This is a genomic window from Martinezella sp. CNPSo 3795 (assembly GCF_057784475.1).
The window spans coordinates 917060-974730 of record NZ_JBXSOQ010000002.1; the positions used below are offsets into that span (position 1 = coordinate 917060).

Sequence of the window (57671 nt, forward strand, 5' to 3'; positions counted from 1 at the left end):
GCTCGTCGGAACATCGATTGTCTCGCCTCCCCGGATGAATTCCCATTCGAATGGTCTCCCGGTATAGGGATCGATAAACTGCAGACAGCGATGAACGGAGAGGTCGCAAGGATGCGCCGGACGACCATGGCGCTCCAGATAACGAGGCGACGCCACGGTCAGAATTGGTGCTTCTATTAGCTTTCGCGCAATCAGGCTGGCAAAGCGAGGCTGGCCAAACCGGATCGCGAGATCGATACCGTCTGCAACAAGATCTCCGACATGCTCTTTGGTCACGAACTCGATAGATAGATCCGGATAGCGTTCACAGAATCCACCAAGCCGGCCTGCGAGCACGAGCGGCAGGAAGAATGGATCAATATCCACTTTCAAGCGACCGCGCACCGCTGTTGCCGAGCCGGACACGACCACGGCGGCATCCTCGATCGCATTCAAGTGCGGCTTCACCTCTTCATAAAACCGCCGGCCCTCGTCGGTTAGCGTCACCGAGCGCGTCGTTCGATCGAGCAGGCGCACGCCGAGGCGTGTCTCAAGACGGCCAATGGCCCGGCTTACACCGGAATCGGTGATGCCGATCAGTTCAGCGCCTTTGACGAAGCTCCCGCCTTCAACGACGGCCGCAAGCACGCTCACCCCCGAGAGAATCCGTCCATCAAAAGACATGTGCCGACTCCTGATTTTTAGTCAGGAATCATCTGACATAAGCGCACTTAATTCAAGATCATTCCGGAGCGATAACGGTCCCGTGCCTTAAACCTGAGAGGACCCAATCATGAGCAATCTCAACCATCCCCGCACGCTTTTCAAAGGCGGCACCATACTGACAATGGACAAGACGGTCGGCAATCTCGCCATCGGCGACCTGCTCGTGGAACACGGCAGGATAGCGGCCATTGGACAGAACCTCGCCGTTACCGATGCAACGGTTATCGATGCTTCTGACAGCATCGTCATGCCAGGTCTGATCGACGCCCATCATCACATGTGGCTGGGCGCAATGCGCCGCATGATGCCCGATGTGCACGATCTCTTTGCCTATATCGATATGGTGGCGGAAACACTGGGCTGCCATTATCGGCCGCTGGATATGTATCTCAGCACCCGGCTTACGGCGCTTGCCTGTCTCGATGCCGGCATCACGACCGTCATCGACGCTTGCCATTCCTCCCGCAGCCCGGAACATACCGACGCAGCGCTCGATGCTCTCGATGGCAGCGGTATCCGCGCCCTGCACATGGTCGGCGCCGCCATGGACAAGAAGGCGTCCTCCGCACACCTACCGGGCGATCTGAAGCGGCTGGCGGACAACTGGAATCGGGGCGACGGTCTTGTCAGGGTGGGCTTGTTCGGCCAGCTCAATCTCGATTGGTGGAAGGTCGCCCGCAGCCTGAATATGCGCATTTTGACCGAGTTCATCGGCGATCTAGCCAAGCTCGGCCCGGAATTTGCCGAAGAGGGCGTGCTCGGTCCGCACAACATCTTCAATCATTGCACCCGCATTCCGCGGGAGACGTGGCGCCTCTTTGCCAATGCCGGCGTGAACGTCACCGTCAACCCGCGTTCCGATGCACTGTTCGGTTTCGATGACGAGAGTTTCGCGTATCAGCAAGCGATCGACCATGGCCTGACGCCGGCTATCGGCATCGATCTCGACACGGCCTTCGGCAGCGACATGTTCGGCGAGATGCACGCCCTATTCCTGCAGCAGCGCTCGGCCATGCGTTACCGCAAATTCCGAGGCGAAGATAATGTGCCCTTGCCGATCACCGTCGAGCGCGTCCTTGAAGCGGCAACCGTAAACGGTGCACGCGCCGCGGGTCTTGAGAGCGAGGTCGGTTCGCTGGCGCCCGGCAAGCAGGCCGATATCATCATGGTACGTGCCGACGGTGTCGCTGTCACGCCGGTTAACAACACTGTCGGCACGATCGTCCAGGCCGTCGAGCGCTCGGATGTCGATACGGTCATGGTCGCCGGCGAGATCCGCAAACGCGGCGGAAAGCTGGTCGGCACCGATCTCATCAAGCTGTCATCGGAGATCACCGAGTCGCGCGATTACCTGCTGGAAAAGAGCGGCTATCGCCTGAACCGCTTCGGCGCACCCGCCCCCGAAGAAGCGGCCTGAATCGGTGCCGCCGCTTTTCGGCGACGCTGCTACCCCACAGACTTTCAGAATGGAGGCTGTCATGTCAGCATCTCTCATCAATGAGACGACGGAAGCGAAAGCCGCTCCCGCATATCTTTCCCGCCCCGCCCCGGGGATCATCGCCGCGCTCTTTTGTGGCTATCTCGGGGTCGGACTTCCGCTTCCGGTTATTCCGCTCTTCATCCACGACAAGCTCGGCTTCAACAATCTGGTCGTCGGCCTGGTGATTGGCATCCAATTCCTCGCCACCGTGCTAAGTCGTGGCTATGCGGGACGCTTGACCGATCTCAAGGGCGGTCAGCGTTCCGCCCTGCAAGGTGCCGCGATCAGCATGACCGCAGGGCTGCTCTATCTGGCGGCGGCCATGCCCATTCTCTCGCCCGATGTCAGCCTTGCAATTCTTGCTGTCGGGCGATTGATTGCGGGTCTCGGTGAGAGCCTCTTCGTCACCGGCTGCGTCTCCTGGTCGATTGCCTCGGTCGGACCGCAGCGCGCAGGCATGTCGATGTCGTGGACCGGCATTGCCATGTTCGCGGCACTGGCCATCGGCGCCCCGGTCGGCATGGCTCTTTATCAGTCGTACGGCCTTGAGACCGCGATGATCGCCTGTATGGTTGCTCCGCTTGTCGCAGTCGCTATCGCATTTCGGTCGACCTCTTATACGAGCCCGGCAGGCCCGCGTCTGCCCTTTTACAAGGTCATCGGCCAAATCTGGCGCGAAGGGGCTGGGCTGATGCTGCAAGGGGTTGGTCTGTCGGGTCTTACGGCCTTCGCATCGCTCTATTTCGCAGCCCAGCATTGGAACGATGCCGGTTTGGTCATGACGGCCTTCGGCATCGGCTTCATCTTCGTGCGCCTCATCTTTGGCTCGCTGCCCGACAGAACGAGCGGCTATCGCGTCGCGTTCTGGTCTCTGGCCACCGAGGCAGCCGGTCAGGCGCTGATCTGGGTGGCGCCTAATGAATGGACGGCACTTGCCGGCGCCCTGGTCACAGGTCTCGGTTGTGCGCTGATCTTTCCCGCTCTCGGCGTCGAAGCGCTGAAGCGAGTGCCTGCCGCCAATCGCGGCAGCGCCATGGGCGGCTTCGTGGCTTTTCTCGATATCGCCTACGGCATTTCCGGCCCGCTCACAGGCATTATCGCCGGACAGTTCGGATATGCGGCCGTCTACCTCTTTGGCGCCGCCTGCGCCCTCGCCGGTGCCGCGCTTGTCCAGACCGCCCGCTCTTCACAATCCTGACCATTATTCCACATTGCCTGTGAGATTTGCTCGCCGGCTATCAAAGGAGATTTTCATGTCCCGCATCTTCATTTCCGGCTCGTCGACCGGTCTCGGCCTCATGGTGGCTGAACGTCTAACCGAACAAGGCCACCGGGTCGTGCTTCATGCGCGCAATCCGGCTCGCGCCAACGATGCCCGCCGCGCTCTTCCGAAGGCGGAGGCTGTCGTGATCGGTGATCTCGAAACTATCGCCGGCGCAAGAAATGTCGCCGCCGAAGTCAACAAACTCGGCCGGTTCGATGCGGTGATCCACAATGCCGCTGTCGGCTATCGCGAAGCTCATCGCCTCACCTCCGATGGGCTGCCGCATGTCTTCGCCATAAACACGCTGTCGGCCTACATTCTGACCGCGCTCATCGAACCACCGAAGCGGCTAGTCTACCTGTCGTCCGGCATGCACCATCATGCGGATGCCAATCTCGATGATATTCTCTGGAAACGTCGCAGGTGGAACGGATCAGAGGCCTATGCCGAAAGCAAGCTGCACGACGCAATGCTCGCATTCGCGATCGCGCGACGTTGGAAGGACGTGTTCTCGAATTCGCTGGAGCCCGGATGGGTTCCGACCAAGATGGGCGGCCCTGGCGCACCTGACGACATGGCACAGGCCCATCTGACTCAAGCCTGGCTGGCAGCCGGCGACGACCCGAAGGCGGATGTCACGGGAGAATACTTCTATCATCTGAAGCGTCGGACCGCGAACCCGCAGGCTCATGATCCAGCGCTTCAAGACAGCCTCATCGCAATCTGCGAGGAGATCTCGGGCGTGGCTTTGCCGAAATAATTCACCGTCGGTCCTTTAGATCTTTAAAAATCTATTGGAACTCGCACGGGAAGCATTCGGGACTCGAAAGAACACTAAGCCAGCATACTCTCCTTCGCCGTAATCTGGTCCGATCCGCCGAAACGACACGTCCAGAGAATTCCGGGCGTCACGCGTCTCTACCTTTCAAATTCACAAGCTTGATTATCGCCGTCTATAAGACGCCCCGCAGTGACGTTCCGGCAAGCGAGCGGTTTCCCCGAAGATCTTTTGCCGCAGTGAACCTTCCGCGTATGCAGTCTTATAGAGACCCCGATCCTGCAAGGCTGGCACTACAATATCAACGAAATCCTCGAAGCCCTCCGGCGCCACCGTACGGGTGAGGTTAAAGCCGTCGATCTCCCCCTCATCGATCCACGCGGAAAGCTCATCCGCGACCGTTGCGGCATCGCCGACAATGACCGGATACCGGCCGCCGATGGACAGTTCCCCTAGCAATTGCCGCTTGGTCCAGCCTCGTTGCCGCGCAGTTTGCGTTGCTGACTGGCTGGCGTTGGACGGTCCATAGACGATAGTCTCGTCGAGCTCGTAACGCGAAAAATCGATGCCCGTGCTCGCCGAAAAATGCGCCAACCCGGCTTCAGGATTAGCATGGTGGAGGTAGTCCGTATATTTTTCCCGCGCCGCGGCGGCCGAGCGATCCGTTACGACAGTTATGCCGACAAAGATTTTCACGTCATCGGGCTTTCGCCCTGCGGCAACAGCCGCCTGGCGCAGCGCCCGGCCAGCGGCGCGTGCTGCGCTCTTGTCGGCGGCTGCAATGAAGATGCATTCGGCATGACGGGCAGCAAATTGCCTGCCGCGGCCGGATGTACCCGCCTGATAGAGAACCGGTGTACGCTGTATGGACGGTTCGGCAAGATGATAGCCGCTCGAACGATAGAATTGCCCCTGATGATCTATCCGATGGACTTTTGATGGGTCGGCATAGATGCGCTTTTTCTTGTCCGCCAAAACCGCGTCGTCTTCCCAGCTTGCCTCCCAGAATTTGTACAGGAGTTCGAGATATTCGTCTGCGCGATCGTAGCGGGCATCGTGCTCGATCTGCATATCGAGTCCCAAGCCGCGCGCGGCACTGTCGAGATAGCCGGTTACGATATTCCAGCCAATGCGCCCATCGGTCAGATGATCGAGTGTCGACATGCGCCGCGCAAAAACATAGGGCGCATCCGTACTGGCATTGACCGTTACACCAAAGCCGAGATGCCGCGTCACGGCCGCCATGGCGGACACCAGCAACAAGGGATCATTGAGCGGCAACTGAATGGATTCCCGCAAGGTTAGATCGACCGAGTTCTGGTAGACATCATAGACGCCGAGAATATCGGCCAGGAAAATGCCATCGAAAAGGCCGCGTTCCAGCGTCGCCGCAAGCGATGTCCAATAGCTCAGCGTCTTATAGCGATCGGACTGATCTCGCGGATGGGTCCATAGCCCGTGATTGATGTGGCCGACGCAGTTCATGTTGAATGCGTTGAGCAGTATCTTTTTTCTTTGCGTGACCATCTCGTCCGTCGTTTCAGTTTCGATCGCGCCGTATTGTAGCGCTTGCCATCGACATAGCCGCCCTCCAGACGAGCTTCCGCTGCTCAATCACGATAACGTCGGCTTCAGACCGCTGGTGTCGGCTCGCCGAGCGATAGCATCAATCGGTTTGCCCAATTGAAGAAGGCGGCCCCATGGATCACGTCGGCGATTTCCAGATCATCCAGGCCCTCCTCGCGCAATCTGACGATCTCGTTGGCTCCAAATTGCGATGGCGTCGCGGTGAGCGCGGCTGAAGCCTCGACAACCGCATTCCAGCGACTGCCAAGATCAGCCTGAAGCCCATCATCCAGCAGACGCTGCACGTCATCCGTCCGCTTGGAATGATGGGCGGCGAAGCGAGAATGGACCGATGCGCAAAAAATACAGCCATTCACCCGCGATGCGGCCGTGGCGGCCAGTTCACGCTCAGCACGAGGAAGGCCGGCCGAGACATTGTAGAAGATATCCTTGTCCGTCTTGGTACGGGCCTGGAGAATGTCGGGATCGCGCACCAGCAGCATGAAATACGGCGACTTCGCGCGGGATGCATCCACAAGGCCTGCCCAGTGGCGCTCGGTCAAGTCCGCCTCATCAAGGGGCCGCAGCCAGGGTGTCCAGCCGATTTCAGCTTGAGTGAAGGCGTTTGGTCGGTCTGCGATTTCGGGATGAATTACAGTTTCGGTCATGAAAGGATTCCTTGTTCGTGCGATCAGGCTTGCGCGACATGTCCGACATCGGCTGGATTGGCAGCCAAGGCTCTCAAGCCTGTAACGACCCTGATCTGAAACGCGAGAAATGCGACCAGCTGTGACAAGGTAACGATGCCTGTGGTCGTCCAGCCGGCGTCCAGCAGCTTCTGCAGCGCCGCGGCACTCGCATCCCTCGGACGGAAGACCAGAAGGTGGCTGTGTTCGAGCGCCGCGCTGAGCTTCAGGTCCAGAAGTTTCCGGCTTTCGCCCGAAACCTCATAAACGAAGCCCGGCCGGTCCTCGCGGGAAAGCGGGCCAGCCGGATAATGGCCGTAAGGTCCGGTTGTATCGCCGACCTCCAGCTCCGCGGAGATGATGGCGACGAGCTCCGGGCCGTGCGCCTCATCCCGCAACTTGGAAGAATAAAAATTCGCGATCTCCTGCGCCTTGTGGAGGCCGGCGACAAAGGCGGCGACGGCAAAGCGCTCCGCCGGGGTCACGCTTCCCCAATGCTCGGGCTCGAAAAGAGCTTCATAGCTCTTTTGAGCATTGAGGCGCGTCTCGGGCCGTTGTGCCCGAAGGCCGTCAAGATCGGACCCAGGATCTATTCCCGCGAGGAAATCGATGACGTCTCTGGTCTGCAAAGTCATGGTCGATGCCTTCTCTTCGGATACTGCTATTGGACTTGCGCCGCCAAGCGGCGCTCTTTTCCGGTTAGGTTCTGCCGCACCCAACCAAGCGCTGGGGCGACATGAGCAGCCGTCAGTTCCAGCGAGCGCAGGATATGTTCATGCGGCGGATCGACGGAATGCACTTGAAAGACCAGATCCGTGACCCGCGCCAATGCCGTGTCTGCCTGAAGCGACGCGATAACGTCGTCGGGGGTGCCGACGTGAACATCGAAGGCTCCAATCAAATCAGCCGTGGTTTCGCCTGGGATCACGAAGCCCGCCGCCTTGAAGTGTTCGACGATCCGCCTCAAGCCGATATCGGCGAAATGAAGGGCCTCTTTCCTGCTATCGGCGACAAAGAGGCTCCGTGAACCCAATATCCGCGGCTGACGCCCTGCCGGCAACGCAGACAGGTAGGCATCGATAATCGGGTTCTGCAGGTCCCAAAGCTTGGCGTGCGGCGTCTCGACCGGCCGCGGCTGTGTGCGCGACAACATCAGCCCGTCACCATCGCGGCCGGCACGCAAGCCGCCGCCAACGGAAAATGTCGCCTGCCACACATGGTCGCGCAAATGCGGTGCCGCCGGATAGAGGCGGTTGCCGCCCGCAAGCTCTCCGCCCGCCCAGGCATCGCGCACGAGAGCAAGATGATTGCCATAGACCTCCGTGCGCTGGCTGCTTTCCAGGCCGAAGGGAAGGAAGGCCTGCGGGGTGCCGCCCGTTCCGAAGCCGACCTCCAACCGTCCGCCGAGCAGCTTGTCGAGCACGGCTGTATCTTCGGCGACCCGCACCGCATTCTCCATCGGCAACGTGATGACACCCGTGCCCAAACGAATATGCGAGGTCTGCGGGGCCAGTGCGGCGAGAAACACCAATGGTGCAGGCAGGCCGCCTTCGTCTCCGTTGAAGTGATGCTGCGCCACCCAGGCCGTGTCGAAGCCATGTTTTTCGGCATGGATGATCTGCTCGGCAACCAGCCTATAGCGGGTTCCGGCATCCACCTGGTCTAGGACCCGGCTGAAGAAGCCCAGTCGCTTCGGTAATGTTGGCGTACTCATGGGATCATCCTGCATTGATAAGGACGGGTGCGGTCGCCCGCGGAGACTTCTTGCCTGGCACCGCATCGATCAGCTCGCGTGTGTACGGGCTGCTTGGATTGGAAAAGACGTCTTCGACTCGACCCGTCTCGACCAGCTGCCCGGCGTTCAGCACCGAGACAGTGTCCGCGATCTGTCGCACGACGGCGAGATCGTGGGAGACGAACAGATAGGTCAGCCCAAGCTCGCGCTGCAACTCGCCCAAGAGATCGAGGATCTGCGCCTGCACCGTTACGTCAAGCGCGGAGACAGCCTCGTCGAGCACCAGGATCTGCGGATCGAGCACCAGCGCACGGGCGATCGCGACGCGCTGGCGCTGCCCTCCCGAAAGCGAATGCGGCCGACGTTGCGATATGTCGGCTGGCAGTCTGACCTTGTCGAGAGTGGCCGCCACCTTCGCCAATCGCTCACGGCGGGGCAGCCGTTCGAAATTCAGCAACGGCTCCTCCACGATCCCCGTAATTGTCTGGCGTGGGTCGAGCGAACCATAGGGATTTTGATAGACGAGCTGGATCTTCTTGCGCAGCTGCCTCAGCGCTTCACCGCGCAACGAAGCCAGGTCGAGCCCGTCGATCAGTACCTGACCCGAAGTCGGCTTCTGAAAGGCGGAAACGATCCTTATCGTCGTCGTCTTGCCGGAGCCGGATTCACCGACGATTGCATGGGTGCTGCCGCGGCGAACGCGAAAAGAAACATCGTCGACCGCCCGGAAACTGCCGCCGCGACCGGCACCGAAATCCTGCACCAGCCTATCGACCACGACGATGTCGTCGTCCGCCGCGACGGATGCAACCGGGTGTGCCGGCGCGGCCTTCGGCCGCGCATTCAACGATGGCGCGTCGGCAAGCAGGCGGCGCGTATAGTTGCTTCGCGGGTTTGCGAGAATGTCGGCCGTGCGCCCCTGCTCCTGGATGCGGCCGTGCTGCAGGACGATCAACCTGTCGGATCGATCGGCGGCGACCCCGAGGTCATGGGTCACCAAGAGGACCGCCGTGCCATATTCCCGTCTCAGATCGTCGATCAGATCGAGAATGTGCCTCTGCACCGTCACATCCAGCGCACTGGTGGGTTCGTCGGCGATGATCAGCGAAGGTTTCAGCGCAATGGCAATGGCGATCAACACGCGCTGACGCATGCCGCCGGAGAGCTCATGCGGATACTGCTTGGCGCGCAATTGAGGCTGGCTGAGGCCGACACGTTCCAGCAATTCGATCGCTTGAACGCGAGCAGCCGCTCCAGACGCCCGGCCATGCACCGTCAGGATTTCGGCGACCTGTTCGCCGATCGTCCTCACTGGATTGAGCGAATTGCCCGGATCCTGCGGCACGAGGCTGATGATGGAACCACGAATGCCATTCAGCCGCCTTTGCGGCCAGCCGGCAATATCCTGGCCGTTCAGGCGGATGGTTCCCTGCTGGAGAATGCCGCCTTCGGGCAGAAGGCCGATCAACGCCTGTGCGGTGGAGCTCTTGCCTGAACCGGATTCGCCGACGAGGGCGACCACTTCGCCGGCGCGAACCTCAAAGCCAATATCGTGAACGACCGTGCGCTGGCCGCTCTTGTCGCGATAGGCGACCCTGAGGCCATTCACATCGAGGATCGGCGCACCCTCTTCCTTAATGGTTTCAATGATCGGAGCCGTCATTTCCCGATGCTCCCGATTGCCCGGCTGATGCGATTGATGGAAATAACCACCAGGACGACGACAAGACCGGGCGCCGCCGTCAGCCACCAGGCGGTTGCGATATAATTGCGTCCTTCGGCGATCAGCAGGCCCCATTCCGGTGTCGGCGGCGGCGCGCCATAGCCGAGAAAGCCGAGCGTCGCGAGCTGCAGGATCGCCCAGCCGGCCTGAAGCGCAGCAAAGGCGATTACCGAGGTCAGTGAATTCGGCAGGATGTGGCGCCAGAGCACCTTGAGGAATGTCCCGCCGCTGCCGAAGGCGGCTTCGACATATTCGCTTCGTCGCACCGTCACGACTTCGGAGCGAACCAATCTGGCAAACTTGGCGATCAGCGTGCAGCCGACCGCGATCGCGGCGTTGACGGTGCCGAAACCGAGCAGGACGATGATGCTGAGCGACAAGAGAAGATCCGGTATCGACAGCATGACATCGACCAGCCTCATGATGACCGTCTCGATCCTGCCGCCAAATGATCCGGCAAGGACGCCGAGCGTCGTGCCGGCTACAAGCGCGATGCCAACAGCCGCCAGCGCGCCCGATAGCGAGTGAATCGCGCCGTAGACGATGCGTGCATAGAGATCCCGCCCGAGCGAATCCGTCCCCAGGAGATGCGTGGCGCTGGGCGGTCGTAGATGTTGCCCGGGTAGGCCCTGGACAGGGTCGTAGATCGTGAAGAGGCTTGGGAAGAGTGACCAAAGGACAGCCAGTGCGAGAATGAGGCAAGCAAGGACGAGACCAGGCTGCATGCGTGGAAAACGCCCGCCAGCTCCGGCGTTCTCGTGAACATTGGTCTCGAGCGAGGCGGGCGATGCGCTGACTTGCCGGTCGGACGCATCGAGGTCTGCATGATGCCGGGCGGTTTCGATCGTTGCCATCATGCGGCTCCCAGCTTGGTCTTCAGACGCGGATCGAGCACGGGATAGAGAAGATCGACCACGAGGTTGATGACGACGAAGGCGATTGCTGCGACGACGACGATGGCCTGAAGAACGGCGACATCCTGGCTGTCCACGGCCTGTTTCGTCAGCCCGCCGATACCATTGAGGCCAAACACCGTTTCGGTGATGACCGCGCTGGCGATCAGTTCCCCGAACAGCAATCCGGCAACGGTCAGAACCGGCAGGAGCGTATTCTTGGCGACGTGTCGCCATAGGACCTTGGCATGCGAAAGTCCCTTGGCCCGAGCCACGGGCACGAAAGGCTTCGTCAGGACTTCGTCGATGTTCTTCAGCAATATCTGCGCGAGCGGCGCCGAAATCGGCACCGCGACCGTCAGGATGGGCAGGAAGAGACCCTCCCATGGACCGGGATTGATGACCGGTACGAGGCGAAGCCGGAAGGAGAATATCTGAATGAGCATGATGCCGAGCCAGAAGGTCGGCACCGATATGAACAGCGACGGAATGGATTGGATCAGGCCACGCAGCCAGGCAAAAACGGAGAGATTGCAGGCAATCGCGATCAGAACGGCGAGAAGCGTCGCCACCGCAAACCCCGATGCTGCGAGCAGAAGGGATGGCGGCAGGTTGGTGGCAAGCAGCGAGCTCACCGGAACGCCTGCCTGCAGTGAATAGCCGAAATCCCCCGTCAAAAAATTCCAGACTGCGTGGGCATATTGATGCAGGAAGGATCCGTCGGCGCCATAAGCCGCCCTGATATCGGCAAGCTGTTCGGGGCTTAGTCCGTAATCCGGGTTCTGAAACTTGATCAGCACCGCGTCGCCAGGCAGCGACTGCAGCAAAACAAACGAAACGGTGAAGGCCGCCCATAGGACGAACAGCGCCTGCCCGAACCTCGATAATATGTATCTTGCCATGCCACTACCATGTCTTCGCATGAAGGAGGGCCCGGCACCACGCCGGGCCGCCCTTTATTCGTCAATGTTCAGCAAGCCAGGCGCTGTAGAAGGACGGGCGCCCCACGGCTTCGAACGCAATTCCCTTCACATACGGCGCGCCAGCGAAGACCTGCGGCTCCTCGAAGAAGGGGATGACATAGGCCTGATCGAGCAGATATTCCTGCGCGGCCTTGGCCGCCGCCAGTCGCTTGTCGCGATCAGTCTCGGAGGCGACGGTTTCCAGGATGCCGTTCAGCTTTTCATCCGAGAAGGTCGCCTTGGGATTGAGGCCACCCTTTTGCAGCAGGGCATCGCGATTCTTGGGATAGAACTGGCTCTTGATGACATCGGGATCGGCGCGGCCGACCTCAGCGACGACCAGCGGTGTCCTTGCTGGATCGACATTGTCGGTCACCAGATTTCCCGAGGTTCCGGCAAGAACCTGCAGCTTGACACCGAGCTTGGCCCATTGCTGCGCGACGAGCTGCAGCACGGCCTTGTTCTGCGGCTGGGGCAAGGATTCATAGACGGCAAGCGAAAGTGGCTTGCCATCCTTCTCGCGAACGCCGCCCGCACCCTTCTTCCAGCCTGCCTCGTCCAGAAGCTTTTCAGCAAGAGCCGGATCGTAGGTCAGCTTCGACGACAAATCCGTGTAGCCGGCCGCGGCCGACGAAATGACCGATTTCGCCTGCGGATAATTTGCCGAAAACAGCGTGTCGACGATTTCCTTGTTGTTGGTCGCATGCAAGAGCGCCTGGCGAACCCTAATATCGGCAACGAGCGGATTGTCCGGGCGGAAGGCGACGCTGTCGTTCACGCCGCGGGTCGGCGCCGCATAGATCGCGAAACTCTGATCGGACACCTGCTTCTCGTCATAGGCCTGCAGCTGACGGATGAAATCGGCCTGGCCGGAAAGCAATGCGCCGATGCGCACGCTGTCCTCGCCGGTGATGATGTACTTGATCCCGTCCAGATAGGCCCGGCCCTGATGCGCCAACTTGTTCGGACCCCAGTTATAGTCTGTCCGCGCTTTCAGCGAGAGCTGCTTGCCGAGCGTCTCGCTTTCGACGACAAAGGGGCCGGACCCGATGATCTTCGTCGCATCGCCGAGCTGGTCGAAAGGCAATGCCAGCGTCTTTAGGGAAACCAAGCCCGATCCGATCACGGAGGTTCCTTGCAGGAAACCCGGAGACGGCTTCTTGAAGTAGAACTTGACCGTATAGGGATCGACGACTTCGCTATGATCGTAGTTGTTGATGACCTCGGAAACCGGCTGCTTCAGCTCCTTGTTGCCAAGGCCGAACGTATCATAATTCTTCGCCACGGCATTGGCGTCGAGCGGAGAACCGTCGGAAAATGTCACGCCCTTGCGGATCTTGAACGTATATTCCGTCGCCTTGTCGTTGACTGTCCAGGATTCGGCGATCCACGGCTCGATATCGAGCGTCTTCGGGTTCTGATAGGTGAGCTTGTCGGTGATCTGGTTGAGAATGCCACCATTCGGATAGAAGCCGCCCGCCGGCGGGTAAAGGTTCGTATGCGCCTGCTGTTCAAGATAAATCAGCGTGCCGCCCTTGACCGGCTGGTCATCGGCGAATGCCGACGGCGCCACCAATAGCCACACGCTTAGTAAACTTGCCGCCTTGAATTTGGCTTTGATGCCCATTGTGTAAGCCTCTGTATGAAAACGCGCATCAAACTACGGCAAACACTAAGCTATCTATAGAATTAATATTCTAATTTGGTCGCAAGTCAGGAAACGAACGCGCGGGTATATCACGAGGTTGAATAGACGGTGGCTCCTTGATGGGGTTGGCATCCGCTTGAAGCGAGGGGCGCGATATTCGGACGTTTAGAAACAATTTCGCAAACACCAAGGCACGTTCCTCAATACCCTTCAACCTTTTCTATTAGAATTGTTTTCCCCTGTGGCCCGACTATTTGGCATTGCCGGGAATGGCCTGCCGCATCTACCATGCATATAATCCACTAAATTAATGGACTAATCGAACTTGGGACGCCTCCAATCGTTCGTTCGGGAGAATTGGTGTCAACGGGTGATGAAAATGACCAGACAGGTGATTGAATATGCCGGCATTCCGGTGGGCATCGTCGTTCCGGACAAGGGCGCGCTGAAGTTCATCGCGGTCAAGTTTCACGTCTATGATCTCGACGGCCAACATTTTGCTGCCGCCTCGGATGTGCTACGCGCCATCCATAAGTTGGCGTCCACAATGCCTGGCCATCTCAACCGTGCCGCGTAAAGGAGGCATATCATGAGCAGGCTGCGTCGTTTCTTTCGCCTCTCGGCACAACGTGACGAGATAGAGACAAGGCTGCTGGCGCAAGAATATCGGGCGCTCATTCTCGATGATCTTGTCGATGACGGCACCAGCCATGAGCTGCAATCGAAATCCGTCGAACTATCTCATGAGATCGGTTCGCATCGACGTCAGCCTTACCGTGGATAGCCAATCCTGTTCGACGCATTTCAGCAGCCGCTCCCGTTCGGCCCGCGGACACGGTTGCTGATGTGATCACCAAAGCCGCGGCATGCCGAATGCGGCGCAAAGACCGCAATTTAACATACCTCTATGTCGGGAGCCCCCAATGGCTGTTACTGCCCAACCCCTCATCCTCGATCACGCCGTCATTGGCGTCCTTGATCGGCTGGACGAGGCCGCTGCGATCTATCGCAAACTCGGCTTCGCGCTGACGCCACGAGGTTACCATACCCTGGGCTCCATCAATCATCTTGCCGTGTTCGGCGAGAACTATCTGGAGCTACTCGGATTTCCGCCTGACAGTGACGACAAACGCACCGATCTCTGGTCTTATCCGATCGGTTTGAACGGACTTGCCTTTCGAACCACGGACGCAGCCAGCCTGCAACGCGAATTGGGCGACGCCGGCAAATCAGTCACCGAATGGCGGGACTTCTCGCGCCCTGTCAACGTGGGAGGCATAGAGAAGTCAGCCAGTTTCCGCACCTTCCAGATCGGCAAGGAGGCGATCTCCAACGGCCGCTTCTTTTTCTGCCAGCACAATACGCCGGAGCTGGTGTGGCAGCCGAGAGATCAGAGCCACCCCAATGGTGTTCTCGATATCGTCGATGTCTTCATCGTCAGCCGCGCTCCCGAAGCGCTAACCGAACTGCTAGGCGGATTTGCCAATACCGCCGCGCCTGAAATCAGCAGGGACGGCATTGCAATTCACGCCGGCATCGTCACACTTCATATCCTGTCCGAGGTTGACGCCGCCTCCCGGTTCGGCTCCGCCATTCCGGCAAGCTTTGACGGTAACGAAAGAAAAGTGGCGCTCGGACTGAAGGTACGATCGGTTGAAGCAACCGCAGATGTGCTGGCGCAAGGAGGCTTTTCGCCTCGCGCCTTCGAGGGCGGCCTGCTTGTTGATGCCGATGCCGCCAATGGAGTCGCACTATGGTTCAAGGAATGAGTTGGAAGACCGACGCTCACACACGGTGATACGACACGAACCTCGGACGGCTGCAACTGAGATTACGAAATCCTGCATCGCGTCCGGAAGCAGAACTTGAGATACGGAATTCCACATGGCCAATCAGCCCGTCACCACCCGCATCGTGCTTGCCTCCCGTCCCGTTGGAAAACCGGTCGCGGCGAACTTCCGGCTTGAACGGGAAACCTTGCGGGATCTCGACGAAGGCGAGGTTCTTCTGCAGATCCTTTATCTTTCCCTCGACCCCTATATGCGAGGCCGGATGGACGACGCGAAATCCTATGCCGCGCCGGTCGAGATTGGCGGCGTGATGGAAGGAGGAACCGTTGCGCGCGTGGTCAAATCACGCAATACGGAGTTCACGCCGGGAGACATCGTCCTTTCCCATTCCGGCTGGCAGAGCCATGCGATCTCAAACGGCGCGGGATTACGCAAGCTTGACCCGAATGCGGCGCCGATCTCGACGGCACTCGGCATTCTCGGAATGCCGGGCTTCACCGCCTATGCGGGGCTGCGCAATATCGGGCGGCCCAAGGCGGGAGAGACATTGGTCGTGGCGGCGGCCAGCGGCGCGGTCGGCTCGGCCGTCGGGCAGATCAGCAAGATCTTTGGTGCGCGAGTAGTTGGTATTGCAGGCGGCCCGGACAAATGCCGTTATATCCGCGACGAACTCGGCTTCGATGCCGCGATCGATCACCGGGCCGACGATTTTCAAGCCCGGCTCGCGTCTGCTTGCCCGAACGGCATCGACATTTATTTCGAAAATGTCGGGGGACATGTCTGGAACGCGGTGTTTCCATTGCTGAACGATTTCGCGCGCGTTCCGGTCTGCGGACTGATCGCGCATTACAACGAAGACCCGTCCACTTCGCGTGGATCGGACCAATTGCCTGCTGTAATGCGCGCCATCCTGAGAAAGAGCCTGACCATCCGGGGTTTCATACAACGCGAATTTGCCGATCAACGCCCCGATTTCTATCGAGAAGCCGGAAAATGGATTGCCGAGGGGCGCCTCAAATATAAGGAGGACATCGTGGATGGGCTCGAAAACGCTCCGGAAGCTTTTCTCGGGCTGCTGGAAGGACGGAACTTCGGTAAGCTGATCGTGCGTGTCGCACAGAGCTGACCGCCAGCTCTCAAGTCGGCGGATATCGATCCTTCACGGCAATCTATCCGCAATCGCCTCGGCAACCTTTCTTGCCTGCACGCGGATATCCGGCACGGCGGTAATTTCCCAGAATTGGCCAGCGGTCAGCGCGCCAACGGCATAGATGATTGCTTCCTTGCCGCTCGAGCCAGGGATGCGTGAGCGAGCATCGACCACCAATCCGAGACCAAGCGGATCCGCCTCGATCAGGCCTTTGCGCTGCATCTCCTGCAGCAATGGGGAATGCGCGATGCCTGCTCGTTCCATGCCAGTGCAATTCACGATCCAGTCCGCCTCGATGGATGCTGTAAAGCTCTCGCCGCGAGGCCGGTAATGTACGGTTAAAGCCTTGGTTTTCTCGACATTCCGCAGATGGCCGGCTCGGATCGAAACCTGGCCGTTTTGCAGCATCCTTTCAAACCGCCGGAACACATCCGGAGCAACACGATGACGATGAATGTTCCACCACGGCAAGGCATGGCGTAAAAAGCGACGGCGCTCGATCTCCGGCAATCTCGACCAGAGAGCTTGCGTCTTCGGGCGTAAGCCATCCATGACCCTGCGCCAGTCCCCCGCATCTTTGCTCTCGCGACGGAGAACATGCAGGAGTTCACTCATCCGCGTGGGCAAGGCTTCGACGTCGATGTCGACCGCCGACTTGGGATGGCTGACATGATCGTGCGGAACGAGGCCGCGCCGTGACAATACGATTATCTTGCCGGTGAAACCGTGGGCAAACAGTGCCAAAACCTGATCGATCATCGTCAGTCCCGAACCCAAGATACAGACCGTATCGGCCTTACCCACCCGTCTCAACCATGACAGCCGCCATGGATTTTCGATGATATGGGAGCGCACGTCCGCGGATAGTCGGGAAACATCAAACGGCAATGGTGCATTGCCAACGCCGAGACAGAGCACGACGCTTCGCCCGGCGATCTCATTGCCGTTGTCCAAAATAAAGCCGAGCGCGGAACCGTATCGCTCAACGCATCCCGTCGCCTTGGCCCTGATGAAGTCGACCCGACAACGCTGTTTCCTATTGCGCAGCAGAGCGGCCAAACTGTCTCGAATATACAGGCCATAGTCCTGCCTGGAGGCGAAATCTCCCGCGTCCAGCGGCCGCCTGCGTTCCCGAAGCCATTCGACAAAGGCATTCGGACGATCCGGAAACAAGCTCATGCGGCCGGCCGGCACGTTCAGGCGATGCAAGTAGAGTTCTGTCCGATAGGCGGTCCCGCGACCAAAGCCAGGATCGTCGCCGACAATGGCGATCGATGCCGTTTCAGGGAGCAGCTCTACGAGATTGCAAACGGTGGAAATGGCGGAAAAACCAGAACCCACGACAACGGCATCATAGATCATCGCTGGCCTTTTCCGCTTTCGAACAGAGGCAAGACAATTACCGATATCTCCCTTTCACTGATCTAGGGCAGATGATTTCCGATCCAACATGTGATGGTGGCATTGCGGGGGAAATATTGGGTGCGCCCTAGGCGCTCCGGCTCGGGACGCGGGCCTGGCTTGGCGGCAGCCGACGAGATTGTTTTCTTCCTGCCGCCACTTTCGGTCCTGCGGAGAATGTGCGGCTATTGACCAATCCGCTCAGACGGTGGCCCTGAGTTTCGGCTGACCGTCGACCGCATAACGACGGATGTCGAGATCGCGAAAGGCTTGTCCAGATTTCCTCTTGATCAAGACCGTTGCCCCTATACCATCCCCGCCGCGGCGCCAGATTCAAATTGCGCTCCACGCCATATGGCGGAGGCTTCGGAAGCGGCAAACCGCTGCGCATTTTTGCGCGACCTGCTTCAGGCAGCGGTTTAACTTTTTGCCCCTTACCGCTCTATACCAGGGACCCGGAGCATTCCCTCTGCCAGAAACTCGACCAGCAGCCGGACACGCGCGATGCCGGTTCGTTCGGGCGCGATAAGCATATTCAACGGCACGGCCGGTGGAGCGTAGTCAGGCAGCACTGCTTCGAGCCGGCCGTCCGCGAGAAGGTCGTCCACCAGCCAGATATGAGCGGGGCCCAGGCCGCGACCCGCGATAAAGGCTTCGCGCGCGGCGAGCCCGTGATCAACGCGCAGATGCCCGCTGAAAGGCACGAGGTGGCGCGTGCCTCCCACCCGCTCAAGCGCGAGAGATTCGCTTCCGGCAACGTTCGACATGCGAACGCCCTCATGGTCCTTGAGCTCCTCGGGTGTCGCCGGCCGGCCACGACTTGCCAGATAGGCGGGAGAAGCGACGAGAACGCGCCGGCTTTGACCGATCGCCCGCAGCTTCATCGAACTGTCGGCGAGCGGACCGAGGCGCAGTGCGATGTCCACGCCTTCGCGGATGAGATCAACGCGTTCATCCGTCAGGCTGAGGTCGACTGCGATGTCCGGGTAGCGATCCTGAAAGGCGAAGACCAAACGGCTGACATGCCGGACGCCGAGCGCTGCCGTACAAGAAATGCGAACCGAGCCGGCGGAGACGCTCCGCGCGCTTCGCGCTTCATCGGTCGCCTGTTCCAGCAGGCGCAGGATTTGGATGGCATTGGCATAATAAAGTCCCCCTTCCTCGGTGAGCGTGACACGACGGGTCGTGCGGCTCAACAGCGCCACGCCAAGGGCTTCTTCAAGCTCACGCACATGGCGCGTGACACTGGACTGGCCAATGTTCAACTCACGCGCCACAGCCGACAAATTGCCGCGTTCGGCGACGCGGACAAAGGTGCGAATGCGTTCGAGCGTGATGTCCGATCTATCCATTATTCGGCATTATCCTATCCATTCCTGCTATATAACGCATTAGCGGAACATGTCCTAGCTTAGGGAGAGTTTTCTTCAACAAGCAGGTGCCACTATGAATGTGCTCATCGTCTTCGCTCACCCCGAACCTAAATCCTTATCCGCATCGTTACGTGATGTTGCGGTCCAGGAGCTGGAAGCAGCCGGCCACACGGTACAGGTTTCCGACCTACATGCCATGCGCTGGAAATCGGAGATCGACCGCGCGGATTTCCCGTCTTTGGCTCCCGACGAGCGGCTTATGCCGGTCGCCGCTTCCAAACATGCCTTCAGCTGCGACACGCTGACGGACGATGTCAAAGGGGAGATCGAAAAACTTCTCTGGGCTGATGCATTGATCCTGCAGTTTCCGCTCTGGTGGTTCGCCATGCCGGCCATTCTGAAAGGCTGGGTCGACCGCGTGTTTGCTTACGGGTTCGCCTATGGCGTTGGCGAACACAGCGACAAGCGCTGGGGTGATCGCTATGGAGAGGGAACCTTGGTCGGCAAGCGAGCCATGTTGATCGTAACCGCAGGGGGGTGGGAAGAACACTACGCTCCTCGGGGAATCAACGGCCCCATCGACGATCTTCTATTTCCGATCAATCACGGCATTCTGTACTATCCTGGCTACGATGTGCTGCCGCCCTTCGTGACCTATAGTACCGATCGCTTCGACGACGCCCGCTTCGAAGCCGCTGCGAAACATCTGCGCGATCGGATGCGAACGCTCGAAACAACAAGCCCCATTCCTTACAGGAGCCAAAATGGCGGGGATTACCATATTCCGACCATGCAACTCCGGTCGGAACTGGGCGGTCAGAGGGCATCAGGCTTCGCACTTCATCGAAAAGATGTGGCTGCGTCCAGCTGACGCGCCCGGTGCTACCGATCTCTATTCATGGAGTCCGTTCAGCATCGCGTGGGTGCCAAGTGCTCGAAGCAGCAGATGATGGCAACGAAGGCGACTGGAGAGTCACACCGTCGCAGGTCAGGCGTTGACGACGGGCGGCTTTCAATCGTCGCAGCCGACGCATACCGACTTGCGGAAAGATAATGGTCGGTCGGCGAAGAGGAAGGATTGTGATCCTTTGTCAGGCACGCGCCGATACTCAACGCACGACCTCGGGCGGCCTTCGGGGTCTCGCTAGCGGCTGGCCTTGACGGTACCGGGTGAAGAGCCCCTCCGGCGGGAAGTCGCCGTCCATGCGGCATCGAGCGAACGCCGATCCAACGCCTGATTATTCGCCCTGTCACCGGAGGTTGGTCCGATGACAGGGCAGACCGCCGACGGGTGGCAGTGGTGTCGGCGACCGGGGGCAGTCATGCACTATCCGAATAGAGCTGCGTTGAACACGGACCTTAGTCTGATAACGAGTAAGCTTCTTTTCCGGCACAACGTGTGAGGCGGAATTTGCTGGGCGTGTGCCCGTTCGAATTAGTTGCAATTGCAGCTTTTCATCCATCAGCTGCGATGCTGTCGAAGGGCGTGGTTGCGGCCGCGGAGTCGAACCGCCTGTTTCGGCTTATTTGCACCGACGAGCGCACCGGCGCTCTTAGCCGCATCTCTCTTGACTTGCTGGCTTACAATCAGAAGTCTACGACCGATGCGACAATTTTCTAGTTGTCAAATAGTACTAAATCATGTGCACCTTCCGCGCTAACAATTCCTTCTTACGCGCCCAATCTCAACCTGAGCGTTCGGTTTGTATGCATCGATTGCTGGAGGGGGCCTCCTCTCGACGCTGCACATCCAGGCATCTGATACCGCTTGACATTCTAAACCGTCTGAACGAAAGCAAGCTCTCTTGATGGACCACCCATACAACCGCAAGAATTGCGGTTCTGGAAGGGAATCCAATGCCGCCGATGAGAGCAGCCACACTGAGGCGAGGATGTGGCGGCTTGGTCCATGTGGCATCTTCACGCAAAGCCAAAAGCCCGCTTGTGAGAGCGCTGCGTCGAGTAGTAGGGTAAATCGTCATCGTTTCGGATATGTTGGCCCGCGTGGAATCGTCATACCCGATCCCGCAATACCCGGAGGCAAGGAGGCTTGATGGTTCCCAGTCCGGTTTGGAAAGATGTCGGCCTGAAATCCAGAAAGGAGCAAAGACTTTCGATGCCTTCAATCCGCAACCGCCAACAGTGGCTTCCATGCTTGTAAGACAAGGCACCCATCGCAACGAGAAAATTGACCGCCATCTGGCTGCGTCCCTCGCGGCAATTGCCGGCGCATTGAATGCGTCCGCCTTCTACGCTGTCGGCTTCTTCTCAGCCAACATGACGGGAAATGTATCGACCCTGTCCGATCATCTTGCCGTGGGACAGTGGCTGTCGAGCCTGCTTTACGGCGGGATTGTCATTGCCTTCATCCTGGGTGCTGCGGCTTCGACGCTGATTGTCAATGCGGGTCAGCGGCGCAACGTACATGCGATCTATGCTTATAGTATTTTGACCGAGGCTATCTTACTTGCCGCGCTCGGCTGCGCGGATCTCTGGTTGCTCGCTGCTTGGCGCACGCCGGTTCTCGTTCTCGGGCTTGCATTCCTGATGGGGCTTCAGAACGCGGTCGTCACCCGCATCTCGGACGCCAGGGTTCGCACCACGCATGTTTCCGGCATGGCCACGGATCTAGGCATAGAGCTAGCCATTGCCCTGGACGCCTTGCGAGGACGTGAGCAGGCTCCGGAGGCGCGGCGCAATCTGAGCAAACTACAATTGCATCTTTACACGATCGTCTCGTTTCTTCTCGGCGGCGTCCTGGGAGTGTTCGCCTACCGAGCCATCGGTGGCCACCTTCTCCTATTGGCTGCGGTTTTGTTGACGCTGATCGCAGTGGATGCGATTTTACGCGCACGAAAAATAGCGGCCGCCGGGGTCGAACCACGAACCTCATGACTCTTTTTAGGGATGCTTGCATTCCGAAAGTCACTTGAAACAAGGGCGGTTGCGGCCCTAATAAAATCAAGAATTTGTACGGACCGGTTGGAAAATAGTCAGGGGCATTGTCATTTGTCCGCGAAATACCAGCGGCAAGGTACGCAAGGAAATCGGTCATGCGGTATCTTCGATCCGGGCCACGGTGGCGCCAGCCGGAGGAGACGGACGTTACGCGGGGCAAGACACTCGGTCTGCGGTCGGGAGAAATCGCCGACAGAAATATTCGCGTCATCCTGGAGGCGATCCGCCGCCACGGCCCTTTGACCCGCATGGAGCTCGGAAAACATTCCGGACTGACCGGGCCGGGAATCACCAACATTCTGCGCCGGCTTGGCGATGAAGGGCTGGTGACATCGCATCGGCGAAATGGCGCCGGCGGTGGGGCGACCTCCACCGAATTTGCCCTGCGGCCAGAAGGAGCCTTGTCGATCGGCGTTCGTGCCCGTCAAAATCGAGGCGAAGCGGTTCTCGTTGATCTGAGCGGCCAGGTTCACGACCGCGTTTATTTTCCCCTCGCCCGGGCCACGAGGGTCGCATCGATCCTTTCGACGATCAAGGACATGATCGGCCATCATGCCGACTTGCCGATCATCGGCCTGGGTATCGCCTCGAATGACTGGAGCCCGGAAGAAAGCGAGCAGCTGGATGCCGCATCGAAACTTCCGCGCAGCCATGTCGAGAACGAATGCACGGCAAGCCTGCTCGCCGAGCGCACGATCGGCACACCCGCGCCGAAAGGCGGACTCGCGATGATCATCATCGACGAGGATGTCCAGGCCGGGTTCCTCGTTCGTGGCGTTCCCTATTCAGGCGTTCATGGGCGCGCGGGCAATATCGGCGACATGCGCACCGGTCCCGACAATATCCGCCTGAATACGGTCGTCGGCTTCGATGCGCTGCGCGGATTGTTGAGCGAAGACGAATTTCGGCACCTTCTGGCGGGCGAGGAGCCATATTCCCCGCTGATAACGCAGTGGATACGAGAGGCGGCAAGCCATCTGCTCGACCCGATCATCGCGATTGCCGGCTTCATCGCGCCGAGCGTGATCATGATCGGCGGCGACCTGCCGCGCGACGTTATCGAGGCACTGATCCATCAGCTTTCCGTCGAGCGCCGCGACACGTCGAAACGGCCATTCCTGACGCCCTGGATTTCGCCGATGAAGCCGGCAAGTTTCAGCGGCGGCGGCGTGGCGCTGGGGGCGGCACTCCTGCCTTTCCTCAACACTCTTCTGCCGCCAGTCTCCGGCTGAATCTCGCTTCTGGATTCAGGCAAGCGCCTCGTCTTTATGGCTGATGTCCGAGGCGAGTGCCTTGTCCAGGACCTTCTGTATGTTTGCCGCCCGGCGGAAGGAGGGTTCCTGGGTCTTGCCCATCCTGACGGCCTGAACGAAGCGCTGGTAGTTCGTCTCAACGTCATCAAAGTGGATATCACGCCATGTTGCCGTGTGGACGTCTTCGCCGAGACAGGCGCGGAGCGTCGATTTTCCTGTGTCGTAGATCATCTCGATCGAACCGGTCTCACCGTAAACCCTCAGGCGCAGCTGGTCCATCTGCCCCGCGGCGGTGCGCGTCGCCTGGATCGTGCCGATCGCTCCGGTCGTGAAGTCGACATTCATTGTGAAGCTGTCATTCGCATCGAGATCATATTCGCCGATCTTGTCGCCCGGCGCCTTGCTGAAGGTCTTCAGCCGCGCGAAAACATGAGCGACGTCAAGTCCAGAACCATAGGACGCGAAGTCGACGATATGGATGCCGATGTCGCCGAGCGCGCCGTTCGAACCATGCTTCCTGCTGAGGCGCCACAGCCACTTGCTCTCCGATTTCCAATCTCCCCAATGCCGGCCAACGAGCCAGCTCTGCAGATGAGAGGCTTCGACATGCCTCACCTCACCGATCTCGCCGGCGAGCACCATCTGCCGGCCCTTTTGCAAGGCAGGCGAATTGCGATAGGTGAAATTCACCATGCCCACCTTGCCGGCTTTCTCGATAGCCTCGGTCATTTCCATCGCCTTGGTCGCGTCTGTCGCAAGAGGCTTTTCGCAGAAGACATGCTTGCCGGCAGCAATCGCCTGCAGCGTCGTCGGGTGGTGAACAGCGTCAGGCGTTACGTTGGCGACGGCATCGAACTCGCCCCAGGCGAGCGCTTCCTCAAGCGAGCCGAAACGATTGGGGATGGCGTGTTCCGAGCAAAAGGCTGCCAGCCGCTCAGGAACGACGTCAACGCCGCCCACGACGCTGACGCCTTCGATCTCCTTGAAACTTGCCGCATGCTTGTTGGCCATTCCGCCAGTGCCGAGAATGAGTAGGCGCATCTGATCCTCCATAGATGTCAGGTTTGGCTATTTTCATAACCGAGGCAAAAACCTCATTCCCCACCGCGGATACCCGCGATGGCTCGACTGTTTCGAGATGGGGAATACGGCCTGAAGCCGCTAGCTGCTGTCGAATGTCACCAGCATCTCTATCCTCCCGAGCTGCGACTTGACATCAAACCAAAGTAACTTAATCTAATTAATGCAGCATGGAAATGAGGAGCGGTCAACTGGCCACCATGTTGTATCCGTTCAAAATGGGGAGGAGACCCATCATGAAGAGAGCGTTCGTCAGCGCGCTAGCGCTGAGCACGATGTTGTTTTCAGTGCCTGCCGCATTTACCCAAGAACTGGCAACAAAGGACAGGATCGGCCTTGCCGACGCGCCGAAAACACTCACTGTCCGGCTCACGAACGATAGTCCGAACAATGCCGATCCGGCGATCGCCGAGGGCTATCGGAAACTCTTCATCGACTTCATCAAGAAGCATCCCGACTGGAAGCTGCAGATGCAGTTCATGTCGGCCGATATCGGCACGGAGCAGGCAAAAATGCTCGAACAGGCAAAGGCCGGCAATGCTCCGGATTGCGCCGCCGTCGACTCCTTCGTCCTCTCGCAATTCATGGTCAACCATGTGCTCGCCGACTTCACCCCCTATTTCTCGAAGGACGAAGTCGCGGATCTCTTCCCCTTCATCCGCAGCGGCATCACCGACAAGGATCAGACGATCCGTGCCTGGTGGTGGGATACCGACCTTCGCGTCCTCTACCGCAACAAGTCCATTGTCCCCGATGCACCAAAGACCTGGGACGACCTGAAGAAGGCCGGTATCGCCTCCGTTAAGGAAGGCATGGAGGGCATCCTCTTCAACGCCGCCCGCTATGAGGGTTCGACCTTCGACTGGCTCGCCAATTACTGGGCGCTCGGCGGCAAGCTCGTCGACGATACCGGCAAGCCGGTTTTCGGCGAGGGCGAAAACAAGGAGAAGTTCCTCAAGGCGCTGACCTATTACAAGGATCTCGTCGATTCCGGTGCCGCGCCCAAACGGGTGACGACGATCGGCAACTATGATGATCTGAACGCCGCGGCGGCTGCCGGAACGACCGCGCTTTTCATCGGCGGCAATTGGCAGCTCGCCCAGTTGAAGGCAACGCTGGATCCGGACGAATTCGCCAACTGGACCTTCTCTCCGATCCCCGGCCCGACGGCCGATCAGCGCTCGACCGGCACGGGCGGCTGGACGATCGCCTCCTTCAGCAAGGATAAAGACAAGGTCGAGATGTGCGCCAACCTCGCGCGCGACATCTATATGGGGCCGGGCAACGCGCTTCAGCAGCAATTGCCGACGCGCAAATCGCTCTTCGACAAATATGAGGTCTTCGCGACCGAAGCCAACAAGACCTTCGCCGACGCGCTCGCCAACGGCCAGGCCCGTCCGGGCGCGCCGATCTATCCGGAGATCTCCAACCAGATTCAGATCATGATGGGCGACGTCCTATCGGGAACCAAGCAGCCGGAAGAAGCGCTTAACGCGGCATTCAAGGCGACGATGGAGGCTTACAAGCGTCTCTAACGATTGTGATCGCGGCAACGCCCGCGCGGGCGTTGCCGACAGTGTCAAACCCGGACAGAGAAGCCCAATGACCCCAATCGCCATCGAGGCTGCCAGCCGGCCGCACAGCAGATCGTTCATGCGCCGTTTCGCCGGGGCGCCGCTACCCTGGATCATGCCCGTGATCATCGTCATCGGCATCTTCTATCTCTATCCGGTCATCGACGTGTTCCGTCTGTCCTTCACCAACGCGACGCTGATCGGCGAAAATCAGGATTATACGCTCGCTTCTATTGCGAACATGCTGAGTTCGCCGCAGCTTCCCGACATTCTCTGGGCAACCCTCGTCTTCGTCGGCGGCAGCGTCATCGGCCAGCAGATCCTCGGCCTTGCCGTCGCCGTCGTTGTCGTTCGCGGCGAAAAGCGCGGTCTGTTCGGCACGACGATACTCAGAACCACGGCGCTCATCGCCTGGGTCGTGCCCGGCATCGCCGGCGGCATCATCTGGCAGATGCTATTTTCGGAAGCACCCTACGGCGCGCTGAACAGCATCTTACGGCTCATGCACCTGCCGACGGTCGCCTGGCTTTCCGATCCCGCCATCGCGCCCTGGTCAGCCCTGATCTCGAACATCTGGCGCGGAACGGCCTTCTCGATGGTCGTCATGTATGCCGCGTTGAAGGCAATCGATCCCTCGCTCTACGAAGCGGCGGAAGTGGATGGCGCGACGGGCCCGCAGCAGTTCTTCTTCATCACCATCCCTCAGCTGCGCGCGGCCATCCTCGTCAACATGATCCTCATCACCATCATGACGCTGAACACTTTCGACGCGATCATCACGCTGACGGGTGGCGGCCCTGGCCGCGCCACCGAAGTCATATCGCTCTATGTCTTCAATATCGTCTTCCGCAATTATGACCTGTCCGGGGGCAGCGTGCTTTCCGTGCTGATGCTCATCATCAGCCTCGGGCTAGCCGTCATCTATGCATCGTTCCTGCCGAAGGAGGATGAACGATGAGCAGGCGCACCGGCACTCGCTTCGGCGATTTTCTGAGCTATCTTTTCATGCTGGCGATGTTCGTCTTCTTCGCCGGCCCCCTCACCTACCTGCTGTCGATGGCGCTGCGCGACAAACGCGAAATCTATCGCGGCGTGGCGCGTTATATCCCGCACAACCCAACGATCGACAATTTCATCACCGTGCTTAATAACAGCTACTTCCCGCTCTATCTCTGGAACGGCTTGAAGCTCGCGGCTCTGAGCGGCTTCGGCGTTCTGATCGTCGCCATGCCCGCGGCCTACGCCTTCTCGCGCTTCCAGTTCCGGGGCAAGGGCCTGTCGATGATGGGGCTTCTGCTCTTTCAGATGATCTCGCCGCTGGTCATCATGGTGCCGCTCTATCGCTATATGAACCGCCTTGGCCTGCTCGATACGCATTTCGCCGTGACGATGGTCTATATCGCGCTCGGCGTGCCGCTCGCGACATGGCTTCTGAAGAGCACGGTGGACGGCATTCCGCGCAGCCTCGACGAAGCCGCGATGATCGACGGATGCAACCGTTTCTCCGTGTTCTGGCGGATCGTGCTGCCGCTGTCGGCACCGGGCATCGCCTCCGTCTTCATCATCACGGTCATTGCCGGCTGGTCGCAATTTCTGGTGCCTTTTCTGCTGCTCACGCAAAACAATTTGATGCCGATCGGCGTCGGGATCTTTAATTTCCGTGGCATGCAAACCGACTCGTCCATCCAGCTGCTGGCAGCCGCCTGCCTCATCTCCGTCGTACCGGCGATCGTGGCATTCCTGTCGCTGCAACGGCTGATCCTTGGCTCCATGACCAGCGGCTCGGTGAAGGGGTGAGGCCGGTTTGCGCGTGCCAGACTGATAAGGAATCCCGAGGATGAACCAACCGACCGGTGTCAAACTGTCTCCCGACCTGACGGGAGCCAATGTCGAGGATGCGGGCGAGCACAATCGAGGCGTCGTTCTACGCTGCATCCATCGGCAAGCGCCGATTTCGCGCGCCGAAATCGCCCGGCAGACCGGCTTCACCAAGCCGGCGATCGCCCGCATCGTCGATCGCCTGCTCGACGAAGGCTTGATCATAGAAGCCCGGCGACGCCATGGTCTGAGGGGACAGCCGGCGATCGAGCTTGAGATCAACCCCGACGCCTTCTTCGCGATCGGCATCAACATCGATCGCGACCATTTGACGATCCTTGCCGTCGATGCCGTCGGCAACGTGCGCGCCCGCGTCCACCACGAAAAGCGCTACATCCTGCCGGGCGAATTCATGCAGCTGACCGCCGATGCGATCTCGCATTTCCAGCGCAGCCGCCTGATCGACGATGCGCATCTGGCGGGTATCGGACTCGCGATGCCGGACTGGCTCGGCGAGATCGACTTCCTGGGTAAGCCCAATAATTATGGAGAGTGGATGGAATTCGACGTGCGCGCCGCATTGGAGAACTTGACCCAGCATCCCGTCTTCATCGAGAATGAAACGAATGCGGGAGCGCTTGCGGAGCTGGACTACGGGCTTGGAGCGGAAAGCCGTAGCTTCTTCTATATCGCGATCAATGCGTGCCCTGGAGGCGGGCTCGTGCTCGACGGCGCCGGCCATCGCGGCGCCATGGGCCTGAGCGGCGAGATCGGCTGGCTGCCAATCGCCGATGCGCGCCACAGGGGAGGCCAGAAAGTCGAGCTTCTCGGCGAAATATTCTCGCTCTTCTTCCTCTACAAGTTCTTAGGCGAACACGGCATCAAGGCAAGCGTGCCCTCGGACCTCCTGACGCTGGATGCCCGTGGCAGAAAACTGGCCTCCCAATGGCTGAAGGGGATGAGCGCGCATCTGGCCGTCGCGGTCAAGCACATCGGCATGATCGTCGATCCCGATGCCATCATCCTGGGCGGCCGCTTGCCCATCCGCATGATCGATGAACTGCTGCGCTATGTCCACGAGCACCTCGATATGGAGGATACGGCGCTGCCATCGATCCACCGTGCCTCGCTCGGAGAGGACGCCTGCGCGATCGGCGCCGCGGCAATGCCGATGGCGGCAGCCCTCATGCTCGCCTCGGCCGACGAGGTCCAGCGCACGCGTTCACCACTCAAATTCATGGACCGCCTGAACAATTGAATTGGCCCCCGCGGCCGCAGGGAGGATTTTGATGAGGATCGGTTTTTATACGTCGACATTCAACGATAGGCCCTTCGAGGAGGTGGTGGATTTCGCCGCCTCCGCCGGTTTCGATGCGATCGAGATCGATGTCCGCGGCCATATCAAGACGCCGGACAAGGTACGAGCGGCGGTCGCTCTTGCCCGCGACCGCAACCTCTTCGTCTCCTCGATCGCCTTTTTCGGCAATCAGCTCGATGCCGATCGCGGCAAACGCGGCGAACTTCGAACCATCACCGAGGAATTCGCCGACGCGATCGGCGAAGCGGACGTGCCGATCTTCATTATCTTTCCCGGTCGCGACGACAGCGCCGACGAGGATGCCAACTATGAAGATTTCGCCGACTTCGCCAACCGGCTGATCGCCAGGACGACGTCGAGCGGGTTGATCTTTGCGATCGAGAACTGGCCCGGCCCCAAGGACAATTTCATCGGCACCACGCCGAAAGGCTGGCAAGAGCTCTTCAAACGAATTCCCGACAAACGCTTCGGCCTAGAATTCGACCCGTCCCATCTCATCCGCATCGGCGTCGATCCCTATACCGCCATGGATGCGGTCAAGGATCGCATCGCCATCCTTCATGCCAAGGATACCGCGATCGATGCGGCCGTTCAGCAGGCGGTCGGCTATCATGGCAAGGGGTGGTGGCAATACAAGTTGCCGGGCCATGGACTTCTCGACTGGCCGCGCTTCCTGCGTCAGGCGCGCGCCAATGGCTTTGACGGCACGCTCTCGATCGAGCACGAGGATGCGGCTTTCGGTTGGCCGGGCAAGGATCTTGCTCAACGCAAGGAAGGCGAGCGCCTCGGCCTTGCCTATCTTCGAAAGGTCTTGAAGGGCTTTGAAGCTATCCGGGAGGATGGAAAATGGCACATGTCAGAGTGAACAACGCGCGCAAGGATTATGGCGCGTTCAAAGCGATCAAGGGCGTATCGGTCGATATCCGCGACGGCGAGTTCGTCGTGCTCGTCGGCCCCTCGGGCTGCGGAAAATCCACGCTTCTCAGAATGATCGCCGGCCTGGAGGGGATCACCTCGGGCGATATCCAAATCGGCAAGCATATCGTCAACGACCTCGCGCCGAAGGATCGCGATATCGCGATGGTCTTCCAGAACTACGCGCTTTATCCGCATATGACGGTCGCCAAGAACATGGGTTTCTCCTTGCGGCTGAAGCGAATGCCGAAGGCGGAAATCGATCAGCGCGTCGGCAATGCCGCGAAAATCCTCGGGCTTGAAAATCTTCTCGAACGGTATCCGAAGCAACTTTCCGGCGGGCAGAGGCAACGCGTTGCCATGGGCCGCGCGATCGTGCGCGACCCCGCCGTCTTCCTCTTCGACGAGCCTCTATCGAATCTCGATGCGAAGCTTCGAGTTCAGATGCGATCCGAAATCAAGGAAATGCACCAGCGACTACAGACCACGACCATATACGTCACCCACGATCAGATCGAAGCGATGACCATGGCCGACAAGATCGTCGTCATGAAGGACGGCCTGATCGAGCAATCCGGATCGCCGCTTGAGCTTTATGACCGGCCGGTCAATCTCTTCGTCGCGGGCTTCATCGGTTCTCCCGCGATGAATTTCATCAAGGGCAGCATGACGAACACCGGTTTCCGCACCACCGACGGGCTTATCCTGCCGAGCGAACAATATCCGCCGACTGCCGTAACCTATGGCATTCGCCCCGAGGATATCAAGCTGGTGGCAGACGGTATCGAGGTGGAGACAATCGTCGTCGAACCGACGGGATCCGAAACGATGGTGATTGCCCGCCTCGGCACGCAGACAGTCACCTGCGTGTTCCGTGAGCGGATCAGGGCCGCGCCAGGCGATACCTTGCGCATCGCTCCGGCTCATAACGCCGTCCATCTCTTCGACGAAAGTGGGCAGCGTATCGCCGATGGAGGTAGTCCGAGCCACTAATCGTGGCTCCGGGTCAATTGCCAACGGCCATCTTTTACGGCAGGCCCAGCTTTGACGCTGGGCCTGCATGCATGCTGACTATGGCGTATCCGGCGTCGCCGTGGCAACGTTCGGCTCCTGCCCCTCCGTATCGGTCGATCTCTTGCCCTTGAAGATGCGGCGGACGGAGACGAAGAGCAGTGGTATGAAGAAGATGCCGAGCACGGTCGCCGAGATCATGCCGCCCATGACGCCGATACCGATCGAGTTCTGGCTGCCGGAACCGGCCCCGTTGGCGATCGCCAGCGGCAGCACGCCGAGGATGAAGGCGAATGAGGTCATCAGGATCGGTCGCAGACGTTGCCTCGCCGCCTCGAGCGTCGCATCGATCAGGTTCTTGCCCTTGTCCTGCTGCTCGATGGCGAACTCGACGATCAGGATGGCGTTCTTTGCCGCCAGACCGATTGTCGTCAGCAGGCCCACCTTGAAGTAGACGTCGTTCGACTGACCGAAGATGGTTGCGGCCAAGAGTGCGCCGAAGATGCCGATCGGGATCGACAGCATGACGGCGAACGGGATCGACCAGCTCTCGTAAAGGGCGGCGAGCGCCAGGAAGACGACCAGGATCGAAATCGCGTAGAGCTGGCTTGCCTGGTTACCCGAGAGCTTTTCCTGAGCGGACAGGCTGGTCCAATCGTGGCTGAAGCCGGGCGGCAGGGTCGCCATGATCTTGTCGATCTCGTTCATGGCGTCGCCCGAGGAGACACCGGGCGCAGCTGCACCCTGGATTTCGACGGCAGAAGCACCATTATAGCGCTCCAGGCGTGGCGAACCATAGGTCCAGATACCTGAGGCGAAGGCCGAGAACGGCACCATGTCGCCGCCGGAATTGCGCACATACCAGCGATCGAAATCCTCCGGCTGCATGCGGAACTTGCTGTCGGCCTGCACATAGACCCTCTTGACGCGGCCGCGGTCGATGAAGTCGTTGACGTAGGTGCCGCCCCAGGCCGTCGACAACGTCGCATTGATATCCGCCAGATCGACATTCAAGGCGCGAGCCTTTTCCTGATCGATATGGATCGAATATTGCGGCGTATCGTCCAGTCCGTTCGGGCGCGTGCCGCTCAGCTTCGCGCTCCCCGACGCCGCACCCAAGAACTGGTTGCGGGCGGCGATCAATGCGGTGTGACCCGCACCGTTGATATCCTTGATGTAGAAATCGAAGCCGCTGTTATTGCCGAAACCGGGGATTGCCGGCGGTGCCAGCGCGAAGACATTGCCGTCCTTGATCTTGGCAAAGGCGGCCATCGCGCGTCTGGCGATCGCCTGGGCGGAGGCTTGCGGCGTCCTGCGCTGATCGAAGTCCTTCAGATCCACGAAGGCGACGGCAACGTTCTGGCCCTGGCCGCTGAAATTGAAGCCGACGCTGCCAAAGACACCGTCGACATAGTCCTTCTCATTGTTGAGATAATAATTCATGACCTGATCGAGCACTTTACGGGTGCGTTCAGCGGTCGCGCCGGGGGGCAGCTGAATGCTGGTCAGAAGACGTCCCTGATCCTCTTCCGGAAGGAAGGAGCTAGGGAGACGATTGAACAGATAACCGACACCGACGCCGATCAGCACGAAGATGACGAGGAACACGGCACCGCGGCGGATCATGCCATGAATGGTGCGCTGATAACCTCTCGTTCCCCGCTCGAAATTACGGTTGAACCAGCCGAACAGGCCGCGCTCACGCGTGCCATGCGCCGGCTTCTTGAGAATGGTGGCGCAAAGAGCTGGCGTGAGGATAAGAGCGACGATGACTGACAGCACCATCGCCGAGACGATAGTCACCGAGAACTGCCGGTAGATGATGCCAACCGAACCGGAGAAGAAGGCCATCGGGATGAACACGGCCGACAAGACCGTGGCGATGCCGATCAGCGCGCCGGTGATTTCCTGCATCGACTTGATCGTCGCCTCGCGTGGCGACAATCCCTCTTCCTCCATCACGCGCTCGACGTTTTCGACGACGACGATGGCGTCGTCGACCAGAAGGCCGATCGCCAGCACCATGCCGAACATGGTCAATGTGTTGATGGAATAGCCGAACATCGCCAGCACGCCGAAGGTGCCGAGCAGGACGACCGGGACGGCGAGCGTCGGGATCAGCGTGGCGCGCAGGTTCTGCAGGAAGACGAACATGACGATGAAGACGAGCACGATGGCTTCGAACAGCGTCTTGACCACGTCCTCGATCGACAGCTTCACGAAGGGCGTCGTATCGTAGGGATAGACGATCTCCACGTTCGGCGGCAACGTGCTGCGCAAACCATCGATCGTCGACTGGACCCTGGCCGCCGTATCGATCGCATTTGCATCCGTCGCCAGGCTGATGCCAAGGCCCGCGGCAGGCATGCCGTTATAGACACCCGACGTGACGTAGCTATCGGCGCCCAGCTTCACTGTAGCGACATCGTTGACGCGAACCATGGAACCATCAGGCAGGCTCTTGAGGATGATGTTCTCGAATTCCTCCGGCGTCTGGAAACGGCTGCCAGCCGTGACCGTCGCATTGAGCTGCTGGCCGCCAAGCTGCGGCAGACCACCCAGTTGACCGGACGAGACCTGTACGTTTTGCGCTTGAATGGCGGAGACGACGTCCGATGTCATCAGCTGGTATTTGACGAGCTTGTCCGGATCGACCCAGATGCGCATGGCATAGCGCGCACCGAAGAGCGTGGTGTCGCCAACGCCTGGAACCCGCTTCAAAGTATCGTTCAGGGTACTGTCGACATAGTCGGCTAGGTCGGTCGGCATAAGCTTGCGATCCGTCGACACAAACGCCGCAACGAGGAAGAAGCTGCTGGTCGATTTCGAAACGGTGATGCCGGTATTCTGGACGACTTGCGGCAATTGCGCGGTGACGAGCTGCAGCTTGTTCTGCACCTGCATCTGCGCGACGTCGGGATTGGCCTTGTTGGTGAAAGTCAATGAGATCGAGGCTTGGCCCGTCGCCGTCGAGGTCGACGCCATGTAATCGAGATTGTCGATACCGGTCATGCCCTGCTCGATGACCTTGGTCACCGAGTTTTCGACGGTTGCGGCGTCGGCGCCGGAATAGGTGGCGGTGATGCGCACCGTCGTCGGCGCGATCTGCGGATATTGCGCGACCGACAGTGTGAGGATCGAAAGTGCGCCCGCCAGCATGATGACGATGGCGATCACCCAGGCAAAGACGGGCCGGTCAATGAAGAAGCGAGACATGTTTTACCCTCAATTCGTCGAACCGGTGACGGTGCTCTTGTCCGCGCCGTCGACCTTGGCCTGCTGACCGGCTTGGGCTGTGCCGGCCGCCGATGCCTGTTCAAGATTTCCGCTGGCATCGTCGACTGTCACCAGCGCGACGTTCACCTCCTGGCCGTCACGCACGCGCTGTATGCCTTCGACAACGACTCGATCTCCCTCCTCTACTCCTTTGCCGACGAGCCAGCTGTTGCCGATGCTGCGCTGAACGGTCAGCACGCGCTGCTGGATTTTGCCGTCCGCGCTGACGAAGAAAGCGATCGGTTCGCCCTTCGTGTTGCGGGTCACGGCACGCTGCGGCACGAGGAAGCTGTTTTCGGCAACGCCTTCCTGGATGGTGGCGCGCACGTACATGCCCGGCAGCAGAACCCGCTCCGGGTTGGGGAAGCTGGCGCGGACATTGAGTGTTCCGACAGTCTCGGCTACAGCCGCCTCCGCAAATTCCAGCGTGCCGCTTTCCTTATACTGCGTGCCGTCCTCCAAGGTCAGACGGACCGAAACATTCTCGCCGCTTGTCTTCAGGCGCCCCTCCTCCACGGCACGTCGGAATCGCAGGAGATTCGTACTCGACTGCGTGACGTCGACATTGATCGGATCGAGCTGGCGGATGGTGGTCAGCGCGGTCGTTTGTTCGGCAGTCACGAGTGCGCCGACCGTCACCGTGGAGGCATCGACGCGGCCGGAAATCGGCGCACGGATCTTTGTATAATCAAGATTGATCCGTGCCGTCTCGAGCGCCGCCTTGGCAGAGGCGACATCGGCCTGTGCCTGTACCAGGGTTGACTTCGCATCGTCGAAATTCTGCTGGCTGACGGCGCTCTGCGCACTCAGGCCCGCATAGCGGTCCAATTTGGCCTGGGCATTCGGCACGGCACCTTCCGCCTTCTGCAAGGCGGCGACCGCACTGTCATAGGATGCCTGGTAAGAAGACGGATCGATCTCGTAGAGCACATCGCCTTCCCGGACCTCGCTTCCTTCCTTGAAATTGCGGCTGCGGATAATGCCGCCGACTTGCGGCCGAACCTCGGCGACGAGATTGGCGCTGATGCGACCGGGTAGATCGGCGGTGATCGCGACCGATTGCGGATGCAATGTCATCGCGCTGACCTCGGATTTCACCGTTCTTCCGCCATTCTGTGCTGCCGGCTGTTGGTTGCAGCCAGCCAGCAATATGACCACGATTCCCGAAGCCACGGTCCGCGTTAGATGTCGTTTCATATATTCCTCGTTGCGTGCGGATCAAAATCAAAAGGGAGGGAGGGAACGGAAAGGCTGGTTTCCGGCGGCACAGCTCCTCGCAAACTCGCAACCAACCCGTCGCCTCTGGAAATCATCGTCAAGTCTGCCTGCAGAGGACATAAGGCAGCTTGTCTGGCGCGATCAGGTAGCTTCCTGCGCGCGCTCCGCTTGAGTTGCGAATTGCAGCCGCGACTACCGCGATGGTACCGCACGCGCTCAATCCGTTGATGATGGTGCAGGCATCGGATCGACCGTGATTCATATTATTCACCGCTCTCGCTGAATGAACATATTCTCACGAAGATCCGATTGATCTGTGCAAGAATCCGTACGTAGATCAAACGGATGGATAAGCATATTAGGGCCGACATCAACGATCTCCACCCTTATGCTGGTATAGGCATTCCATGGAGTGCATGGATAAGCCGCTGGCACGGAGACATCACACCCTCTAATTGAACCTGACTTTCTATCCATCCAATTGCGTGATATGAAGCTAATGATCACCACCTTTAAGCCCTATCTAATATGCTCTTACAGGAGGATTACTCTCGATTTGTCACATAGCTTTGCCGGAAAATGGTCAAAGTGTGTCAATTGGTGTCGACGTGGCCAAATCATGTCGCGAGATATCGCTTGGATATGGTGCTCTGCTTAATGTTATCTATGCGCATTATCACAATGTGTATCGGCATTTCTGTATGCGAGATTACCGGTTGACGACCGCTATTTAACGATCAAGTATATTGCAATGAGATCGAAGATCGGTTGTGCATGACCGCTGGATTACCGCTGACACATGCCTAGATATCACCTGAGAAGAAAGGCTTGTTGCAAGCGTTCAGCCGCGCTCATTGCACTGATGCGGCGGATGCCGTCTTGCGAATGGTGATTTCGATGCCACCCATGGACCTGCCATCATCAGTCACATCCGGTACACGTATGTAAAGGATCTCGGAATAGTTGCGGAACGTACCGCCGATTAGCTCATATATCGCAAGTGCTGTATTTTCCGGGAGCTCTTCGACCGATACGCTTTTACGTTGCTGCATGGGATTCTCTTTCAAAAGTCGGGGCGCCTTCAAGAGATAGAATAATTGCCAGCACTTTAGCCGCGATTTGTCGCAAAGATATCCCAGGAATTCGGGAAACTGTCACAAATGCGTGAGAGCTGCTTCCACGAGAGCAGATATCATCGTACGAATAGCCCATATTGTCCGCAGTAAGATGGTCTGTAAGACCAAAGGGTGGGAACCCCTCACACGCCTGAGGCTCCGGCGAAAGCGGCGGCAATCCGGACCCTGGCTATGAGCAATCTCTCCTGCTCAGACAGTCAGATGGCGGCGGGCCTCTGGCGTATCCAGCGTCTCGGCCAGCCCCTCATGCACGATCTCGCCGCGATCCATGATGTAGACGTAGTCGGCGAGCTCGCGGCAGAAGTCGAGATATTGCTCGACCAGCAGGATCGCCATGCCGGTTGAATCCCTGAGATAGCGGATCGCCCTGCCGATATCCTTAATGATCGACGGCTGAATGCCCTCGGTCGGCTCGTCCAAAACCAGGATCTTCGGCCGCGTCACCATCGCCCGGCCGATCGCCAGTTGCTGCTGCTGGCCGCCGGAAAGATCGCCGCCGCGGCGCGAGAGCATGGACTTCAGTACCGGAAACAGGCTGTAGATATCATCGGGAATGCTGCGGTCGCGGCGGGAAAGCGGCGCATATCCGGTCTCGAGATTTTCCTTCACGGTCAAGAGCGGAAAAATCTCGCGACCTTGCGGCACATAGCCGATGCCTTGCTTGGCGCGCGCGAATGGCGCCATGCCGTTCAACGTGATACCGTTGAAGGCAACCGTGCCGGCCGACAAGGCATGCTGCCCGGTGACCGCACGCAATAGCGAGCTTTTGCCGACGCCGTTGCGCCCGAGGACGCAGGTGATCTTGCCCATCTCCGCCTTGATGGAGATGCCTCGCAGCGCTTGAGCGGCGCCATAATGCAGGTTCGCGTTTTCGACTGTCAGCATTTCAATTCTCTTCCTTTTCCCCCACGCCCCCCTCACCCTAACCCTCTCCCCGTGGGGAGAGGGGATAACCTTTGTATCCCTGCCTGTAGGCTAGGCGGGATGAGCGGGACGGTGCGTCTATCCCTTCTCCCCTCGGGGAGAAGGTGGCCGACAGGCCGGATGAGGGGGCTGCCCCACATCCCAAAACCACTTACCGCCCCAGATAATTCTCGATCACCTTCGGATCACTGCTGACGAAATCGATCGAGCCTTCCGCCAGAACCGATCCTTCCGCCAGGCACGTGACCTTGACGCCAAGATCCCGGATAAAGCCCATGTCGTGTTCAACCACGACGACAGAGCGCGTCTTTGCGATCTCCTTCAAAAGCACGGCGGTTTCCGCCGTCTCGGCATCCGTCATGCCCGCCACCGGTTCGTCGACCAAGAGTAGCTTTGGCTCCTGTGCCAGCAGCATGCCGATTTCCAGCCACTGCTTCTGGCCATGCGAGAGATTGGCCGCCAGCTCGTCGCGCCGGTGCGACAGCCGCACCGTCTCCAGGATTTCCTCGATACGATCGCGATCCGCGGGCGTCAGCCTATAGAATAACGTCGCAAAGACGCCGCGATTGCGGTTGAGCGCCAGTTCAAGATTGTCCCAGACCGTATGGCTTTCGAAAACGGTCGGCTTCTGGAACTTCCGCCCGATGCCGAGCTGGGCGATATCGGCCTCATCCTTCTTCGTCAGGTCGACCTGGCCGTTGAAGAACACCTCGCCCTCGTCGGGCCGCGTCTTGCCGGTGATGATGTCCATCATCGTGGTCTTGCCCGCACCATTCGGGCCGATGATGGCGCGAAGTTCGCCGGGCTCGATGACGATCGATAGTGAGTTCAAAGCCTTGAAGCCGTCAAAGGAAACGGAGACATTGTTGAGATAGAGCATGCTGTTGGGTTTGATATCGGGGATCATGGTCCTACTCCGCAGCCTGCACGGACGGGTCGGCGTCATCCTTCGCAGCCTTAGGCGGCGGGCTTGCCGGCTTGCGCGTCTTTCCGAAATAGTGCGCTATCGTTCCGACGATGCCCTTCGGCAGGAACAACGTCACCGCGACGAACAAGCCACCAAGCGCAAACAGCCAGAAATCGGGAAACAAGCCGGTGAAGATGGTCTTGCCGCCGTTGACGAGGATGGCACCGATGATCGGGCCGATCAGGGTCGCTCTCCCGCCGACGGCCGTCCAGATGACGACTTCGATCGAATTCGCGGGGGCGAACTCGCCGGGATTGATGATGCCGATCTGCGGCACGTAAAGCGCGCCGGCTACGCCCGCCATCATGGCCGATACGACGAAGACGAAGAGCTTGATATGTTCGACACGATAGCCGAGGAAACGTGTGCGGCTTTCGGCATCGCGCACCCCCACAAGCACCTTGCCGAACTTCGAGCGAACGATGGCCGAGGAGAGCATCAATGCGAGCGCCAGGAACACGGCCGTGATGGCGAACAGCACCGCGCGCGTCCCATCGGCCTGAATGTTGAAGCCGAGAATGTCCTTGAAATCGGTCAGGCCGTTATTGCCGCCGAAACCCATGTCGTTGCGGAAGAAGGCAAGCAGCAGAGCATAGGTCATGGCTTGCGTGATGATCGAAAGATAGACGCCGTTGACGCGCGAGCGAAAGGCAAACCAGCCGAAGACGAAGGCAAGCAGGCCGGGTGCCGCGAGCACGATAAGCATGGCGAACCAGAACTGGTCGAAGCCGTACCAGAACCAGGGCAGATCCTTCCAATTCAGGAAGACCATGAAATCGGGCAGGATCGGATTGCCATAGGTACCGCGCGAACCAATCTGCCGCATCAGATACATGCCCATCGCATAGCCACCGAGTGCGAAGAAGGCACCGTGGCCGAGCGAGAGAATGCCGCAATAACCCCAGACCAGATCGAGCGCCAGGGCGAGCAGCGCATAGGTCAGATACTTGCCGAACAGCGACATCAGGTAGGTGGGTACATGCAATGCGCTCGTTTCCGGCAGAGCCAAATTCGACAGAGGGACGAGCACGGCGACGGCAAGCAGGATCGTGATCGCGATTCTGATACGGCGGTCGAGCGAGCGAAGAAGAAAGGCCGTGATCATGCTTCCACCGCCCTTCCCTTGAGGGCGAAGAGCCCGCGCGGACGTTTCTGGATAAAGAGGATGATGAGGACGAGGACGAGGATCTTGCCAAGCACCGCCCCCGCATAGGGCTCAAGGAACTTGTTGAGAATGCCGAGCGAGAACGCGCCGACGAGCGTCCCCCAGAGATTGCCGACACCGCCGAACACCACGACCATGAAACTGTCGATGATGTAGCTCTGGCCGAGGTTTGGCGAGACATTGTCGATCTGCGAGAGTGCGACACCCGCCATGCCGGCGATGCCGGACCCCAGCGCGAAGGTGAAGGCGTCGACCCACGATGTGCGAATGCCCATGGACGATGCCATGCGCCGGTTCTGCGTCACCGCCCGCATCTGCAACCCGAAGGCCGAGCGCTTGAGGAGAAGCAAGAGCGCGACGAACACGCCGAGCGCAAAGACGATGATCCAGAGCCGGTTCCAGGTGATGGAGAGATAGCCGAGATCGAAGGAGCCGGACATCCAGGAGGGATTGCCGACCTCCTGGTTGGTCGGCCCGAAGATCGACCGCACCGCCTGCTGCAGGATCAGCGAAATGCCCCAGGTGGCGAGCAGCGTCTCCAGTGGCCGGCCATAAAGGAAGCGGATGACGCCGCGCTCGATGACGAGACCGACGGCGCCGGTGACGACGAACGCGACCGGCAGGGCGATCGCCAGCGACCAGTCGAAGAGCTCAGGGTAAGAGGTGCGGATGATGCTTTGAACCACGAAGGTCGAGTAGGCGCCGAGCATCACCATCTCGCCATGCGCCATATTGATGATGCCCATGACGCCGAATGTAATCGCAAGGCCGATGGCGGCCAGCAGTAGCACCGAGCCGAGGGAAAGGCCGTACCAGACATTCTGCACCGCATCCCAGAACTTCAATTGATCCTGGATGCCGGCAATGGCGGCGGCAACATCGGGCTTCAGGCTATCATCAACGGAAACCGACGAGAGAATGCCGATGGCATCGCGGCCGCCTTCGTTCTTGATCGTCTCGATCGCCGCCTTTTTCTCTGCGATCGGGCGGTCCGAACCAAGCACCGCAACCGCCTTTGCGCGTTCGAGCACACCGCGGATGTCCGCGTCCTTCTCGCTCTGCAGCGCCGTCTCGACGGCGTCGAGCGAATCCGCACTCGGCGCCTTCAAAATGGATTGCGCCGCTTCGAGCCTCGTGGCGCGATCCGGGCTCATCAGCGTCAGGCCGCCGAGAGCCGCGCGAACCGCACGGCGCAGATTGTTGTTGATCTTAATCTTTCCGAGATTGTCCTTGGCTTCCTGGCCGACCACTTGCCCGGTCAAAGGATCCATCAGATCCATCATGTCGCCGGAGGATTTGGCGATAAAAACCTGATTGTCGGATTTCCTGATATAGAGATCACCGTCGGAAAAGGCCTGCAATGCCGGCACGACCTTGGGGTCACCTGACTTCGCCAAGCTCTGGACGATATCCCCGGCCTTCTGGAAATTGGCCTGGCCGAGCGAATTGATGAGGCCATGGGCGTCTTCCTGGGCGCGCAGACCCGTGGCCGTCAGCGCCAACACCACACAGAAGCCGGCGACCAGCGCCAGGGCGATGCGGTAAACGAATTTGTCAAACATTGCGCTAGTCCCCTCAAGCTGCCGCGGCCAGAAAATCCTGCCCGCGGCGATCTTGCGTCGGCTGCTATCAGGAGCCCTTGCCGCCGCACTTGCCAGTGGTGACGTTGAAGTTGCCGCAGTTCAGCGGCATGCGCCAATCCGAGATCAGATCCTTGCTATCAGGCAGGTAGTCGGACCATTCCTTGCCGACCACCGCGGGGGTCTGCGAAACGACGTCGAACTGACCGTTTTCCTGCACTTCGCCGATCAAGACCGGCTTGGTGATGTAATGGTTCGGCATCATGGTGGCGTAGCCGCCCGTCAGGTTCGGAACGCTCACGCCAACCAGAGCGTCGATCACCTTGTCGGGATCGGTCGTGCCGGCCTTCTCTACGGCCTTTACCCACATGTTGAAGCCGATATAGGCGGCTTCCATCGGATCGTTGGTCACGCGTTTGTCATTCTTGGTGTAAGCATGCCACTCCTTGATGAAGGCGGCATTGGCTGGGGTATCGACCGACTGAAAGTAGTTCCAGGCAGCCAGATGGCCGACGAGCGGCTTGGTGTCGACGCCGGCAAGCTCTTCTTCGCCGACCGAGAAGGCGACGACCGGAATATCCTCGGCCTTCACACCCTGGTTGCCGAGTTCCTTGTAGAAGGGAACATTGGCGTCGCCGTTGATGGTGGAAACGACGGCCGTCTTCTTGCCGGCGGCGCCGAAGGCCTTGATCTTGGAGACTTCCGTCTGCCAGTCGGAGAAACCGAACGGCGTGTAGTTGATGATGATGTCCTCGTCCTTGACACCCTTGGACTTCAGATAGGCCTCGAGGATCTTGTTGGTCGTGCGCGGATAGACATAGTCTGTGCCTTCAAGCACCCAGCGCTGTACGCCTTCGTTCTTCATCAGGTAGTCGACGGCCGGGATCGCCTGCTGGTTCGGAGCCGCACCTGTATAGAAAACGTTGCGTTCGGACTCTTCGCCCTCGAACTGCACCGGATAGAACAGGATCGAATTCAGTTCCTTGAAGACCGGCAGTACCGACTTGCGCGACACGGAGGTCCAGCAGCCGAATACGGCGGAGACCTTATCCTTCTGAATGAGTTCGCGGGCCTTTTCGGCAAAGAGCGGCCAGTCGGACGCCGGGTCGACGACGACGGGCTCGAGCTTCTTGCCGAGAACTCCACCCTTCTTGTTCTGCTCATCGATGAGCATCAGCATGGCATCCTTGAGCGTCGTTTCCGAGATCGCCATGGTACCGGACAGCGAATGCAGGACGCCGACCTTGATGGTGTCGTCGGCTGCGAAAGCGCCGTGGAATGCTGTCGTGGACATGATGGCGCCGAGCAGCGCGCCGGAGACGAGAGTCTTGAATTTCATCTATGGTTCCCCTCTTTTGTCTGCCGCAACGGCCGGTAAAAAAGGATTAACCGTTGCCTTCAGCGACTATCCGGCGCTCCTTCGGGAAACCACATACGTAAAATGACGTAGGCGCCGGGGCGAAATGTGCAGCTTTAGGCACACTCATGCCCTTAAGCACCACCTCGATCCATGTTACGACATCTCTGAACTGCCGGAGTGACGATGGCGGGACTGCTGAAGGGTAAGCATGGCTGCGCGGCAACGCATCATTCCAGTAAGACGCGAGTATAACCGCTGGGTCGCGAACCAGACGCTGGAAGACTACGCCCTGCGTTTCACTGCCAAGAGCGCCCGACAATTTTCCTCGCAACGCATCTCGCAAACCGCGATCGGCGCCATTTCCTTCCTGGCGCTGGAGGCGATCGGCGGTACGATCACGCTCTCCTACGGCACCACCAACGCCTTCTACGCCATCATCGTCGCAAGCCTCGCCATGCTCGCCGTCGGCCTGCCGATCAGCCGCTATGCCATCCGTCACGGTGTCGATATCGATCTTCTGACGCGCGGCGCAAGCTTCGGCTACATCGGTTCGACCATCACCTCGCTCATCTATGCCAGCTTCACCTTCATGCTGTTCGCGATCGAAGCCTCGATCATGTCGGGAGCACTGGAGCTGACGCTCGGCATACCCGTGTGGATCGGCTATATCATCAGCGCCGTCATGGTGATTCCGCTCGTCACCCACGGCGTGCGTCTCATCAGCCGGTTCCAGTTGCTGACGCAGCCCTTCTGGATCGTTCTCAACATCCTGCCCTTCGTCTTCATCGCCTTTGCCGACTGGGAAAAATTCGATCTCTGGCGGGCCTTTGCCGGCATCCATCATCCCGCGAGCCCGCCGGGGACCGCCGCCCCCTTCGACCTGATCGAGTTTGGCGCCGCCTCCGCCGTCATCCTGGCGCTGATGTCGCAGATCGGCGAACAGGCCGATTTCCTGCGCTTCCTGCCGCCGGACGGCCATCGCAAATGGCGCCATCGCCTCGCCATCTTCCTGGCCGGACCCGGATGGGTCATTATCGGGGCGCCGAAGCTGCTCGCCGGCTCCTTTCTTGTCGTCCTGACGCTGACGTCGGGCGTGCCGGCCGATCGTGCCGCCGATCCCGCGCAGATGTATCTGACCGCCTTCGGCTACATGATCCCATGGCACAATGCCGCGCTGCTCCTGATGGCGGCGTTCGTCATGATTTCGCAGCTGAAGATCAACGTCATGAACGCCTATGCCGGCTCTCTGGCTTGGTCGAACTTCTTTTCGCGGCTGACGCACAGCCATCCCGGCCGCGTGATCTGGCTGGTCTTCAACGTCGCCATCGCCCTCTTGTTGATGGAGCTTGGCATCTACCGGCTGCTGGAGGAGACGCTTGGCATCTTCTCGATCATCGCCATGGCCTGGCTTTGCACCGTCTCCGCCGATCTTTTCATCAATAAGCCGCTGGGGCTTGCGCCTCCTGGCATCGAGTTCAAGCGCGCGCATCTCTATGACATCAATCCGGTCGGCCTTGGCGCCATGGCGCTTTCGGCAACCATCGCTCTCATCGCGCATTTCGGTGCCTTCGGCTCAATCGCCGCCTCGCTTGCACCCTATGTCACGCTGAGCGTGGCGTTCATCGCGTCACCTGCCATCGCCTGGATCACCGGGGGCAAATATTATCTCGCCCGCAAGCCGCGCCAGAGCTGGAAGAATCTAAGTACCATCACCTGCTCCGTCTGCGAGCATCCCTTCGAGCCGGAGGACATGGCATGGTGTCCGGCCTATGCCGCGCCGATCTGCTCGCTCTGCTGTTCGCTCGACAGCCGCTGCCACGACATGTGCAAGCCGAAGGCTCGGCTCAATACACAGGTCGGCACGGTCGCGAAGACCTTGCTGCCGGAAAGTATCGTCGCCAAGCTCGCCACGCGCCTCGGCCGCTACGGCATTGCCGTCGCCGTGGCACTGACCGCCATGGGCGCTATTCTTGCAATGATCGCGCATCAGGTGGGCGCAGCCTCTCCCGAGACCGCCGCTGTGGTCGACCGCACGATCCTCATCGTCTTCTTTGTCTTTGCCGTCATCGCCGGCGTCGCATGCTGGTTCTATGTGCTTGCCCATGACAGCCGCGTGGTCGCCGAGGAGGAATCCTCGCGCCAGAACACGCTGCTCTTGAAGGAAATCGCCGCCCACAAGAAGACGGACGCCGCTCTGCAAGGCGCCAAGGAGGCGGCGGAGGCGGCAAACCGCGCCAAGAGCCGCTACGTGGTCGGCCTCAGCCACGAATTGCGCACGCCGCTCAACGCCGTGCTCGGTTACGCGCAGATCCTGGAGCGTGACGAGACCATTCCGGCCCCCAGGCAATCTTCCCTAAAAGTCATCCGCCGCAGTGCGGAGCATCTTTCCGGCCTGATCGACGGCCTGCTCGATATTTCGAAGATCGAGGCGGGCCGCCTGCAGGTCTATTCCAACGAGATCAATATCCAGGATTTCCTCGACCAGATCGTGGACATGTTCCAGCCTCAGGCGCAGGCCAAGGGGCTGAGCTTCATCCATGAGCGCTCCGCCGCGCTGCCCGACTATGTCCGCACCGACGAAAAGCGGCTGCGCCAGATCCTCGTCAACCTGCTTTCAAATGCCATCAAATTCACAGATGCAGGCAGCGTCCGCTTCGAAGTTAGCTACCGCAACCAGGTCGCCACCTTCACGGTTTCCGATACCGGTCGCGGCATCGCGACAAAGGATATTACCCGTATCTACGAGCCTTTCCAGCGCGGCGAAGCCGACAGCGTCAGACCCATGCCGGGGCTTGGCCTTGGTTTGACAATCACTCAGCTTCTGACGAATACGCTCGGTGGCGAGATTTCCGTTACGAGCGAGAAGGACGTCGGCTCGACCTTTCGGGTGCGTCTGATGCTGTCGGCCGTGATCCGTCCGATGAAGCCGCCGGCGCAGGAACAGCGTATTACAGGTTACGAAGGGCCGCGACGTACCGTCGTCGTCGTCGACGACAACGAGGATCACCGCGAACTGATGCGCGAGATCCTATCGCCGCTCGATTTCATCGTGCTCACCGCCGCCGGCGGCCCGGACTGCCTGGCGCTGATCGAGGGCATCAAGCCGGATATTTTCCTGGTCGATATCTCCATGCCCGGCATGAACGGCTGGCAGCTCGTTTCGCGGCTTAGGGAAAACGGCCAGACGGCGCCTATCCTCATGCTGTCGGCCAATATCGGCGATGCAGCCGCCGCGACCGACAGTGACGACAGCCACAACGACGCCATCTCCAAGCCGGTCGATATCCGCCAGCTTCGCGACAAGCTTGCGCTGCATCTCGGGCTGAAATGGCTCTATGCCGACGCCTCCGCCCCGGTCGCACCAAAGCCGCCGCTGCCGTTGAAAAGCCCTGGCATCGAGCATGTCCGCGAGCTCAGACGGCTCGGCGAAATCGGTTATATCAGAGGCATCGAGGCGAAGCTTGCGGATCTCGCCAAGCTTGAGGAAAACAAACCCTTCACCGACGCCTTGCGCGCGCATGTCCAGGCTTTCGATCTCGATGGTTTTCTAAACGTGCTGCGCAGCTTCGACATCGAAAAGGTAGAACAGATTGGCTGAGCCCGCCCTTCCCCGCGACATAGTCTTGCTGGTGGATGATTCACCGGAGGCGCTCGGCTTCCTGACGGATGCGCTCGAGCAATCCGGCTTCTCCGTGCTGATTGCCACCTCGGGATCCGCGGCACTCAATATCGTCGAGCGCATCACGCCCGATCTTATCCTGCTCGATGCCGTCATGCCGGCAATGGACGGTTTTGAGACCTGCCGCCGGCTGAAAGCCAATGCAGGCATTGCCCAGATTCCCGTCGTCTTCATGACCGGGCTCACCGAAACCGAACATGTTGTGCATGCGCTCGAATCGGGCGGCGTCGATTATCTGACAAAGCCGATCAATGTCGACGAGCTGCGTGCCCGTATCCGCGTTCACCTGCGCAATGCCCGCTCCGCCCAGAGCGCCAGGGTGGCGCTCGATGCGGCGGGGCGCCATCTCCTCGCCGTGAAGGGCAACGGCGCCATCCATTGGTCGACGCCGCAGGCAACCCGCCTGATCAACGCCGCCACCGGCAGCGATGACGGCCTCGAACTGGCATCTAAACACATCGCCGCCTTCATGCTCGAGCGCGAACGGCTCGGCTCGGCACGTGACAATCTTCTTTCCATCAGCAATGGCCGTCAGGCCGCGTTGCAATTCACCTTCCTCGGTGCCATCGGCGCCGACGAATATCTCTTCCGCCTGACGGCCAGCAATCAGAGCGCCGATGACGAGACCTTGCGTCAGAGCTTCGCGTTGACGCAGCGCGAATCCGAGGTCCTGCTATGGCTTGCCAAGGGCAAGTCGAACCGCGACATCGGCGAGATCCTCGGCCTTTCGGCCCGCACGGTGAACAAGCATCTGGAACAAATCTATGTGAAGCTCGGTGTCGAGAACCGCGCATCCGCGGCAGTGAAGGCCGCGCATGTCCTACATCGGCCGTGAGATCAATCCCCATCCCCAACGCGCAGGCAGGAGAATTTCCTACTGAGCGGAGCTCCATGATGCGTCCGGAGATTTGGAGCCGATAACGAACTCGCTTTCAAAGCTATCGCGTACATCGCTATCGCTCCGGTCGATGCGACACTATTCTTGGCGGCTCCAACACCGTCTTCGAGCTTCTCCATTGCAAACCGAGCGAACTTTTTTTGTCCCGCTGGTCCACAGTCATCGTGAACGGAACAAGCGGGCCTCCACCATCTTCAATGCTCGTGAATCCGTGGTCGATGGCAAGAAAGACAAAGCCAGCGAAGTCTTGGGATGGATTGAAATCGTTCATGCCTTGCATTCCGGAAATTGGGTCGGCTGACAAATAGAACCAAGAAAGGTTCTATTGTTTGATCAATAAGCTACCCCGTAACGCCGTGAAAACGCTGCTCGCCCCTCGATCTCGGCTATTTTGGAAGTAGTATGCATACCGTCACTGGGAAGCGTTACCCAGCCTTCGGCTATGATCTTTCCCTCATAGTGCGAAACATAATGGTACTGCTCCGCATATGTATAAAAGCCATCTTCCCTCCGTAAGACAACCATTCGGCGTTTTGGATGGAGGGCGGCGCCTATTTCGGCAATGTGCAGTTCTTTCTCTAGCTCCATTTAGGTCCCCGATGGGCTCTAGGTGTAACGAATTTCGGACGTCGGCTATGCGGCTTTCGGCCTGCCGTTCTGACGCGGCCGGTAATGCGCATGCATCAAGAGAGGGTCGCGCTGGCTAGCGCGCAGCAGCATCTTAACGGCATGGCTGACGGGAGCGCCGGCACGATAGTTCTTCCACGTGCGCAGGGTAACTCCAAGAAAGTCCGCAGCCTCGTTATTCGAAAGCCCAATCTCTTCCTGCCATTTCCGCAGGTCCTCGACATCAAAATCGCGCTGATCCTCGGCAATCTGGAAAAGGTGATAGGCATCGATCGCCAAATCTTCGCCGGCCCATTCGACCGTTGCGCCATAGTCCATGACTTCGGCGGTTTTCCAGACATCAGGAGACTTGAGGGGGGCGAGCAATTCGCCGCCGGTCGCAATCCAGCCAACGAGGTTTGCGGAAGCCTCAGCGCCGCCCTTCCACTTGATTGCCAGCGTCATGTTTGACGTTGGCGTTACGCTTTCAATTCGCGGCAGATCCATTTCTGTTTCCTTTCCTCAAGCGATTGGAAAGCGGGGATTGGTCCGGTTCCACTCGGCGGCAATCGTCGCCTTGTTCTTCGCCGCCCATTCGAGGGCGGTGTCTTGTGCCTTGCTTGCGAGCTTACCACGCAAGATTTCCAGTGTCGCGATTTCTACCAGAGCATCCCCATCCGGGGTGAGAATGTGGAAGTGCGGAGGCAGATGATCGTTTGCATAAATCCGAATGATGATGTTTCCGATTTGAGCCAGTTTGCCCATGCGCCACTCACTTCAATGAGTGAAACCATGGGGCATCTTATGCACTATGTAAATATACATGGTGCAATTTTTTCCCTAAATATGGAGTGAAGTTATGGATCACGCCAGGTTCTTCGCGCCAGTTGCTGCAATATCAGCGCCTCAACAAGGCAAAGCGTGAAAAAACAAGAGGCACGGCCCGCCTAGGCAGACACCGCCGCTCTTCAGCCGAGTCTCTCGATTGGCAAATGCCGCTGTCGTTCCAGGCGTACGCAAAAAGGCAGCGGCACGGGCGCAAATTGATGCTTTCCACCGTTACCATCCTTGCCGTATCCGTTGAGTGACCAGGCGCTGACTAGAGGACATGGCAATGACGAAGCCCTTCTATTGGAATGAACTCAACACCTATGATTTCGCCGGTCTTTCACCCGACACCACCATCGCGATCCTACCGATCGCCTCGACGGAGCAACACGGCCCACACCTGCCGATTGCGACGGATGTCGCAATCGCCGAGGGCATGCTTGCCGAGTTGAAGGTCCAGCGCCCGGACGATCTCGATTTCCTGGTCCTGCCGCTGCAGGAGATCGGCAAGGCCAACGAACACGTCTACGGCCCCGGCACGCTGTCGCTCAGCGCGGAGTTGCTGATCCCGGTCTGGACCGCAATCGGCGCGAAGGTCGCTGAAGCAGGCATCCGCAAGATGGCGATCGTCAACTCTCATGGCGGCAATGTCGATATCATGAGCATCGTCGCGCGCGAACTGCGCGTGCGTTACCAGATGGCCGTCGTCGCCACGCAATGGACCCGCTTCGGTACGCCTGATGGTATGATCGACGAGCATGAGCAGCGCTTCGGCATTCACGGCGGCGACGTCGAGACCTCGCTCATGCTGCATTTCCGGCCTGATCTGGTCCGGATGGACAAGGCGCAGAATTTTGCCTCCAAGGCGGAATGGATGAAGGAACATTCCAAGTATCTGCAACCCTTGCCGCCGCATTCGCTCGCCTGGATCGCGCATGATCTCAATCCGAACGGCGTGGTCGGTAACGCGGCCAATGGCACGGCGGAAAAAGGCGCGCTCATCTGCCGACATGAGGTCGCCGGCTTCATAGAAATGCTGCGCGATCTGCGCGACTATCCGCTTGCCAACCTCTATTCGAAATAGGGATCCGCGCGGCGTCGCTCGGAGGGCGGGATGATATGTCCCTTCGCCTGCAGCTCCTCGACGATCCCGGCCAATTCAGCAAGCAGGTATTCGACGAAGAGGCTGGTGGCGGCGTCGAGCGGTGCTCGCGCGCGGGCGATCAGCTTCATCGGTTGAGGCCGCGAATGCGGCTCGGCGATCGGGCGGAATACCAGCTCTCCCCGGCGACACTCCGTCAGCACATCGAGCGGATTGAGCAATGTCAGCCCTGCCCCACATTTTACCAGCTGCTTCAACATTTCCGACGCATTGCTCTCCAAAACCGGCTCGACCTGCACGGAAAGGCGCGCCAGCATCAGATTGATGACCTCGCGCAGGCTCGTGCCGGGCTGGGCAAGCAATAGCCGCTCCTCCACGACATCGGCGAGATTGATGGGTCCAGGCCCGATCAGCGGATGGCCGGGCGGCAGGACGACGCCGATCGGTATGTCGAAATTGGCAAGGGAGCGAATGCCCGGCATGGCCGGAATGTTGAAGCCAAGTCCGAGATCCACTTCCCCCGAGACGACCGGCGCCATCGTCGTCGATCCGGCGTCATTGCGCAGCTGGACGAAGACCCTGGGATGCTCGGAGAGAAAACGCGCGATGATCTCGGGCAGCGGACCTGACGCCAGACCCACGGTGGCGACGATGCGGACCTTGCCTGCCTGCTGCATCTTGAGGCTGCGAATGCGCCCCTCCAGCCGCTCGTAATTTTTCAATACCTCGCGGATGTGCTCGATGCAGAGCTCACCGGCCGCCGTCAGCCGCAGGCCACGTGGTAGGCGTTCGAAGAGCGGCGCTCCCATTTCCTCCTCCAGTGCCAGAATCTGACGATTAACCGCCGATGAGGCCACGTTGAGGCGCGCGGCAGCCTTACGGATCGAGCCGCAGCGGGCGATTTCATTGATGTAGAGAAGTCGTCTTGAGTGCAGCATGCGTGTTCCCATTGCTTATTTTTTGCCCAGGCCGCACAATTTAGGCACAGACCCGGCAACAGATGCCGAAAAGGCATCAATGCGCACGAATTTTGATGCTTTTCAAAGAGCAACGCAACCGCTCAAATGCAGGAAATGGGCGCCAACAACGACGTCCCATGGCAGATAAGGGGAACAGTCAGCCATGTATAAAGCCTTGAAGACAAAAACATTCTTTGCCGCCATGGGGCTTGCCGCCGCGATCATGGCGGCCGAACCTGCCAATGCGCTCGACAAAGTCAGCTACGGCACGAACTGGCTTGCGCAGGCCGAGCACGGCGGTTTCTACCAGGCGGTCGCTGACGGCACCTATAAGAAATACGGCCTGGACGTCACCATCGTACAGGGTGGTCCCAACGCGGCCAATTCGGCATTGCTGATCTCCGGCAAGCTGGATTTCTACATGGGCGGCCCGCAACAGGAGATCGATGCGGTCAAGCAGGGCATTCCGATCGTGGACGTCGCGGCTATCTTTCAGAAGGACCCGCAGGTGCTGATCGCCCATCCGGATGCCGGCGTGGAAAAATTCGAGGATTTGGCCAAGCTGCCGACGCTGTTCCTCAGCAAGGACGGCTACATCACGTATTTCGAGTGGATGAAGGCGAACTTCCCGGGCTTCAAGGACGAACAGTTCAAGCCCTATAATTTCAGCCCGGCGCCCTTCCTCGCCGACAAGCAGTCCGCGCAGCAGGGTTACGTAACCTCAGAACCCTATGAGATCGAGAAGCAGGCCGGCTGGAAGCCGAAGGTCTTTCTGATCGCGGATGCCGGCTACTCGCCTTATTCGACGATGATCACCGCGCAGAAGGCTATGGTCGACAAGAACCCCGATCTCGTGCAGCGCTTCGTCAATGCCTCGATCGAGGGCTGGTACAACTACCTCTACGGCGACAACAAGGCGGCCAACGAGCTGATCAAGAAAGACAATCCCGATATGACGGATGGCCAGATCGCTTATTCCATCGCCAAGATGAAGGAATATGGCATCGTGGAATCCGGCGATGCCCTCGACAAGGGCATCGGCTGCCTCACTGAGGCCCACTACAAGAAGTTCTTCGACGAGATGGTGCAGATCAAGCTCTTCGATGCCGATATCGACTACAAGAAGGCGTTCGATACCCAGTTCGTCTGCAAGGGCGTCGGCATGTCGCTGAAGAAGTAACATTGGCGCAAGGCAGCCCCTCACCCCAGCCCACTCCCCGCTCGCGGGGAGTGGGAGCGACGGAGCAGGAAGCTCCACCGCCGAACCGCGAAAGCAGCAACCGCCGTCACAGGCTGTTGCGATTGTTATGAGTGACCACGAACGCGATCGTCCCCTCTCCCCGCGAGCGGGGAGAGGGCTAGGGTGAGGGGCACTTCTTGCTTTAAGCCCAATTACTGACTTCGACAGAGAACCGGATATGATCCTATCCAAAGCAACCACTGTACCCTCCGCGGAAGCACGCAAACGGCCGCTCGTCGTCATGGAACAGGTCTCCAAGGTCTTTTCCAACGGCACGCTGGCGCTGTCAGGCATGTCGCTCCATGTGGAAAGCGGGGAGTTCATCAGCCTGCTTGGCCCTTCCGGTTGCGGCAAATCGACGGCCCTGCGCATCATCGCAGGCCTTGGCGGCGCCTCCAGTGGCAGGATCGATTGGCCCAGCTCGCGCATCAACGCCAAGGGTCTGCCGGAAGGAGATATCAGCTTCGTCTTCCAGGAGCCGACGCTACTTCCCTGGAAGACTGTGTTTGGCAATGTCCATCTGCCGCTGAAGCTGCGGGGCGTGTCGAAAGCGACGGCGCACGATCAGATCATGGAGACGCTGGCAACCGTCGGTCTTCAGGATTTTGCGCAAGCCTATCCACGCGAATTGTCCGGCGGCATGAAGATGCGGGTTTCGATCGCCCGCGCTTTGGTGACGAAGCCAAAGCTGCTGTTGATGGACGAGCCCTTTGCGGCACTCGACGAAATCACGCGCCAGAAGCTGAACGACGACGTTTTGCGCCTCTGGCAGACAACGGGGATTACCGTCATTTTCGTCACGCATTCCGTCTATGAATCCGCCTATCTCTCCAATCGTATCGTCGTCATGAAGGCGCGGCCGGGCCGCGTCCATAGCGATTTTCCGCTGAAAACCAGCGGCGAGCGCGATCCGCTTTATCGTTCGTCGGAGGAATATCGGCAGGTATGCGAAAAAGTATCCCGTTCCCTGATCGAGGCCATCGGCTGGCCGGAGGCCCATTGATGAGTGACAGTACCAGCCTTCCCGCCACTCTGTCCGTTGAATCTGCCGCTGCACCCGCGGCCTCTGCAGCCAAAAAGCGCAGTGTGGAACGCGCGCTTGGTATCTTCGTGCCCATCCTGACCGTCCTTGCGCTTCTTGTCCTCTGGCAGCTTCTGGTCGTTGGCACCGGCATTCCGCAATATATTCTGCCAAGCCCGATCGCCGTCGCAAAGGCGCTCGTTTCCGACTGGGGCATCCTTTGGCCGGCTCTATGGGTGACGACCGAGATCACCTTCATATCCCTCGTCCTGGCGCTGATTGGCGGCGTCGGCTTCGCCATCTTTCTCGTGCAGTCCCGCTGGATCGAACTCGCCTTCTATCCGCTGGCCGTCATCTTGCAGGTGACGCCGATCGTCGCGATCGCGCCGCTGATCCTAATCTATGCGCCGACACGCGAAGCAGCACTCTTAATTTGCGGCTTCCTCGTCGCCTTCTTTCCGATCCTCTCCAACATGGTGCAGGGATTGAAGAGCGTCGACCATAATCTGCTCAACCTTTTCGATCTCTACGGCGCCTCGCGCTGGCAGGCCTTGCTGCATCTGAAACTGCCCGCCGCTCAGCCTTATTTCATGACAGGCTTGAGGATCGGCGGCGGCCTGTCGCTGATCGCATCGGTGGTCGCGGAATTCGCCGCTGGCTCGGGAGGTCCGAACTCCGGTCTCGCCTTTCGACTGCTGGAAGCGCAATACCGCCAAAACATGCCGCGGCTCTTCGCAGCCTTGCTTCTCCTGTCGGCGCTCGGCGTCGCGATCTTCGCCTTCACCTCCTTCATCTCATGGCTGAGCCTGCATCGCTGGCATGAGAGCAGCCTCAAGCGGGAGAACTGATGTCCCACGCCTTCATGTCGCCACCGAACGCAGCCCGCTTCGTGCTGAGCAATGCCACCATCCCAGCCTTGACGCTCTCCGGCCTTAAGGGCCCCCCGAGCGAGGGCCTGGTCAAGGTCGATATCGTCGTCGCCGATGGCCTTGTCAGCGACATCGTCGCGCCTGGAACCGCGCCAGCCGAGTATCCCCGAGTGGATATGCGCGACGGCATGGTCTGGCCGACATTCGTCGACATGCACACTCATCTCGACAAGGGGCACATCTGGGAACGGCGGCCGAACCCGGACGGCAGTTTCATGGGTGCGCTCGATGCAGTGCGGACCGACCGCGAGGCTAACTGGTCGGCCGACGACGTGCGCAGGCGCATGGAATTCTCGCTACGCTCGGCTTATGCCCACGGCACCGGTCTGATCCGCACCCACCTCGATTCCTTGGCGCCGCAGCATCGCATCTCCTTCGAGGTCTTCGCCTCGGTCCGCGAGGCGTGGAAGGACAAGATCGCGCTACAGGCCGTCGCCCTCTTTCCGCTCGACAGCATGGTAGACGATGCCTTCTTTGCCGATCTGCTCCGTGTCGTTCGCGACACCGGCGGCCTGATGGGCGGGGTGACACAGTTGAACCCAGAACTCGACGCGCAGCTGGACAAGCTTTTCCGCGCAGCCGCCGATAATGGGCTCGACATCGATTTGCATGTCGACGAGACCGAGGACAAGGAGGTGCTGACGCTGAAGGCCATCGCCGAGGCCGTGCTTCGCAACGGTTTTACCGGAAAGGTGACCGCCGGCCATTGCTGCTCGCTTGCCCGACAGGACGAGAATATTGCCCGCGCCACAATCGATCTCGTCGCCAAGGCCGGGATCTCCATCGTTTCGCTGCCAATGTGCAACATGTATCTGCAGGACCGTCACGCCGGGCGCACGCCGCGCTGGCGCGGCGTCACCCTGCTGCACGAGCTTGCCGCGGCCGGCGTGCCAACCGCCGTCGCGTCCGACAATACCCGCGACCCATTCTACGCCTATGGCGATCTCGATCCGGTCGAGGTCTTCCGCGAGGCCGTGCGCATCCTGCATCTCGACCATCCGCTGGATACGGCCGCGAGGGTCATCACCACCTCGCCCGCGGAGATACTTGGCCGCCCGGATATCGGGCGCATAGCCGTCGGCAGCCCGGCCGACCTCGTGCTTTTCAGCGCCCGACGCTGGAGCGAATTCCTTTCCCGTCCGCAGTCCGATCGCGTCGTCCTTCGCAAGGGCAAGGTGATCGATCGCAGCCTGCCGGATTATCGTGAACTCGACAGCGTCATTGGAGCCTGACATGCCGGATTATCAGCGCATCAAGAAAGAACTCGAAGGCATCGCCGTCGAAGACAACCCGGCGCTGGTGCGCCAGAAAAGCCGCGACTTCTACTGGTATTCGCCGATCCTGAAGGCCCAGCTCGACAATGTCACGGCCGATCTCGTCGTCACTCCGAAGACCGAGGAAGAGGTGATCCGCACGTTGAAGGTCGCCTATGCGCATGACGTTCCCGTCACGCCGCGCGGGGCCGGCACCGGCAATTACGGCCAGGCCATGCCGCTTTCCGGCGGCATCGTGCTCAATCTCGCCGCCATGAACAGGATCAAGGAGATTCATCCCGGCCGCGTCATCTGCGAGCCCGGCATCGTCATTGCCGAGCTCGATCGCCAGACCAAGGCCCATTCGGGCCAGGAGCTGCGCTTCCATCCCTCGACCGCACAGACGGCGACCGTAGGCGGCTTCATCGCCGGCGGCTCGGGCGGCGTCGGCTCAATCACCTGGGGCGGCCTGCGCGATCTCGGCAATATCCTGCGCCTGCGCGTCGTGACGATGGAGGCGGAGCCCCGCACGCTCGATCTCACCGGCTGGGACCTGACCAAGGTCAGCCATGCCTATGGCACCAACGGCATCATCACCGAAATCGAAATGCCCTTGGCGCCGGCCTATGATTGGATCGACGTGCTGGTCGGCTATGACGACTTCATGGATGCCGTGCGCTTTTCAGACGCGCTTGCCAAATGCAACGGCATTCTGGTCAAGGAAATCGCCCCGATCGCCGCCCCCATTCCGTACGAATATTTCAGCCGCCATAAGCCCTATATCCGCCAAGGGCAGTCGATCGTGGCATTGATGATCGCACCGCATTCGATGGACCCATTCGTCGCCTTCACCATGCAGCAGAAGGGCGAGATCACCTTCCGCTCCGACAAGGTGGAAAGCATGAAGGGCATTCCGCACGCCTATGAGCTCGCCTGGAACCACACGACGCTGCGTGCCATCAAGGTCGATCCGTCGATCACCTATCTGCAGGTGCAGTATCCGGGGCCGGATCATGTCGCCAAAGTTCAGAAGATGGTGGAGATCTTTGGTGACGAGGTGCCCGGTCATCTCGAATTCATCAAGTTCGACGGGCAGATCCAATGCTCCGGACTGCCCCTCGTGCGCTACACTTCCGAGGCACGGCTCGAAGAGATCATTAGGATTCACCAGGATCACGGCTGCCCGATCTTCAATCCGCACCGCTATACGCTGGAGGAAGGCGGCATGAAGCAGACCGATGCCGTCCAGCTTGCCTTCAAGAAGGAAACCGACCCTAAGGGCCTGCTCAATCCCGGCAAGATGATTGCCTGGGACGATCCGAATTTCGACTTCAAATCCGGCAAGAACTACCTCTTCCCCGGCCTTGCCGCGCTGATGGAGGCCTCATGAAGGTTCTCGTCCTTCATTCCCATCCGGTCGAGGAAAGTTTTGGTGGCGCGCTGCATCGCCAGACCGTCGAGAGCCTGAAACGTGCTGGACATGACGTCGACGACTGCAACCTCTATGCCGAGGGCTTCGATCCTGTGCTCTCGCGCCACGACCGACTGATCTATCACGACTATCCCGAAAATACCGAGACGCTCAAACCCTATGTCGAGCGGCTGGAACGCACCGAGGCGCTTGTGATCGTCACTCCGGTCTGGAACTTCGGCTTTCCGGCTATCCTCAAGGGTTATTTCGACCGAGTCTGGCTTCCGGGCGTTTCCTTCGAACTCGTCAACGGCAAGGTGCGCTCGAAGCTGCAGCATATCCGCAAGCTCGGCGCCGTGCTGACTTACGGCGCTGATCCGTTTCGTGCCTTCATTGCCGGCAACCCTCCCAAGAAGATCGTCAAGCGCGTGCTGCGCGCGCAGATCAAGCCTTTCGCCCCGGTGATCTTCCTCGCCCATTACGACATGAACCGCTCGACGGAAGGTTCTCGCAGCCAGTTTCTGACGAAGGTCGGCCGCGAGATGGAGCGATTTTAAATGCGGCTTTTTCTAGCGGCCAGAATGACCGCGACCGCCCAACGGTCGACTCCAGAAAATGCCGGACGACACCTAGCGATAGAGCATTTCCAGGAAAAACGCGCAGCCATTTTCCGTCCGGAATGCGTTTGGAAACAAGAAGATAGAGCGTTTCCGAGATTCGCGAAAAGCGGAAATGCACTCGGCCGATGGAGGCAATCCACAACACGTGACGGACTGCCGGCCCGATATTTTCCAACCGGAAAGCGTGCAATTGGGCGGTGTTCCGGCTTGAGGCGAACTTCGATCCGCCTGTGCGTTTTGGGGGAATGACGGATCGCATTCCCCCAAACCGCTTCAATAATCATCGAAAGCTTAAGAGCAATTCCTGGAAAGGCGGAAGAGCTAGTTGTTCAAAGCGCCGCCGATAATGGCGCCGAGCGCGAAGGCCGCGGCGGGATACCAAAGACCATCGCTGTGACGGCGGTAGCCCGGGCGGCGA

Annotated in this window: 50 protein-coding genes (2 of these 50 running past the window's edge); 25 read left to right on the forward strand and 25 right to left on the reverse strand. The window is 59.5% G+C overall.

Features of this window, described 5'->3' with window-relative positions; all coding sequences use genetic code 11:
• Positions 1-663, reverse strand: the 5' portion of a protein-coding gene (locus AC13QY_RS09155; RefSeq protein ID WP_488493329.1) for a LysR family transcriptional regulator. It extends 249 nt beyond the left edge of the window; the window shows 663 of its 912 coding nt (coding positions 1-663); its start codon is at positions 661-663; its stop codon lies beyond the left edge, outside the window.
• A gap of 109 nt (positions 664-772) precedes the next feature.
• Between AC13QY_RS09155 and AC13QY_RS09160 the strand changes: the two genes are divergently transcribed.
• The 3 genes from AC13QY_RS09160 (at position 773) to AC13QY_RS09170 (ending at position 4209) form a co-directional block, all read left to right on the forward strand.
• Positions 773-2122 (forward strand): amidohydrolase family protein, encoded by a 1350-nt coding sequence (locus AC13QY_RS09160; RefSeq protein ID WP_488493330.1) that lies wholly within the window; start codon positions 773-775, stop codon positions 2120-2122.
• Between the two features lie 61 nt (positions 2123-2183).
• A complete protein-coding gene (locus tag AC13QY_RS09165; protein WP_488493331.1) occupies positions 2184-3383 on the forward strand; it encodes an arabinose transporter in 1200 nt (399 codons plus the stop codon).
• A 55-nt stretch (positions 3384-3438) separates the two neighbouring features.
• Complete coding sequence (locus tag AC13QY_RS09170) at positions 3439-4209, forward strand: SDR family NAD(P)-dependent oxidoreductase (protein ID WP_488493332.1); 771 nt, start codon at positions 3439-3441, stop codon at positions 4207-4209.
• Positions 4210-4392: 183 nt separating this feature from the next.
• Here AC13QY_RS09170 and AC13QY_RS09175 read toward each other — a convergent pair whose 3' ends face one another.
• From AC13QY_RS09175 to AC13QY_RS09210, 8 genes are all read right to left on the reverse strand, one after another.
• Positions 4393-5754 (reverse strand): LLM class flavin-dependent oxidoreductase, encoded by a 1362-nt coding sequence (locus AC13QY_RS09175; protein ID WP_488493333.1) that lies wholly within the window; start codon positions 5752-5754, stop codon positions 4393-4395.
• Between the two features lie 104 nt (positions 5755-5858).
• Positions 5859-6461 (reverse strand): alkylhydroperoxidase domain protein, encoded by a 603-nt coding sequence (locus AC13QY_RS09180; protein ID WP_488493334.1) that lies wholly within the window; start codon positions 6459-6461, stop codon positions 5859-5861.
• Positions 6462-6484: 23 nt separating this feature from the next.
• Entirely contained in the window at positions 6485-7114 is a 630-nt protein-coding gene (locus AC13QY_RS09185) for a CMD domain protein (RefSeq protein WP_113331243.1), read from the reverse strand.
• Between the two features lie 26 nt (positions 7115-7140).
• The gene (locus tag AC13QY_RS09190; RefSeq protein WP_488493335.1) at positions 7141-8193 is read right to left on the reverse strand and encodes a putative FMN-dependent luciferase-like monooxygenase; all 1053 of its coding nucleotides are present in this window, start codon (positions 8191-8193) and stop codon (positions 7141-7143) included.
• Between the two features lie 4 nt (positions 8194-8197).
• A complete protein-coding gene (locus tag AC13QY_RS09195; protein WP_488493336.1) occupies positions 8198-9877 on the reverse strand; it encodes a dipeptide ABC transporter ATP-binding protein in 1680 nt (559 codons plus the stop codon).
• Entirely contained in the window at positions 9874-10791 is a 918-nt protein-coding gene (locus tag AC13QY_RS09200; RefSeq protein ID WP_113331328.1) for an ABC transporter permease, read from the reverse strand. Before AC13QY_RS09200 ends, AC13QY_RS09195 begins: the two co-directional genes overlap by 4 nt.
• Positions 10791-11732 carry an ABC transporter permease gene (locus tag AC13QY_RS09205; protein ID WP_113331245.1) on the reverse strand — a complete coding sequence of 314 codons (942 nt, stop codon included), beginning with the start codon at positions 11730-11732 and terminating at the stop codon, positions 10791-10793. The genes AC13QY_RS09200 and AC13QY_RS09205 overlap by 1 nt, the downstream gene beginning before the upstream one ends.
• Positions 11733-11793: 61 nt before the next feature.
• Positions 11794-13419, reverse strand: a complete 1626-nt coding sequence (locus AC13QY_RS09210) for a TIGR04028 family ABC transporter substrate-binding protein (RefSeq protein WP_488493337.1) — start codon at positions 13417-13419, stop codon at positions 11794-11796.
• 400 nt (positions 13420-13819) lie between these two features.
• Here AC13QY_RS09210 and AC13QY_RS09215 point away from each other — a divergent pair, with 400 nt between their 5' ends.
• The 4 genes from AC13QY_RS09215 to AC13QY_RS09230 all read left to right on the forward strand — a co-directional run bounded on the left by AC13QY_RS09215 (position 13820) and on the right by AC13QY_RS09230 (position 16356).
• The gene (locus tag AC13QY_RS09215) at positions 13820-14017 is read left to right on the forward strand and encodes a hypothetical protein (RefSeq protein WP_113388677.1); all 198 of its coding nucleotides are present in this window, start codon (positions 13820-13822) and stop codon (positions 14015-14017) included.
• Between the two features lie 12 nt (positions 14018-14029).
• Positions 14030-14224, forward strand: coding sequence for a hypothetical protein (locus AC13QY_RS09220; protein WP_113331247.1), 195 nt, complete (start codon positions 14030-14032; stop codon positions 14222-14224).
• Positions 14225-14363: 139 nt separating this feature from the next.
• Positions 14364-15209, forward strand: a complete 846-nt coding sequence (locus tag AC13QY_RS09225; RefSeq protein ID WP_113388562.1) for a VOC family protein — start codon at positions 14364-14366, stop codon at positions 15207-15209.
• A gap of 115 nt (positions 15210-15324) precedes the next feature.
• Positions 15325-16356, forward strand: a complete 1032-nt coding sequence (locus AC13QY_RS09230; RefSeq protein WP_113388561.1) for an NADP-dependent oxidoreductase — start codon at positions 15325-15327, stop codon at positions 16354-16356.
• A 33-nt stretch (positions 16357-16389) separates the two neighbouring features.
• Here the strand turns inward: AC13QY_RS09230 and AC13QY_RS09235 are convergent, their stop codons facing one another.
• Both AC13QY_RS09235 and AC13QY_RS09240 read right to left on the reverse strand, forming a co-directional pair.
• A complete protein-coding gene (locus AC13QY_RS09235) occupies positions 16390-17742 on the reverse strand; it encodes an FAD/NAD(P)-binding protein (RefSeq protein WP_488493338.1) in 1353 nt (450 codons plus the stop codon).
• A gap of 473 nt (positions 17743-18215) precedes the next feature.
• Positions 18216-19133, reverse strand: a complete 918-nt coding sequence (locus AC13QY_RS09240) for a LysR family transcriptional regulator (protein ID WP_488493339.1) — start codon at positions 19131-19133, stop codon at positions 18216-18218.
• A gap of 94 nt (positions 19134-19227) precedes the next feature.
• Here AC13QY_RS09240 and AC13QY_RS09245 point away from each other — a divergent pair, with 94 nt between their 5' ends.
• From AC13QY_RS09245 to AC13QY_RS09255, 3 genes are all read left to right on the forward strand, one after another.
• Entirely contained in the window at positions 19228-20025 is a 798-nt protein-coding gene (locus AC13QY_RS09245; RefSeq protein ID WP_488493340.1) for an NAD(P)H-dependent oxidoreductase, read from the forward strand.
• A 1280-nt stretch (positions 20026-21305) separates the two neighbouring features.
• Positions 21306-22049, forward strand: a complete 744-nt coding sequence (locus tag AC13QY_RS09250; RefSeq protein ID WP_113331622.1) for a YoaK family protein — start codon at positions 21306-21308, stop codon at positions 22047-22049.
• A 158-nt stretch (positions 22050-22207) separates the two neighbouring features.
• Positions 22208-23344, forward strand: a complete 1137-nt coding sequence (locus AC13QY_RS09255) for an ROK family protein (protein ID WP_488493341.1) — start codon at positions 22208-22210, stop codon at positions 23342-23344.
• 15 nt (positions 23345-23359) lie between these two features.
• Here AC13QY_RS09255 and AC13QY_RS09260 read toward each other — a convergent pair whose 3' ends face one another.
• Entirely contained in the window at positions 23360-24406 is a 1047-nt protein-coding gene (locus tag AC13QY_RS09260; RefSeq protein WP_069614400.1) for a Gfo/Idh/MocA family protein, read from the reverse strand.
• Positions 24407-24681: 275 nt separating this feature from the next.
• Here AC13QY_RS09260 and AC13QY_RS09265 point away from each other — a divergent pair, with 275 nt between their 5' ends.
• The 6 genes from AC13QY_RS09265 to AC13QY_RS09290 all read left to right on the forward strand — a co-directional run bounded on the left by AC13QY_RS09265 (position 24682) and on the right by AC13QY_RS09290 (position 31063).
• Positions 24682-25980, forward strand: coding sequence for an extracellular solute-binding protein (locus AC13QY_RS09265; protein WP_488493342.1), 1299 nt, complete (start codon positions 24682-24684; stop codon positions 25978-25980).
• A 67-nt stretch (positions 25981-26047) separates the two neighbouring features.
• The gene (locus AC13QY_RS09270; protein ID WP_488493343.1) at positions 26048-26977 is read left to right on the forward strand and encodes a carbohydrate ABC transporter permease; all 930 of its coding nucleotides are present in this window, start codon (positions 26048-26050) and stop codon (positions 26975-26977) included.
• Positions 26974-27816, forward strand: a complete 843-nt coding sequence (locus AC13QY_RS09275) for a carbohydrate ABC transporter permease (RefSeq protein WP_092716672.1) — start codon at positions 26974-26976, stop codon at positions 27814-27816. The genes AC13QY_RS09270 and AC13QY_RS09275 overlap by 4 nt, the downstream gene beginning before the upstream one ends.
• Positions 27817-27856: 40 nt before the next feature.
• The gene (locus tag AC13QY_RS09280; RefSeq protein ID WP_488493344.1) at positions 27857-29095 is read left to right on the forward strand and encodes an ROK family transcriptional regulator; all 1239 of its coding nucleotides are present in this window, start codon (positions 27857-27859) and stop codon (positions 29093-29095) included.
• 31 nt (positions 29096-29126) lie between these two features.
• Positions 29127-30020 carry a sugar phosphate isomerase/epimerase family protein gene (locus AC13QY_RS09285; RefSeq protein WP_488493345.1) on the forward strand — a complete coding sequence of 298 codons (894 nt, stop codon included), beginning with the start codon at positions 29127-29129 and terminating at the stop codon, positions 30018-30020.
• Positions 30002-31063: an ABC transporter ATP-binding protein gene (locus AC13QY_RS09290; protein WP_488493346.1), complete on the forward strand. Its 1062-nt coding sequence runs from the start codon at positions 30002-30004 to the stop codon at positions 31061-31063. Before AC13QY_RS09285 ends, AC13QY_RS09290 begins: the two co-directional genes overlap by 19 nt.
• A 78-nt stretch (positions 31064-31141) precedes the next feature.
• On the opposite strand, the gene AC13QY_RS09295 is transcribed toward AC13QY_RS09290, so the two are convergent.
• The 8 genes from AC13QY_RS09295 to urtA all read right to left on the reverse strand — a co-directional run bounded on the left by AC13QY_RS09295 (position 31142) and on the right by urtA (position 42686).
• Positions 31142-34297: an efflux RND transporter permease subunit gene (locus AC13QY_RS09295; RefSeq protein WP_488493347.1), complete on the reverse strand. Its 3156-nt coding sequence runs from the start codon at positions 34295-34297 to the stop codon at positions 31142-31144.
• 9 nt (positions 34298-34306) lie between these two features.
• On the reverse strand, positions 34307-35554 hold the full coding sequence (locus tag AC13QY_RS09300; protein ID WP_488493348.1) for an efflux RND transporter periplasmic adaptor subunit: 1248 nt from the start codon (positions 35552-35554) through the stop codon (positions 34307-34309).
• An 872-nt stretch (positions 35555-36426) separates the two neighbouring features.
• On the reverse strand, positions 36427-36627 hold the full coding sequence (locus AC13QY_RS09305) for a hypothetical protein (protein ID WP_113331613.1): 201 nt from the start codon (positions 36625-36627) through the stop codon (positions 36427-36429).
• Between the two features lie 273 nt (positions 36628-36900).
• Complete coding sequence (urtE, locus tag AC13QY_RS09310) at positions 36901-37596, reverse strand: urea ABC transporter ATP-binding subunit UrtE (protein WP_092716684.1); 696 nt, start codon at positions 37594-37596, stop codon at positions 36901-36903.
• A gap of 190 nt (positions 37597-37786) precedes the next feature.
• Positions 37787-38542, reverse strand: a complete 756-nt coding sequence (gene urtD, locus AC13QY_RS09315) for an urea ABC transporter ATP-binding protein UrtD (protein ID WP_069613981.1) — start codon at positions 38540-38542, stop codon at positions 37787-37789.
• Positions 38543-38546: 4 nt separating this feature from the next.
• A complete protein-coding gene (gene urtC / locus AC13QY_RS09320; RefSeq protein WP_488493349.1) occupies positions 38547-39707 on the reverse strand; it encodes an urea ABC transporter permease subunit UrtC in 1161 nt (386 codons plus the stop codon).
• Complete coding sequence (gene urtB, locus AC13QY_RS09325; RefSeq protein ID WP_488493350.1) at positions 39704-41329, reverse strand: urea ABC transporter permease subunit UrtB; 1626 nt, start codon at positions 41327-41329, stop codon at positions 39704-39706. The genes urtC and urtB overlap by 4 nt, the downstream gene beginning before the upstream one ends.
• Before the next feature lie 67 nt (positions 41330-41396).
• Positions 41397-42686: an urea ABC transporter substrate-binding protein gene (gene urtA, locus AC13QY_RS09330; RefSeq protein ID WP_069613978.1), complete on the reverse strand. Its 1290-nt coding sequence runs from the start codon at positions 42684-42686 to the stop codon at positions 41397-41399.
• Positions 42687-42915: 229 nt separating this feature from the next.
• Between urtA and AC13QY_RS09335 the strand changes: the two genes are divergently transcribed.
• Complete coding sequence (locus tag AC13QY_RS09335) at positions 42916-46305, forward strand: hybrid sensor histidine kinase/response regulator (RefSeq protein WP_113355315.1); 3390 nt, start codon at positions 42916-42918, stop codon at positions 46303-46305.
• The gene (locus AC13QY_RS09340) at positions 46298-47221 is read left to right on the forward strand and encodes a response regulator transcription factor (RefSeq protein ID WP_113355317.1); all 924 of its coding nucleotides are present in this window, start codon (positions 46298-46300) and stop codon (positions 47219-47221) included. The genes AC13QY_RS09335 and AC13QY_RS09340 overlap by 8 nt, the downstream gene beginning before the upstream one ends.
• A 118-nt stretch (positions 47222-47339) precedes the next feature.
• On the opposite strand, the gene AC13QY_RS09345 is transcribed toward AC13QY_RS09340, so the two are convergent.
• The 3 genes from AC13QY_RS09345 to AC13QY_RS09355 form a co-directional block, all read right to left on the reverse strand.
• Positions 47340-47555, reverse strand: coding sequence for a hypothetical protein (locus AC13QY_RS09345; protein WP_488493351.1), 216 nt, complete (start codon positions 47553-47555; stop codon positions 47340-47342).
• Between the two features lie 362 nt (positions 47556-47917).
• Complete coding sequence (locus tag AC13QY_RS09350) at positions 47918-48397, reverse strand: helix-turn-helix domain-containing protein (protein WP_488493352.1); 480 nt, start codon at positions 48395-48397, stop codon at positions 47918-47920.
• Between the two features lie 15 nt (positions 48398-48412).
• Positions 48413-48655 (reverse strand): DUF4160 domain-containing protein, encoded by a 243-nt coding sequence (locus AC13QY_RS09355; RefSeq protein ID WP_488493353.1) that lies wholly within the window; start codon positions 48653-48655, stop codon positions 48413-48415.
• 349 nt (positions 48656-49004) lie between these two features.
• On the opposite strand from AC13QY_RS09355, the gene AC13QY_RS09360 reads away from it, so the two are divergent.
• Positions 49005-49802: a creatininase family protein gene (locus AC13QY_RS09360; RefSeq protein ID WP_113331851.1), complete on the forward strand. Its 798-nt coding sequence runs from the start codon at positions 49005-49007 to the stop codon at positions 49800-49802.
• On the opposite strand, the gene AC13QY_RS09365 is transcribed toward AC13QY_RS09360, so the two are convergent.
• Positions 49790-50758: a LysR family transcriptional regulator gene (locus AC13QY_RS09365; RefSeq protein ID WP_113331850.1), complete on the reverse strand. Its 969-nt coding sequence runs from the start codon at positions 50756-50758 to the stop codon at positions 49790-49792. The genes AC13QY_RS09360 and AC13QY_RS09365 overlap by 13 nt on opposite strands.
• A 184-nt stretch (positions 50759-50942) precedes the next feature.
• On the opposite strand from AC13QY_RS09365, the gene AC13QY_RS09370 reads away from it, so the two are divergent.
• The 6 genes from AC13QY_RS09370 to AC13QY_RS09395 all read left to right on the forward strand — a co-directional run bounded on the left by AC13QY_RS09370 (position 50943) and on the right by AC13QY_RS09395 (position 57190).
• On the forward strand, positions 50943-51959 hold the full coding sequence (locus tag AC13QY_RS09370) for an ABC transporter substrate-binding protein (protein ID WP_488493354.1): 1017 nt from the start codon (positions 50943-50945) through the stop codon (positions 51957-51959).
• Positions 51960-52197: 238 nt separating this feature from the next.
• The gene (locus tag AC13QY_RS09375) at positions 52198-53022 is read left to right on the forward strand and encodes an ABC transporter ATP-binding protein (RefSeq protein ID WP_488493355.1); all 825 of its coding nucleotides are present in this window, start codon (positions 52198-52200) and stop codon (positions 53020-53022) included.
• Positions 53022-53888 carry an ABC transporter permease gene (locus AC13QY_RS09380; RefSeq protein WP_113355744.1) on the forward strand — a complete coding sequence of 289 codons (867 nt, stop codon included), beginning with the start codon at positions 53022-53024 and terminating at the stop codon, positions 53886-53888. The genes AC13QY_RS09375 and AC13QY_RS09380 overlap by 1 nt, the downstream gene beginning before the upstream one ends.
• On the forward strand, positions 53888-55201 hold the full coding sequence (locus AC13QY_RS09385; RefSeq protein ID WP_488493356.1) for a cytosine deaminase: 1314 nt from the start codon (positions 53888-53890) through the stop codon (positions 55199-55201). Before AC13QY_RS09380 ends, AC13QY_RS09385 begins: the two co-directional genes overlap by 1 nt.
• A 1-nt stretch (position 55202) precedes the next feature.
• Positions 55203-56612, forward strand: coding sequence for an FAD-binding oxidoreductase (locus tag AC13QY_RS09390; protein ID WP_488493357.1), 1410 nt, complete (start codon positions 55203-55205; stop codon positions 56610-56612).
• A complete protein-coding gene (locus tag AC13QY_RS09395; protein ID WP_113355741.1) occupies positions 56609-57190 on the forward strand; it encodes an NAD(P)H-dependent oxidoreductase in 582 nt (193 codons plus the stop codon). Before AC13QY_RS09390 ends, AC13QY_RS09395 begins: the two co-directional genes overlap by 4 nt.
• 384 nt (positions 57191-57574) lie before the next feature.
• Here AC13QY_RS09395 and AC13QY_RS09400 read toward each other — a convergent pair whose 3' ends face one another.
• Positions 57575-57671, reverse strand: the end of a protein-coding gene (locus AC13QY_RS09400; protein ID WP_113355740.1) for a hypothetical protein. Its footprint extends 206 nt past the window's final position; the window shows 97 of its 303 coding nt (coding positions 207-303); its start codon lies beyond the right edge, outside the window; it ends in the stop codon at positions 57575-57577.

Excerpts from the sequence above, each read along its gene's own strand:
- AC13QY_RS09160 (WP_488493330.1), top strand. The coding sequence starts at position 773 with ATGAGCAATCTCAACCATCCCCGCACGCTTTTCAAAGGCGGCACCATA.
- AC13QY_RS09165 (WP_488493331.1), top strand. The coding sequence starts at position 2,184 with ATGTCAGCATCTCTCATCAATGAGACGACGGAAGCGAAAGCCGCTCCC.
- AC13QY_RS09170 (WP_488493332.1), top strand. The coding sequence starts at position 3,439 with ATGTCCCGCATCTTCATTTCCGGCTCGTCGACCGGTCTCGGCCTCATG.
- AC13QY_RS09175 (WP_488493333.1), bottom strand. The coding sequence starts at position 5,754 with ATGGTCACGCAAAGAAAAAAGATACTGCTCAACGCATTCAACATGAAC.
- AC13QY_RS09180 (WP_488493334.1), bottom strand. The coding sequence starts at position 6,461 with ATGACCGAAACTGTAATTCATCCCGAAATCGCAGACCGACCAAACGCC.
- AC13QY_RS09185 (WP_113331243.1), bottom strand. The coding sequence starts at position 7,114 with ATGACTTTGCAGACCAGAGACGTCATCGATTTCCTCGCGGGAATAGAT.
- AC13QY_RS09190 (WP_488493335.1), bottom strand. The coding sequence starts at position 8,193 with ATGAGTACGCCAACATTACCGAAGCGACTGGGCTTCTTCAGCCGGGTC.
- AC13QY_RS09195 (WP_488493336.1), bottom strand. The coding sequence starts at position 9,877 with ATGACGGCTCCGATCATTGAAACCATTAAGGAAGAGGGTGCGCCGATC.
- AC13QY_RS09200 (WP_113331328.1), bottom strand. The coding sequence starts at position 10,791 with ATGGCAACGATCGAAACCGCCCGGCATCATGCAGACCTCGATGCGTCC.
- AC13QY_RS09205 (WP_113331245.1), bottom strand. The coding sequence starts at position 11,732 with ATGGCAAGATACATATTATCGAGGTTCGGGCAGGCGCTGTTCGTCCTA.
- AC13QY_RS09210 (WP_488493337.1), bottom strand. The coding sequence starts at position 13,419 with ATGGGCATCAAAGCCAAATTCAAGGCGGCAAGTTTACTAAGCGTGTGG.
- AC13QY_RS09215 (WP_113388677.1), top strand. The coding sequence starts at position 13,820 with ATGACCAGACAGGTGATTGAATATGCCGGCATTCCGGTGGGCATCGTC.
- AC13QY_RS09220 (WP_113331247.1), top strand. The coding sequence starts at position 14,030 with ATGAGCAGGCTGCGTCGTTTCTTTCGCCTCTCGGCACAACGTGACGAG.
- AC13QY_RS09225 (WP_113388562.1), top strand. The coding sequence starts at position 14,364 with ATGGCTGTTACTGCCCAACCCCTCATCCTCGATCACGCCGTCATTGGC.
- AC13QY_RS09230 (WP_113388561.1), top strand. The coding sequence starts at position 15,325 with ATGGCCAATCAGCCCGTCACCACCCGCATCGTGCTTGCCTCCCGTCCC.
- AC13QY_RS09235 (WP_488493338.1), bottom strand. The coding sequence starts at position 17,742 with ATGATCTATGATGCCGTTGTCGTGGGTTCTGGTTTTTCCGCCATTTCC.
- AC13QY_RS09240 (WP_488493339.1), bottom strand. The coding sequence starts at position 19,133 with ATGGATAGATCGGACATCACGCTCGAACGCATTCGCACCTTTGTCCGC.
- AC13QY_RS09245 (WP_488493340.1), top strand. The coding sequence starts at position 19,228 with ATGAATGTGCTCATCGTCTTCGCTCACCCCGAACCTAAATCCTTATCC.
- AC13QY_RS09250 (WP_113331622.1), top strand. The coding sequence starts at position 21,306 with ATGCTTGTAAGACAAGGCACCCATCGCAACGAGAAAATTGACCGCCAT.
- AC13QY_RS09255 (WP_488493341.1), top strand. The coding sequence starts at position 22,208 with ATGCGGTATCTTCGATCCGGGCCACGGTGGCGCCAGCCGGAGGAGACG.
- AC13QY_RS09260 (WP_069614400.1), bottom strand. The coding sequence starts at position 24,406 with ATGCGCCTACTCATTCTCGGCACTGGCGGAATGGCCAACAAGCATGCG.
- AC13QY_RS09265 (WP_488493342.1), top strand. The coding sequence starts at position 24,682 with ATGAAGAGAGCGTTCGTCAGCGCGCTAGCGCTGAGCACGATGTTGTTT.
- AC13QY_RS09270 (WP_488493343.1), top strand. The coding sequence starts at position 26,048 with ATGACCCCAATCGCCATCGAGGCTGCCAGCCGGCCGCACAGCAGATCG.
- AC13QY_RS09275 (WP_092716672.1), top strand. The coding sequence starts at position 26,974 with ATGAGCAGGCGCACCGGCACTCGCTTCGGCGATTTTCTGAGCTATCTT.
- AC13QY_RS09280 (WP_488493344.1), top strand. The coding sequence starts at position 27,857 with ATGAACCAACCGACCGGTGTCAAACTGTCTCCCGACCTGACGGGAGCC.
- AC13QY_RS09285 (WP_488493345.1), top strand. The coding sequence starts at position 29,127 with ATGAGGATCGGTTTTTATACGTCGACATTCAACGATAGGCCCTTCGAG.
- AC13QY_RS09290 (WP_488493346.1), top strand. The coding sequence starts at position 30,002 with ATGGCACATGTCAGAGTGAACAACGCGCGCAAGGATTATGGCGCGTTC.
- AC13QY_RS09295 (WP_488493347.1), bottom strand. The coding sequence starts at position 34,297 with ATGTCTCGCTTCTTCATTGACCGGCCCGTCTTTGCCTGGGTGATCGCC.
- AC13QY_RS09300 (WP_488493348.1), bottom strand. The coding sequence starts at position 35,554 with ATGAAACGACATCTAACGCGGACCGTGGCTTCGGGAATCGTGGTCATA.
- AC13QY_RS09305 (WP_113331613.1), bottom strand. The coding sequence starts at position 36,627 with ATGCAGCAACGTAAAAGCGTATCGGTCGAAGAGCTCCCGGAAAATACA.
- urtE (WP_092716684.1), bottom strand. The coding sequence starts at position 37,596 with ATGCTGACAGTCGAAAACGCGAACCTGCATTATGGCGCCGCTCAAGCG.
- urtD (WP_069613981.1), bottom strand. The coding sequence starts at position 38,542 with ATGATCCCCGATATCAAACCCAACAGCATGCTCTATCTCAACAATGTC.
- urtC (WP_488493349.1), bottom strand. The coding sequence starts at position 39,707 with ATGATCACGGCCTTTCTTCTTCGCTCGCTCGACCGCCGTATCAGAATC.
- urtB (WP_488493350.1), bottom strand. The coding sequence starts at position 41,329 with ATGTTTGACAAATTCGTTTACCGCATCGCCCTGGCGCTGGTCGCCGGC.
- urtA (WP_069613978.1), bottom strand. The coding sequence starts at position 42,686 with ATGAAATTCAAGACTCTCGTCTCCGGCGCGCTGCTCGGCGCCATCATG.
- AC13QY_RS09335 (WP_113355315.1), top strand. The coding sequence starts at position 42,916 with ATGGCTGCGCGGCAACGCATCATTCCAGTAAGACGCGAGTATAACCGC.
- AC13QY_RS09345 (WP_488493351.1), bottom strand. The coding sequence starts at position 47,555 with ATGAACGATTTCAATCCATCCCAAGACTTCGCTGGCTTTGTCTTTCTT.
- AC13QY_RS09350 (WP_488493352.1), bottom strand. The coding sequence starts at position 48,397 with ATGGATCTGCCGCGAATTGAAAGCGTAACGCCAACGTCAAACATGACG.
- AC13QY_RS09355 (WP_488493353.1), bottom strand. The coding sequence starts at position 48,655 with ATGGGCAAACTGGCTCAAATCGGAAACATCATCATTCGGATTTATGCA.
- AC13QY_RS09360 (WP_113331851.1), top strand. The coding sequence starts at position 49,005 with ATGACGAAGCCCTTCTATTGGAATGAACTCAACACCTATGATTTCGCC.
- AC13QY_RS09365 (WP_113331850.1), bottom strand. The coding sequence starts at position 50,758 with ATGCTGCACTCAAGACGACTTCTCTACATCAATGAAATCGCCCGCTGC.
- AC13QY_RS09370 (WP_488493354.1), top strand. The coding sequence starts at position 50,943 with ATGTATAAAGCCTTGAAGACAAAAACATTCTTTGCCGCCATGGGGCTT.
- AC13QY_RS09375 (WP_488493355.1), top strand. The coding sequence starts at position 52,198 with ATGATCCTATCCAAAGCAACCACTGTACCCTCCGCGGAAGCACGCAAA.
- AC13QY_RS09380 (WP_113355744.1), top strand. The coding sequence starts at position 53,022 with ATGAGTGACAGTACCAGCCTTCCCGCCACTCTGTCCGTTGAATCTGCC.
- AC13QY_RS09385 (WP_488493356.1), top strand. The coding sequence starts at position 53,888 with ATGTCCCACGCCTTCATGTCGCCACCGAACGCAGCCCGCTTCGTGCTG.
- AC13QY_RS09390 (WP_488493357.1), top strand. The coding sequence starts at position 55,203 with ATGCCGGATTATCAGCGCATCAAGAAAGAACTCGAAGGCATCGCCGTC.
- AC13QY_RS09395 (WP_113355741.1), top strand. The coding sequence starts at position 56,609 with ATGAAGGTTCTCGTCCTTCATTCCCATCCGGTCGAGGAAAGTTTTGGT.